26 protein-coding genes (2 of these 26 running past the window's edge) are annotated in these 57,671 nt (G+C 37.4%); 16 read left to right on the top strand and 10 right to left on the bottom strand.

Annotated elements, in window-relative coordinates; genetic code table 11:
* A protein-coding gene (locus BZG01_RS06880; protein ID WP_180327245.1) for a hybrid sensor histidine kinase/response regulator crosses the window boundary here: on the top strand, positions 1-3,187 show its 3' portion. The gene continues 1,097 nt to the left of window position 1, outside the view; the window shows 3,187 of its 4,284 coding nt (coding positions 1,098-4,284); the start codon falls outside the window, past its left edge; the stop codon is at positions 3,185-3,187.
* 101 nt (positions 3,188-3,288) lie between these two features.
* Complete coding sequence (locus BZG01_RS06875) at positions 3,289-5,778, top strand: glycosyl hydrolase 115 family protein (RefSeq protein ID WP_101309076.1); 2,490 nt, start codon at positions 3,289-3,291, stop codon at positions 5,776-5,778.
* Between the two features lie 659 nt (positions 5,779-6,437).
* Here the strand turns inward: BZG01_RS06875 and BZG01_RS06870 are convergent.
* The 7 genes from BZG01_RS06870 to BZG01_RS06840 form a co-directional block, all read right to left on the bottom strand.
* Positions 6,438-9,266, bottom strand: coding sequence for a glycoside hydrolase family 2 protein (locus tag BZG01_RS06870; protein ID WP_101309075.1), 2,829 nt, complete (start codon positions 9,264-9,266; stop codon positions 6,438-6,440).
* A 111-nt stretch (positions 9,267-9,377) separates the two neighbouring features.
* Positions 9,378-10,799: a glycoside hydrolase family 28 protein gene (locus tag BZG01_RS06865; protein WP_101309074.1), complete on the bottom strand. Its 1,422-nt coding sequence runs from the start codon at positions 10,797-10,799 to the stop codon at positions 9,378-9,380.
* A 14-nt stretch (positions 10,800-10,813) separates the two neighbouring features.
* The gene (locus BZG01_RS06860; protein ID WP_101309073.1) at positions 10,814-13,594 is read right to left on the bottom strand and encodes an alpha-L-rhamnosidase; all 2,781 of its coding nucleotides are present in this window, start codon (positions 13,592-13,594) and stop codon (positions 10,814-10,816) included.
* The gene (locus BZG01_RS06855; protein WP_101309072.1) at positions 13,578-14,327 is read right to left on the bottom strand and encodes a rhamnogalacturonan acetylesterase; all 750 of its coding nucleotides are present in this window, start codon (positions 14,325-14,327) and stop codon (positions 13,578-13,580) included. Before BZG01_RS06855 ends, BZG01_RS06860 begins: the two co-directional genes overlap by 17 nt.
* Before the next feature lie 66 nt (positions 14,328-14,393).
* Positions 14,394-17,558, bottom strand: coding sequence for a glycoside hydrolase family 88 protein (locus BZG01_RS06850; RefSeq protein WP_218973035.1), 3,165 nt, complete (start codon positions 17,556-17,558; stop codon positions 14,394-14,396).
* Positions 17,559-17,822: 264 nt separating this feature from the next.
* Positions 17,823-19,889 (bottom strand): RagB/SusD family nutrient uptake outer membrane protein, encoded by a 2,067-nt coding sequence (locus BZG01_RS06845; RefSeq protein WP_101309071.1) that lies wholly within the window; start codon positions 19,887-19,889, stop codon positions 17,823-17,825.
* A 17-nt stretch (positions 19,890-19,906) separates the two neighbouring features.
* The gene (locus BZG01_RS06840) at positions 19,907-23,044 is read right to left on the bottom strand and encodes a SusC/RagA family TonB-linked outer membrane protein (RefSeq protein WP_101309070.1); all 3,138 of its coding nucleotides are present in this window, start codon (positions 23,042-23,044) and stop codon (positions 19,907-19,909) included.
* A 264-nt stretch (positions 23,045-23,308) separates the two neighbouring features.
* Here BZG01_RS06840 and BZG01_RS06835 point away from each other — a divergent pair, with 264 nt between their 5' ends.
* The 6 genes from BZG01_RS06835 (at position 23,309) to BZG01_RS06810 (ending at position 32,640) form a co-directional block, all read left to right on the top strand.
* The gene (locus tag BZG01_RS06835) at positions 23,309-24,463 is read left to right on the top strand and encodes a glycoside hydrolase family 88/105 protein (RefSeq protein ID WP_180327244.1); all 1,155 of its coding nucleotides are present in this window, start codon (positions 23,309-23,311) and stop codon (positions 24,461-24,463) included.
* A gap of 11 nt (positions 24,464-24,474) precedes the next feature.
* Positions 24,475-25,686: a rhamnogalacturonan acetylesterase gene (locus tag BZG01_RS06830; protein ID WP_101309068.1), complete on the top strand. Its 1,212-nt coding sequence runs from the start codon at positions 24,475-24,477 to the stop codon at positions 25,684-25,686.
* Between the two features lie 10 nt (positions 25,687-25,696).
* The gene (locus tag BZG01_RS06825; protein WP_180327243.1) at positions 25,697-26,437 is read left to right on the top strand and encodes a DUF4450 domain-containing protein; all 741 of its coding nucleotides are present in this window, start codon (positions 25,697-25,699) and stop codon (positions 26,435-26,437) included.
* Between the two features lie 12 nt (positions 26,438-26,449).
* A complete protein-coding gene (locus tag BZG01_RS06820; RefSeq protein ID WP_101309066.1) occupies positions 26,450-27,883 on the top strand; it encodes a rhamnogalacturonidase in 1,434 nt (477 codons plus the stop codon).
* A gap of 72 nt (positions 27,884-27,955) precedes the next feature.
* Positions 27,956-30,220: a rhamnogalacturonan lyase gene (locus tag BZG01_RS06815; protein ID WP_180327242.1), complete on the top strand. Its 2,265-nt coding sequence runs from the start codon at positions 27,956-27,958 to the stop codon at positions 30,218-30,220.
* 173 nt (positions 30,221-30,393) lie between these two features.
* Entirely contained in the window at positions 30,394-32,640 is a 2,247-nt protein-coding gene (locus BZG01_RS06810; RefSeq protein WP_101309065.1) for a GDSL-type esterase/lipase family protein, read from the top strand.
* Positions 32,641-32,700: 60 nt separating this feature from the next.
* Here BZG01_RS06810 and BZG01_RS06805 read toward each other — a convergent pair whose 3' ends face one another.
* Both BZG01_RS06805 and BZG01_RS06800 read right to left on the bottom strand, forming a co-directional pair.
* Positions 32,701-33,570, bottom strand: a complete 870-nt coding sequence (locus BZG01_RS06805; RefSeq protein ID WP_101309064.1) for a DUF4861 family protein — start codon at positions 33,568-33,570, stop codon at positions 32,701-32,703.
* Positions 33,571-33,990: 420 nt separating this feature from the next.
* Positions 33,991-38,259 (bottom strand): hybrid sensor histidine kinase/response regulator, encoded by a 4,269-nt coding sequence (locus BZG01_RS06800; protein WP_101309063.1) that lies wholly within the window; start codon positions 38,257-38,259, stop codon positions 33,991-33,993.
* A gap of 573 nt (positions 38,260-38,832) precedes the next feature.
* Between BZG01_RS06800 and BZG01_RS06795 the strand changes: the two genes are divergently transcribed.
* The 8 genes from BZG01_RS06795 to BZG01_RS06765 all read left to right on the top strand — a co-directional run bounded on the left by BZG01_RS06795 (position 38,833) and on the right by BZG01_RS06765 (position 56,776).
* Positions 38,833-42,072, top strand: coding sequence for a SusC/RagA family TonB-linked outer membrane protein (locus tag BZG01_RS06795; protein WP_101309062.1), 3,240 nt, complete (start codon positions 38,833-38,835; stop codon positions 42,070-42,072).
* A gap of 116 nt (positions 42,073-42,188) precedes the next feature.
* The gene (locus tag BZG01_RS06790; protein ID WP_218973034.1) at positions 42,189-44,135 is read left to right on the top strand and encodes a RagB/SusD family nutrient uptake outer membrane protein; all 1,947 of its coding nucleotides are present in this window, start codon (positions 42,189-42,191) and stop codon (positions 44,133-44,135) included.
* An 804-nt stretch (positions 44,136-44,939) separates the two neighbouring features.
* Positions 44,940-47,069, top strand: a complete 2,130-nt coding sequence (locus BZG01_RS06785) for a hypothetical protein (protein ID WP_101309106.1) — start codon at positions 44,940-44,942, stop codon at positions 47,067-47,069.
* A gap of 27 nt (positions 47,070-47,096) precedes the next feature.
* Positions 47,097-50,702: a DUF4450 domain-containing protein gene (locus BZG01_RS06780; protein ID WP_180327241.1), complete on the top strand. Its 3,606-nt coding sequence runs from the start codon at positions 47,097-47,099 to the stop codon at positions 50,700-50,702.
* A 221-nt stretch (positions 50,703-50,923) separates the two neighbouring features.
* Entirely contained in the window at positions 50,924-52,444 is a 1,521-nt protein-coding gene (locus BZG01_RS21775; protein WP_218973033.1) for a sialate O-acetylesterase, read from the top strand.
* A gap of 18 nt (positions 52,445-52,462) precedes the next feature.
* The gene (locus tag BZG01_RS21770) at positions 52,463-53,614 is read left to right on the top strand and encodes a glycoside hydrolase family 88/105 protein (protein ID WP_218973032.1); all 1,152 of its coding nucleotides are present in this window, start codon (positions 52,463-52,465) and stop codon (positions 53,612-53,614) included.
* Positions 53,615-53,635: 21 nt separating this feature from the next.
* Positions 53,636-55,291, top strand: a complete 1,656-nt coding sequence (locus BZG01_RS06770; RefSeq protein WP_218973031.1) for a glycoside hydrolase family 28 protein — start codon at positions 53,636-53,638, stop codon at positions 55,289-55,291.
* Positions 55,292-55,336: 45 nt separating this feature from the next.
* A complete protein-coding gene (locus BZG01_RS06765; protein ID WP_101309060.1) occupies positions 55,337-56,776 on the top strand; it encodes a glycoside hydrolase family 28 protein in 1,440 nt (479 codons plus the stop codon).
* An 89-nt stretch (positions 56,777-56,865) separates the two neighbouring features.
* Here BZG01_RS06765 and BZG01_RS06760 read toward each other — a convergent pair whose 3' ends face one another.
* On the bottom strand, positions 56,866-57,671 hold the 3' portion of the coding sequence (locus BZG01_RS06760) for an AraC family transcriptional regulator (RefSeq protein ID WP_101309059.1). 70 nt of this gene lie beyond the right edge of the window; only the last 806 of its 876 coding nucleotides appear in the window; the start codon falls outside the window, past its right edge; its stop codon occupies positions 56,866-56,868.

The following is a 57,671-nucleotide window of genomic DNA, read 5'->3' as shown; positions in this document are numbered from 1 at the left end:
AACCACCTATGGAAATGGGTTGTATCAGTATAATGTGGAGAATGATGTATTAACCAATTATTTGTATGATAAAGTAGAAAACAGCCCGGCTTCAGATTATTTATTATCTATTGATGAAGATCGTTTTGGAAATTTGTGGATTGGCAGTGAATATGCAGGTGTTATTAAGGTTACCAGAGAAAAATTTGATGTAAAATATATTATGCCGGAAAAGGATGAATCTATTGTTGCAAGTAACAATGTGAAGGTGATTTTTAAAGACTCAGACGGTAAGATATGGTTGGGTACAAAAAATGGCAGTCTGTATATATATGATGATCAGCTAAAAAATCAGAAACGAATTGAGAAAAACATTAATCCCTATACCATAGTTGAAGATGACAAAGGACGGATTTGGGTAGGTACCAAAGGAAATGGTGTGTATATATACGATAAAAAATCGTATCAGCAATATCAACATTTTGTTAATGAGGAAGAAAAAGTCAATAGTTTGTGCAGTAATTCCATATTTGATATCATACAAGACTCAGAGAAAAGAATTTGGATTGCATCCTTTGGCGGAGGTATTGATTTGGTAGAGGAATCGGGGAACCGTTTTCGGTTTAATCATTATTTAAATAACAAAGGGAATATCAGTTTTGTAAGATGTTTACTGGAGGATAAAAAGGGACTTATTTGGGTAGGTACTTACGAAGGATTGATCTGTTTCCAGCCGGAGGAATTCATTAAGGATCAGAATGTATATACAATTTATACATACAATCCAGGACATCCGGAAGGTTTAAACTGTAATGACGTAAAAGCGATTTTTGAAGATAGCAGAGGCGAATTGTGGATTGGAACTGCTGGCGGGGGATTGAATTTATTTGATGCTGACAGTCCTGATAAACAGGGTTCTTTCGTAAAATACACAAAAAAGGAGGGACTTCCGTCAGATATTATTACCTCCATTTTGGAAAGTAAGGATAGTGTACTTTGGGTAAGTACAGAAAGTGGTTTAACGCATATAGAAAAAGGGAAGAATGCCTTTTTAACTTATCAGTTTTCGAACAGTACGTACGGCGATTTTTATAATGAGAATGCCTGTTTATTAAAAGAAGACGGCGAAATGCTGTGGGGAACTTTAGATGGCATGTTAGTACTGAATCCTGCCAGCATTGTTGTCAATCAAACAGTTCCTTTGGTTCAGTTCACCGATTTTTTTGTGAATGATCAGCGAATTGAAGCGGGGCAGGCTGATTCACCGTTAAAAGAGTCAATAAGTATTACAGATAAGATTGTGCTGGAACATGATCAAAATACTTTTACACTTAATTTTGCCTGTTTAGATATAACAGACCCTTCAAGAAATAAATATACATACAATCTGGAGCCTTACGATCAATATTGGAGTTCTCCAAACAGCAACAATTGGGCTACCTATAAAAATATGCCCAGTGGCAATTATAAGTTTCAGGTAAAAGGAGCTAATGCTGACGGCGAATGGAATAATGAGATAAGAACGTTTCAAATTACTGTTTTACCTCCTGTATGGAGAACGAATTATGCAATAGCTTTGTATATTCTAATAATTCTGGGAATAGCATTTGTAATTATTCGTTTTTTATTGCGAATCAGTTCGCTTAATAATGCTGTTAAAATGGAAAAACAGTTAACGGATTATAAACTGCGCTTTTTCACGAATATATCACATGAATTCAGAACGCCGCTTACTTTAATTAAAGGAGCTGTTGAAAGAATGAATGATATGAAAGAGCTTCCTGCCGAAGTCTCTAAAAATGTCAGCTTGCTTAATCGCAATACGACTCAAATGTCGCGATTGATTGATCAGCTGTTGGAATTCCGCAAACTGCAGAACAATGTATTGACTCTAAATCTGGAGATGACGGATATCTCAGATTTTACCCGTAATGCGTACTATGCTTTTAAAGAAATAGCGTTTCAAAAAAATATAGAATACCAGTTCGAAGGGATCAATGGGAAATGGGATTTTTATATCGATAGAAATAAAGTTGAGAAAATATTGTTTAATCTGCTTTCCAACGCCTTTAAGTTTACTCCTGCAAAAGGAAAGATTACCTGCAGAGTAGTTAGGGATGCTCATAGCGGGAATTGCATAATAAGTGTGATTGATACAGGAGTTGGTATTCCCAAGGAAAAAAGGGAGTTTCTTTTTGGCCGTTTTATGAAGTTGAATACTTCGGCAGAAGGAACCGGAATTGGTTTAGAGTTGGTGAAAGAATTCACTGAAACTCACAAGGGCAAAGTGAAATACAGCCCAAATCCAGAGGGAGGTTCTATTTTTACGGTTGAATTACCTTCTAAAAAAGAAGTGTACAGCGATGTTAAATTTTTAGATGTTGTAGATGCCGCTGATAAAGAAGTGGTTCAGGCGGAGCACAATGAGGATCACGTTATTCAAAGACCCGTTAATCCGCATCATTGGAAAATATTGGTTATCGATGACAATTATGATATTAGGGAGTATTTGAAAGACGAATTGCAGCATCATTTTGATATTGAGTTGGCTGCAGATGGTAAAGAAGGATTGGATAAAGCAATTGAATTGAACCCAACATTGATAATCTGCGATGTAAAAATGCCGCAAATGGATGGCTTGGAAGTAACCCGAAGGCTGAAAGATAATTTTGAAACAAGTCACATTCCAATTATTTTACTGACTGCCATGTCCTCAGATACCATTAAGCTGCAAGGAAGCGAATGTGGTGCCGATGAGTATATTATGAAACCTTTTAGTTTTAAATATTTACTATCCCGGGTGTATTCTTTAATTGATCAGCGGGAGAGGCTTAGAAAACGTTTTTCTGTTGATATTGAGGTTAAAAAAGGATTGTTAAGTCAGGGGAATAAAGATCAGGCATTTTACGATTTAATTAATGAAATTATCGATAAGCATCTTGCCGAGCCAAGCTTTACTGTAACTGAGTTTACAGAACTGGCAGGACAAACCCGAACCATATTTTATAAAAAGGTGAAAGGCCTCACTGGGTATTCGCCTAATGAATTGATTAAAATAAAAAGAATGAAGAGAGCTGCCGAGCTAATCATTGAAGATAAGTACAATGTATCTGAGGTTTCCTGGCAGGTAGGAATTGAAGATCCATTCTATTTTAGTAAGTGTTTTAAGGCACAGTTTGGCTGTGCTCCTTCAAAATATGGAAAGTAAAGATTATAGCTGAAATTACATGCTTAGAGTACGATTTTACTGGTAAATCCATAGGGTGAGAATTATCTTCGGAAAATCTTTTGATACAATATTTATGCTTTATGAATAAAATTTTATATGCGGTAGTTGTACTGATTTCGGTACTATCCTGTCAACAAAAAAAGACGGACTTTTACACCATTGCAGGATCTTCCTCCACAACAACTATCTACGTGAGCGGACAATGCGATTCCTTACTTCGCTGGGCTGTTAAGGATGTTGCTCAGTCTGTTGAAAGTATTACAGGAACAAAATTGCTTATAAAAGAGGCGAATGAACTTCCCGAAACAGAAATAGGGGGGAATTCGATCATAGTAGGTTTGTATACTGATGAGTTATTAAAAAATGAAAAGTTTATTGAAGATAAAGACTGGAAAGATGTCTGGGAGCAGTTTCTGATCAAGCAGGACCGCGGAAAATTATTTATTGTTGGAAGCGATATCCGGGGAACGGTTTACGGACTTTTTGATATGGCTGAACGGATAGGTATTTCGCCATGGAATTGGTGGGCTGATGTAAAACCGCTGCCACGGGATGTTGTAAATCTTACTTTGCCTTCGGAAGGTATTTTGCAATCTCCGTCGGTGAAATTCAGGGGCATTTTTTTAAACGATGAAGACTGGGGACTTCAGCCTTGGGCGGCAAAAACATTTGAACCGGAAACCGGCGATATCGGGCCTAAAACGTATGAAAAGATTTTTCAGCTGCTGCTGCGTTTAAAGGCAAATACCATTTGGCCGGCGATGCATCATTGCACAAAACCATTCTTTGCCACCGAAGGCAGTAAAGAAATGGCTGGGAAATACCATATTGTACTGGGTTCGAGCCATGCGGAACCAATGCTTCGGAATAATGTCAGGGAATGGGATCAGCAAAAGAATGGGGCGTTTAATTATTTCAGCAATAGTAAAAATGTACAGCAATATTGGCAGGATCGGGTAAAAGAGACAAAAAATGCGGGCAATGAATGTCTGTATTCAATGGGCATGAGGGGAATTCATGATTCTAAAATGGAAGGCGCATCGAGTCAGGAAGAAATGATTGATATGATGCATACCATAATTAAGGATCAGAGAGATATGTTAGCAACTGCCTTAGAGAAATCAGTGGAAGAGATTCCTCAGGTACTGGTGCCTTACAAAGAAGTGCTGGATTTGTATAACGCCGGATTGCAGGTGCCTGACGATATTAGTTTGATGTGGTGCGATGATAATTATGGTTACATCCGAAGATTGAGCAGCAGGGAGGAACAAAAACGTTCCGGCGGAGCAGGTGTATATTATCACCTTAGCTACTGGGGACGGCCTCATGATTATTTGTGGTTGAGCACAACACAACCAGGTCTTATTTGGTACGAAATGACCCGTGCCTATCAAAACGGAGCCAAAAAGATATGGATTGCAAATGTAGGTGACATTAAACCGGCAGAGTACAACACCGAATTTTTTCTTGATTTGGCCTGGGATATCAACAGTATCAATTCATCAGGCGTTAAGGATCATTTAAGGGCTTGTTGTGCACGCGATTTTGGCGTTGAAAATGCGGATGGTATTGCTGATGTAATGCAGGAATATTACCGTTTGGCATTTTTGCGCAAACCCGAATTCATGGGCTGGAGTCAAACGGAACCAACCACCAAAACTCATTTGTCAGCCTTCAGTACCGATGCCAATGATAATGAGTTACAGCGGCGAATTGATGATTATCAGCAATTGGTTGATAAGGCAGATCGTGTAAAACAGTCCGTCAGTACAAATCTGCTGGATGCCTTTTTCCAATTGGTTGAATATCCTGTTAAAGGTGCTGCTTTAATCAATCACAAGTTTTTGTATGCACAACTGGCTGATTGCATTGCTGATGAAGATGATAAAGCAATATATCAGAGCAGGTCGCAGGATGCTTATCACAAAATTGAAGAACTAACAAATTATTATAACAAAGGCATGCTTTCGGGGAAATGGAACGGAATGATGAGTGCTGCCCCACGAAATTTACCGGTTTTTGCAATGCCTGATTTTAGTGCTGAAACAGTTATGAAAGACACAATGCATTATCAGTTAGATATAAAACCTGTTTTTATTCAGGCAAAGGATTATACCAATTGCAGAGGTAGGAATGATTATAACTGGCAAAGCATTGATGGTTTAGGCAGCAGCGATGCTGCAATTACCCTTTATCCGTTATCAATTCATACTTTTAAAGGGGAGTTGCCCTTTGTTGAATATGAGTTTGAGAATGATCAGCCGGGAGAATATGAAATCGAAATTAGATGTTTGCCAACTCATTCTAACAATTTCAACCATGAGTTAAGGGTTCAGTTTGATGAAAATAAGCCTGAAGTTTACCCGTTAAATACCAAAGGCCGCAGCAATGAATGGAAAACAAATGTATTGCGGAACTTTGTATCGGTTAAAAGTAAGCTTGATATAACAAATACAGGCAGGCATCAAGTAAAGATATTTGTAAATCAAACGGGTATCGTGATCGATCAATTGGCGGTTAAGCAGGAAGCTTATCCTGCTTATTATGAAATTCCGAATAAGACGAATTAACTCTGAGCGAAACAGGAAGCAGCAAGTCTTTTACAGCATATGAATCTATGCGTGCACGGATCAATTATTTCTCAGCAAAATTAAGCGACAGAACTACAGCTTTTACAGCCGATCTGTCGCTCTTTTTTTTGTATTGAGCTATCCGCCCAAACCCGACTTCATTTTTTTTGCTTGATTTAAAAAGCGAAGCTGCCGAACAAAGTGAGACCAAGAACATCCTAAAAATTAAAATCGTGAATAAAAAAAATCAAGGATGCTTTTAAAATAACTTCCTTATTTATCTCACACTTAAGTGTGGCAGGGCGATTTTCGAACAAATTCTCAACTTCCCGGTCTTACTAAAGCGTCGAGTTAAAACAAAAGCTATTTAAAAAATGCCGAAAATGCATGGCGCATAAAAACGAGCCCTGCAACTATTTGTGTAAAGAGGAGAGAAAGAAGGGGTAGTATTTGCCACGACCGCTGCAGTCGTAGTACTATACCGGTAACCGTCGTGGTACTGTACCAACAACCGTCGTGGTACTATACCGGTAACCGTCGTGGTACTGTACCAACAACAGTCGTGGTACTATACCAATGACTGTCGAAGGAAAAACTATAAAAAAAGAGGCTGCCTTTTAATAAGACAGCCTCATAAACATTACAAAATGGATTGACTACTATTCTTTAAAATCAAAATCCAATATCATTCTAATTCCTTCGTCACCTACTTTTATCCGGATATTTCCCGGCTGACTGTGAGGTCCCTGCATGGATATTGGTTTGAAAGATTGAATTGCTGGAATATCGTATAAAAATGAGATATCACCCAACGGGAAGACCGGCATTGTGTGTCTTCCTTCCATTCTTCCTTTGGGTTCTTCGGGGGTCAGCATTCGTAAGAATACGCCGTCGCTTTCAGAATATACCGTAAATGGAGCCTCATCAGACTGTATGGCAGCCCAATATAAATTGGCATGAAAGCCTTTGAATTCAGGATAAGTTAATCCGTATTCACTTTCTCCGGTAATTGTGTTGTTGTAATCTTTTTGCCAAAGATCATAATTGGTTCCTTTTACTCTGTTTTTCCAAACCCGGTAAGGACCACGGCCAAACCATTTCATTCCTTTCACTATTTTTTCGGGGTACGAGAAGGTCAAACCAAAATTATTTATTTCATTGTCGGTAAATGCATCGTCAAAGCCTTTGCCTCCGCCAGCTCTGTTCAGCATAACAGCATTCATATTTAAAAGTCCTTTTGCATCCATTGTCCAAACAATAGAATCGATACCACCCAGATATTTGGCAACAAACTGAGCGCTGTGCAGATTTTGTTTTGCATAGCATTCTTTGTATTGAATTTTCATGCCTACAGCAACAGGTCCATTGGTAAAAGGAACAATTCCTTTTTGGTTTTTTACCTGTAAAATTTGACCATTTTGCTGATTAAATGATACAGAGACTCCATTTGCTTCCAATGTTGTAATGCTGTCCGTTTCAGTAAGTTTTACATCTCCATCTGCGGTTTTACCTGCATGTTGTAATTTGAAGTATTCACCGGCGTATTTTACAGGCCAGCTCCAGTTGCAGATTTTATGCCCGGCAGGATCGAATGCTTCAATCTCTAAAACCGTTGCATCAAAGAAATCAGCCGGCAATTCCATTTTGGCAAAACCTGTTTCGCCAGGATCTATTTGTGGAAGAGAAACAATCCCCTTGCCTAAAATCTCTTTTTTAGATCCTTTTAAAGGAGAATTAATTTTATACAGTTGATAAGTCATTTTACAGTCCTTTAAATTGGTATAAAGGAATTTGTTCGATACTGTAAATTTACCATTAAACGAAGGGGTGATGTATAGCTTTTTGAACTGAATAGGAGCCCAAACCTCACGAACGGTAAATACACTGCCTTCTTTTTCCCGGTAAGGCCCAACAATACCGTCGGGAGCTCTAAAGTCGTCAGAGTCTAAAATGCCGTTTTTATCAGTACGTTTCACAGCATTATCAGCAAACGACCACATAAAAGCACCTGCAAATAATGGGTGAGAGGTCCAGTTGTCCCAAAAATCCTCTAAACCTGCACCAAGTCCCTGATCATACATTCCATGCATGAATTCGGTTGGCATAAATACTTTATAGCCGTTGGTCAATCGTGCAACCCCGGTTAAGTAGGCAGGGTAGTGGTGGGCATCAATTCCATTAAAGTCAGCCCAAGGGTGAATTACATGTCGGTTCTGAGGATCGTAATCGGCAAAATGCTGATCAAGATCGTAGTTCCAGCCTCCTTCATTGCCATTGCTCCACAATACAATACATGGGTGATTTACATCGCGTGTCAGCATTTCTTTCTGCAGTTTTGATCCCACTTCGGTGTCGTAACAGTTTTGCCATCCGGCCAATTCATCGACCACAAACAAACCGATTGAATCACACATTTCCAGAAAGTGCTGATCCGGCGGGTAGTGAAAACGAACAGCATTAATGTTCATTTCTTTTAGTAAAAGAGCATCGCTTTTGCTGATTTCACGATTGGTGGTTCGTCCTCCTTCCGGATAAAATGAGTGGCGGTTGATCCCTTTCATTACAATTTTGGTATCATTCACATAAATACCATCTTTTGCCCTGAATTCAACCGTTCTAAAACCAATTCTCGACGACCACTCGTGCAAAGTTTTATTGTTTTGGCCGATTAATTTTAGGTGCAGTTTGTAAAGTTGAGGATTCTCAGGATTCCAGCTGATAACATCATCCCATTTTGTGCTGATGTGTTGTTTTTTGCCATTCTGAGTCAATGGAATGGTCTTAGACGCAAATTTTCCTTTTCCTGTTAAGGGTTCAATGCTGGCAATAATTTTACCTGATTTTATTTCCTCAGACAAATCAATGTCAGCCTGTAAACTCCCGTCGGCTTTTGCATCCAATGCCACATGATTCATTGCTGTTTTAGGTTTTGCCTCTAAATAAACCGGACGGTAAATGCCGCCGAAAGTCCACCAATCGGCTTTTCTTTCGGCGTTGTTGATGCTGTTGTTTGCCGAGTGTTTGTGAACAATTACCTTAAGATCATTCTTTTTTTCGGTAGTGATTTTATGGGTAATATCGTATGAAAAACGATAAAACTCGCCTTGGTGCATATCTCCGGCTTTTTCTCCGTTGATGAATACTTCGGTATCCGTCATGGCACCTTCAAAAACAATCGAAATTTGTTGTCCGCTCCATTTTTTTGGCACCTTAAATGAGTATTTGTAGGTGCCGGTTTCTTTCGAAGGTTCAACTCCCTTTTTCTTGTACCATCTGCCATAAGTGTATTCTCCAAAGCCCTGCAGTTCCCATTGCGAAGGAACTTCTATCTGACTCCATTTTTGGCTGTTTTGACCAGCCGAGCAGTAAAAATCCCAGGTAACAGTATTTCCCAATCCAGTTCCTGATAAATATTGCCGTTCAGTTTGCTGTCCCGTTGCGCAGAAACAGGTTAACAAAAGCAGGTAGGTAATGAGTTGATGTTTCATGTGGTATGTATTATTGTTTGATATTAAGCTTGTCTTGGAAATGTTATGAGTTATGAGTTATGAGTTATGAGTTGTGCCCAAGAACCTGCAACATATAACTTTTCAGCTAATTTAATTGTTTTCAAGATTGATATTTTTGTTGTTTTCCAGGAGCAAATCATCGTTTGATTTTATCTTAAAATGTTCACATTTCCAGTTTTTGGCATATTTGATTGCACCTGAATTTTCACCTTGTATTGTTACATTGCTGAAATTAAAGTCTTCAATAGTACTGCTTTTAATTCCAACAACATTGATACAGCGTTTAGCTCCGGTGGCTTTAATATTGGAGAAGGATATGTTTTGGAACTTTGGAGTTCCATCCTTAGGATCAACATAGGCCAGCATTTTTTTCCAATGCTCAGGCAGTGTTTTATTCTTGTATTCTTCAGGAAGCAATGATGTGCTGTAAGCCGGATTCCAGTCCAAATCAACAGACAGAGGATATTTAACCTTATTCATGGTGATATTTGCCAAATGAATATCCTCGATTTTGCCTCCCCGTTGAATCGTACTCTTAAAACGTAAACCAAAAGATGTGCCTTCTGCTGTTAAATTGTAGGCAACCACATGTCTGATGCTGCCTGATGTTTCGCTCCCGATTGTAAAAAGTCCGGCTCCCATACCTGCATAACAATCTCTGATTACAATGTATTCACAAGGCCGGTTTACCCGAAGACCATCGCTGTCGCGTCCTGCTTTTAAACAAAAGTTATCATCATTGCAATTGATATTGCTGTTTTGAACCAAAATAAACGAAGAGGAATCAATATCCACACCATCAGTACTTGGTCCGTGCCCCTCTATATTGTTACTAATAGTAACATCATTAACGGTTACGTATTTCGAGTACAGAATATGAAGACTCCAAAAGCCCGGCTGATACAGTACAATCCCATCAATAGTGATGTTTTCAGAATCAGATATTAGTATTCCCCGAGGTCTTTCACAATCGTAATCTACAATCCAGCGAAGTCCTTTGGGTTCATATTCCCTGCGCATGTTCCAGTATTTATCCCAAAACACTTTTCCTTTGCCGTGAATTGTTCCATTTCCTGTAATGGCAGCATTCTTTTTGTTAATAATATTAATGAGTGCAGCCGGCCATTTCATCTCAATTCCTGCAACACGGGTATCAATTTGTTTGTAATCTTCCAGATTCTGACTCCCGGTCAGCATGGTTCCTTTCGGAATGTTGAAATTAACGTTGTTGCCGATAAAAAGCGATCCTGTTAAATAAACACCGGGTTTAAACGTTACTGTTCCTCCTCCGGCAGCTTCTGCTTCATCAAGTGCTTTTTGAATGGCTTTGGTGTTTAAAACAAGTGCATCTCCAACAGCCCCGTAATCTTCAGCACGAAACACGGTTTTCTGATCCGGAAAAGTATGGCTGCCTGCATTTTCCATCCAGGTAAATTTAGGGATTGAAGAATTATTCTGCCCCAATGCGCCAAATCCGCAAAGTAGGAGTATGATAAATTGTAATGACTTCATAGGGTATTTAAACTTTAATTCGAAAAGTTAACGGGTATTAATTTTACTTCACTGTTTAAGCCGGCAGGCATTGTTTTCCAATTTGCGTAACCTGTTTTTTTGTAATTAAGGTCAACGATATTAATTTCCTTGAAAATACGCCATTGAACTCCTTTTTGATCTAAACTTGCGATATGATTGGCTGGTAAACCTGTTACCTCTATTTCTATTGCATTAAGACCGTTTTTAAGGTATTTGCCAACAGAAAGTTCGTAGGGTACCGACCAGAGTGTTTGAATATCAACATTATTCAGTCTTACTCTGGCTGTTTCTCTCACATCACCCAAATCAAGAATCCAGTCATCAGCCGTTTTTTTATTTACCGTAAATGTTGTTGAATATACGGCTGTACCCATATTTTCTTTGACCTCAGGAATCTTTAGATCGGTCCAGGGAACTAATTTTGGAATAGCAAAGGTGTCGGTGACAGCAGGGATGCTCTCTTTAAAGAATATTTTCCAGTTGTTGTTCAGCACAAATGGACTTCCTGTTTCTTTAAGATAAGGCCAGTTTTCACCCGTAACGTTTGTCGAAAATGTTTGGAGTATCAATGATTCTCCGGATTTTAACTGCAGCCTTACTTTTGTTTTATCATCGGTTTGTTTTATTTGTGCTTTTCCTTTTTGTCCATTGATTGGATTGAAAAACACGACAGATTCAGCTTGCTTCGGCAAAGTAATCCAGCTATCTGTATCCTCAGCTTTAAGTGCAGAAACAAAATAATGATACCCCTTGCTGTTTTTCCTGCGAATGTATTTAAGATCCGCTTTTGTTTTAAATTCTTCAGCAACAACTCCGGTAGCTGCAAGTGTGTTTTTATAATCCGTTCCGGTAATTATTTTTCCTTTCGAAAATGAGCTTACTGTGGTTTCGTTAAAGGCAACATCAGGCAGCTGATCACTGAAAGTAAGAAATTGTTTTCTTCGGTTTTCCAGATTTCCATATCCGGGAACATCTTTAGGGTAATTACCCATGAACACAATTTGTGCGCCTTGTTTGGCCAGATCGATCAGTTTTTTAATAACCTCTACCGGCATTTTATCTACGGCAGGAACAATTAAAGCTTTGTACGAAGTTCCTCCTGATGTAATTAGATGTCCGTCTTTAAATTCGGTACTGGTGATAAATGAATCCGAAATATAGTCCATGTCATAGCCGGCATCACTAATTTGGTTGACCACATGAATAAATTCCGGAGCACGTTGTTTCATTTTATGGATGTCGAACTGCAATAATTTACCGTCCACTTTGTGCCACATATCGTAAACAGGTAAATAAACCAGAAAATCATTATCGGGTTTACCCATTTGTAAAAACGATTGTACGCGTGATATATATTTAAAAAAGGGTTTTGCATCGCGCCACAATGGGTTGGTTGGACTCATGTCCACCGAAGCATAAAATTTCCATCCCGGCCATGCAGCCTCAGCCGGACTATAGGTTGTACCGTGAAAGTAAACGTGATTAACGCCTGAAACAAACATCAAATCCAAATCGGGTTTACACTGAGAGAAAGAGGTTCTGAAATGCTCGGTAAGCCATGTAAATGTTTCTGATGAAGTATACTTTTTTCCTGAAATATGAGCTGCCGACGAGGCGTACTTTAACATGGAAAAATCGGAGTCGTTATGACGTGTCAAAGAATCTTTACGAAGACCTTTAATGTGAAAGTCGGACAATCCAAATCCTTCGCATTCGGGAACATCTACTGCGGCATAAATATCAATTAAGTTAGCCGGCGAACCGTGTGCCTGATTCCGGGTTTTACTATTCAGCTTGTGTGCCCACTCAGTCCAGGGCTTGGTGAAATTTTCAAGTAATAATTTCGAAAGTGTTTCTCTGTAATCCGAAACGATTCTTGCTGTAGTTTCGTTTCGTGCTGTATCTAAAAATTGAGGAAGATAATCCTGCAGTTTATAGCCCTGCATTTGTTCAAATTCAGTTAGAAAGCCTGGAGTCCAGTCTGCATTATATACTTCATAACTATCATTAAAAAAGTAATTGGGAACAGGCGCACCGCTTTCGTTAAAGGCTTTCGTAAATTTACTCAGGTATTTCGCTGTACTTTCTTTCGAGAAATGATTCAAAACCAAACCTTTGCCACCAGGAGCCGCTCTTTTAACCTGTTGGAATGTGTTTCCCTCGAAAAGAGCAATTAATGTCCATTTACCAACAGGTGCTTTCCAATCAAGCTTTTGGTTGATCACTTTATCTGTCAGGTCTAATTTTTCACCTGTTTCGGAAAAAGCCATTAAACTTGCCAGTCTTGCCGTTTCTGCCTGCTTTTTCTCATCAGGAACAATCAATTGATTGAATTGTTGTCCTGTCGATAATTGAAATTCCTTGATTAACAATCGACCGGCAGCATCTTTTAGCCCAACATCAGGTCCGCCAAAAGGCCAACCAGTTCCGGTATTCATATCGATATTTATCCCCAGTTTTTCAGCCTCCTTTTGGGTGTGAGAATATAATTCCATCCATCTGTTGGATAAGAAGTCAACTTCATTGGAATCATTTCCCTGAACACCATAAATTGGTGTGATCTCCAGGGAACCTAGTCCGGCATCAGAATACAATTCCAGATTTCGCGACAGGTTTGCTTCATCAACAGCACTGCCCATCCACCACCATCGGGTTCCGGGTTTCGTGTTCACAGATTCTTCGGGCCATTGAACATCCGACTGGCAACGTACAATTAGAAAAGGAATTAAAAGCAGAGTCGCTAATTTAGCTGTGTTTTTACGGGATAAGAACATGGTTCGCTATGTCTTTAAGGTTTTGTTTTTTGATTTCTGCTGCTACTATTTCTGCAATTGCTGCAGCTCCGGGAGCCTGCAGGTGTGTATCATCCTGAGAACCATTTGGTCGGATTGAATCAACACCAGCTTCTATCCACATGTACAATTTTTTTGAGGGTTCATCACCCATCATGATAATCAAATCCCTTGATTTCAGCCAGGTATCAATTAAAGGAATGTTTAAAGAATCGGCCAATTGACGGGTAATGGCTGGATATCCTTTTAACCGATCATCAAGTAAGCCATTGTCTTTAAAGGTTCTCATCACAATTGATGTAGCCAGAATTGGGCGGGCTTTTTTTGCCTGTGCTTCCTTCACCATAGTAATCAGATTTCTTTTGTAATCAGGGTAGGAGGCATGTCTTTCCGGTTTTGATGATGCATCGTTGTGACCAAATTGTATGATCACATAATCATTTGGTTGAAGAGAATCAACTACTTCTTTCCATCTACCTTCTGCCAGATAGCTTTTGGTACTTCTGCCTGCTTTTGCCTTGTTAACAACAGTAACGTGTTCGTCGAAAAAACCGGGCAGCATCTGTGCCCAGCCTCTCATTACGGTTTTTGTTGTGTCGTAGCTTTGAGCTGTAGAATCGCCTGATATAAATAGACGAACGTTTTTTGGTTCTTGTGAGCAGCAAACCAAAAGGAATGTGCTTATAGTGAGTAATGATATTGCTTTAAATTTCATGTTTTTACTGATTTTTTATCGTGATTTGAATGTGCTTAAAAAACTTCTTGAATTAGCTTACTGATCTTAAGGATTCACTAATTTAATATCTACCGGTAAATTACGATTACAGGATATTTGATTATTTACAAATTTTAATTCTCCAACCTGTATGGATGATCTTCTGGTTTCATAATTGTCATCATTTACGCCTTCAAGTCTTCCCGGATGAGTAAAATAGAAAATGTAAGCTCTGCCATTATTGATTACTACATCAGCATGACCTCCTTTTACCTGATCATCTTCATAACATCCGGGTTTATCCAATATGTTTTCCTTTTGAAGATGCCAGTTTTGCATGTTTTTGGAACTGAAAACAGATAATCCATCCCATGAATCAATTATCATGAAATATTGGTTTTGCCAGAAGAAGACAACAGGGCCTTCGCCGCGTTTATTTCCTACAGCCAATCCTTTGTCCTCCCAATTGTACAGGTCGTTGCTTTCGGCATAGTAAATGGATTTATTATTTTTCTCATTGTTGTAGTACATTCTCCATTTTCCGTTTGGAGATTTTACAACTTCAGCATCAATTACTTTATCGGAAGCTAAATTTAGCTGAGATTCAAATTTCCAGTCAATCAGGTTACTGCTGGTCAAATGAATGATATGACGTGGATGATTCCAATCGCTGAAAATTCCCGGTACAACAGTCAGGTACATGTGATAAATCCCGTCATCTTCTATTACTTCCGGAGCCCAGTAAGTTGTGCTGTCACCACCATAATTAATGTTTGCATCGGCGCGGTATTTCCAGTTTAGTCCTCCATCTTCTGATTCTGCAATACCAATTGGCGTTCCGTGTACCCAGTCAACTCCATTTGTTTTTTCTAGATTGGCTCTTCGGTTGGTATAGAACATGAACCATTTTTGTTCTTTTTTGTTCCATATTACAACCGGATCTGCAGCTCCGTCAAATTTGGGATCGCGGTACAAAGGTTTTGATGCCACTTTAGTTGGATTGTCGATGGCTTCTTTTTTCATATATTTTTTCAGGTCGCAATTTTCGAGATTATATGTGGCCTTGGCAATTGTGTTTCCGTTCGTTATTGCTCCAATGTATGAAGTGTGTACATTGTCTTTATAGTAGGGTTTAGTGGCCTCCTGACCTATTTTTTCGTATTCTTTTGCACAAAGATCGTTGGCATCGATATAGCAAACATCTTCGTCTTCTGCGGCCTGCTTGGTCCATTTGGCATAAGTGTCTGTTACACGCACCATTTTACCATCTTCCCAGTTGTTGCGTGGTGTGTGAGCCAAGGCAATTACTTTTACACCATGAGCTTTAGCTTGTTCAATATAATGACGCATGTAATGACCAAAAGTATATACAGTTTCCGGTCCGCCGGTAGCTTCCATGGTATAAGTTTTTGATTCTTCGCCAGCTCCTTTGATAGAAGCCCGGGCGCGTCCGGTATCAAAGGGACCGCCATCATTGTGACCAAACTGAATAAACAGGTAGTCTCCTTCCTGCAGGCCTTCCAGCACATTTTGCCACAATCCTTCGGTTAGGAATGTTCTGCTGCTTCGACCCCCTAATGCATGGTTTTCCACTGTAATTTTTGATGTATCAAAAAAACGATCGAAAAAACTGGCCCAGCCCCATTGACCTAAATCACCTTTGTCCCGGCCATTTTTTACTGTTGAATCACCAATTACAAACACAACCGGTTTTTTCCCTTTTCGACTGCTGCCTGCTTTTTTATATGGCGGATGTCTTGGATCACCAACTTCAAAAATGGGTTCCGAATAGGGTAGTGTTTGTCCGTAAAAGTGAATTGCACTATCGTTCATTTTAGGAAACCAGTGATTGCATAATTCGATCATTTCAGCACCGGCGAGCAACATTGGTCCGTATCCATGAGCGGCAAAAGCACTGGTTGGACGATGATAATAGAATGCCGGATCAAATCCCATTCCCGTTCCTACGCAAGTACCTTCAACTTGTCCTTTCGAATTTATTTTTTGAGAAAGAGCATTCCATCCCAAAGTAACTACAGGACCGTATACTCGTGCATTTAACCATCCCTGATTGATACCGTGAGCAATTGCAAATACGTAAATTGCACTTGCTGAAGTTTCCAGGTAAGAATCGTTTTTATCTATTAGTTGGTGCCATAAACCTTGTCCGGATTGATACTGAACCAATGAACCAATTTGCTGTTGATAAAGATCCATGATCCATTTTCTATCTTCATTATCTTTAGGCAAAACATCCAAAGCTTCGCAAAGGGTTAGCAAAGCCCAGCCATTGGCACGTGCCCAGAAAAATGTTGGTTCGGGTTCTAAACCTTCAGCCCATCCGTGACGAAAAAGGCCTTTGTTTTCAACAAATAGTTTATCTTTAAACAGTTTGATTTGTTTAACGGCTTCCTGAGTGTATTTGTCATCATGCCTGTATTTTCCCATTTGCAGTAAAGCGGGAATACTCATGAATAGATCATCTAACCAAACAGTATTATACAGCGGACGTTTGCGTGCAAATGTTCCATCTTTTAAGCGATATTGGTGGTACATGATATAATCGATGTAGTTACCGATTAAAGTATCTAATTTTGAAGAGGCTTTGTCGAATGTTGATGTTTTGATCATTGCTGCACAGATGGCGCCGGCATCATCCAAGGTTTTGGGTTGTAAAACCTTTGTCATCAAAGGATCAATCGTTCCAACTTCATCCAATTGTTTTTTGAAAAAAGGAGCTGTTTCTGCTAAAAATGCAAATCGGTTCCGTGCATAATTCAAATACGTTTCATTATCAGTTACCTGGGTCATGCGCAGCATAGCCGCATAGGTAACTCCCCATTCGTATGAGGTTAATCTAAAATCTCCTTTTTTTAATTGACTGTATCTGTCGATGTTTTCATACTTAGTAATAACTTTTTGACTTTTTGAATCAATTATACCAGCCGGAGTAACCTGCTCCAGATAATTTACAATTGTTTTAAGTTGATTTTCAATTTGATCTTTGTCTGAAGCCTGATAGTTTATTGGGTAATCAGGTTGTAAAAGATGAAGAGGTGTGTTTGCATCATTAAATTCCGTTTTATTTGTGACGTCGGATTTTCTATTTTTTCCAGAGTTAGATTTCCTTTCCTGAGCATGGGAAAGAGAATTTAACGAAATTATAAAAATGACAATTAAAAATTGTGCTAAAAAAGTCTGATGTTGTGTACTGCCAAATGAGAGTTTCATTGCGAATATTTTATAAGCTGTTATCTGTTATTACTTACATCAAAAGTAGAAATGAATAAATTGCAGCAGATGTATATTTTTCCGTATTCATGTCAAATCATCCATATTTGGAGATGTATTCGCCAAGAATGTATTTAATATAGTGGATATTGCTATTCGGAAGAGCCTGGCAATTTATTTTTGTTGGGATAATCAGAGTAAAAAAAAATCACTAAACGGGAACAGATTTGAACCGGTTTAGTGATTTTAATAGTTTAGGATTTATTAGTATCCTGGATTTTGCATTGCTTGTTTCTCTTCAGAACTTAATGCCTGGCCATTTTCATTGGTAATGGCATCAAGAAAAGATTGAGGAATTGGTCGGTAATAATGTTTGTTTGCACTAAACGTAGAGTTACCTCTAACCCAACCATCATTAAATGCCTTAAAGCGGGCTTCAAGCCTTTTGGTACGGGCTAAATCTTCCCAACGTACTGTTTCTCCGCAAAGTTCCCGAGTTCTTTCATTTAGCAAGAAACACATCATCTTTTCTGCATTGCTTGAACATTCAAGCTTTGTATAAATTGGTGCATCAACCGAAGATCTGTAGATATCACTTACTGAGTTGATATGCATTTCATTGATTGTAGCAGCAGTTGTTTCTGTCAAATCTCCATTTGATTCATAATAAGTGTTTTTATCGTAATAAATAGCACCATCAGAAGAATATCCTCCGCCTTTACCATTACAATAGCTATTGTTCTTATAGGCTTGTCCTCCATCAACGTGAACAGCCCGGTCTTCTCCAGCTAAAAATGCAGCCCGGTCTCTTAATTTATTAATCCATGTAATAGCATTAGCATATTCCGATTCGCCTTTTCGTATATAGGCTTCGGCAACCATTAAAACATCATCTGCAGAACGGGCAAGAATGACATCGCGGGTTCCAAATTGAGATGCAATTGCTACTCTGTAACCATCTCGAAATTTAGATAAGGCTACAGAACGTTTCTGAACGCCATAATACCCTTCATTACCGTGTTGTCCAACCCATTCCTGGTTTTCTCCATCGAAATAACGTACAAAGGTGTGTGTGTTCTGCATAACGCCATCTTTTAAAACACCGGTTACATCATTGGTTACAGGATTATATCTCGTATCACCAGCATTATTAACAATGTACTTAACAGCCAGATCTCCGCCTACAAAACGTTTCGATCCTGCTACGGTTCCAACTGGTCCTAAGGCTGCATTATCTTCAGTCCATTTTGGAGCATTTTCTGTAGAGTTGCATCCGTAAGTAGTAATAAATGATTTCCAGAAGCGTGAGTCGTTAACACGGTCAAACACATCCATTGTATAATTAGTTGCCCGGGCATAACAGAATTCCCTATCTCCTGAAATATCTCTTTTTGTACCGGAAATGTCTTGATAAACAGATGGATAATAAAGATGCATCTGATTTCCATATCTACCCCAGGTAGATTGATCGTCAGAGAATTGAGCAGCCAAAACTACTTCAGAAACACTCTCATTGGCACCGTTAGCTGCTTGATAATCCCATAATTGCACATAGTTTGTACATAAAGGATGAGCATTATAAACTTCTGTTCCGTATTTAATAACATCATCTAAATCATCACTTATATAGCTTGAGTTCCATGAACTATATAATTCGCTTGCCCGTGTTAATTTTGATTTTGCCAAAAAATGAGCTGCTGCGGATTGTGTGATACGACCAGTTGCTTCAGGACTTACAGGTAATAAATCATATGCAGACTTAAAATCAGCAGTGATTTGTGCAAAACACTCTTCTTCTGTAGCTCGTGTAAAATAAGTTTCAACAGCTGTTGAGGGTTGTAATTTTAATGGCACACCTCCATACTGAGTTACCAGCGTTAAATAAAAATAGCCTCGTAAAAAATAACCTTCACCCAGTCGAGTGTTATAATTTGCATTTTCTTTATCGTAATAAAGAGGCATATTTTGAATAATTGTGTTTGCAGATTCAATACCGGCATACATATTTTGCCACATAGGCTTGTTGTTTCCTCCCTCTTCTGAGCTTAAATCGGTACTATAACAGTTGAAGTCAGGAATTGCGTTATTTGCATCTGTAAATTCATCTACACCCACGTTAAACATCTTAATCCCCCAGGTATAGTTGAATTTAAATTTTAGCTTCTGGTAGGTTCCGGTAACCAGCTGATCCAGTCCTTCCTGTGTTTCAAATGTCTGAGTACTATAGGTTGTTGTAAGTTCTTCGTCCAAGAAATCATCTTTGCAGGATGATACAGAAAAAGTTAAGATACTTATCAACCCAAACAGTAATAATATTTTATTTTTTTTCATAATTAACTTTTTTAAAATTAGAATCCAAGATTCAAACCAAATACGAAACTTTTAAGAGTGGTTGATGAACCAGTAGATGTTGTGTTGTTATTGTACCCCGAAAGGTCGGTATCTAAATAATCACATTTAGAATAGATTGTAAATGGATTCATACATTGAGCATACACTTTAAGTTTGCTGATTCCAAGTTTTTTTAACTGTTTAGGAGTAAAGTTATAACCTAAACTGATGTTACGCATTTTCACAAAAGATCCGTCTTGATAATTCATAGAACTGGCATAAGTATCAGCAGCTTCTCCATTTGAACCAGGAGAATAATATTCTGCATCTTCATTTACTCCAGCAACCCAATAATCAATTTTACGCATCGTAAAGCGACCATCCAGTGTTTCTTTTCCGCTTCTGAAAGTATTCCCCCAACGAGAGTATATGAAGAATGATAAATCAAAATTCTTGTATCTAAATGTATTCGTCATACCTCCAGACCAGTCCGGACGTTTATTTCCAACAATTTGTCTATCCTCGTTGGCATCAATAGTACCGTCGTTGTTTAGGTCTTTAATTTTTATCTGACCTGGTTTACGTCCATATACTGCAGCTTCAGCAGTTTCGGAAGTTTTCCAGATACCATCATATACATAGTCGTAATAAACACCTATGTCTTCGCCTACAAACCATGCATTATTAGGTACTTCTGTTAGACCATTATTTAATTTTGAGATTTCACTCTGATCTTTGGACCATGTGATACTGGTTTCCCAGTTGAAATCATTTGACTTTATGTTGACTGTGTTGATTTGCAGATCAATACCGGAACCTTTTGTTTCACCAATGTTTGCCCAGGTTGAAGTATAGCCAGTTAAACTTGGTATTGACATGATCATTAATAGATCGGAAGTTTTTGTTTTGTATGCATCAATACTACCACTTAATCGGCCGTTAAAAAATACATAGTCTACACCTACATTATACTGGGCAGTTTTTTCCCAACTAAGATCAGTGTTCGCCATTTTTGGTGGATATTTAACCGATGGATCTGATGCTACATATCCTAAATCAGAGGAGGTAGTACCCCAATTGTAGTATAAAGAAGCTACTGCACCTTTAGTATCATATGCATCGATTGCAGCGTTACCTGTTATACCAAAACCAAAACGGGCCTTTAATCCATCAATCCACGAGGCATTGTTCATAAAATCTTCCTGATCAATACGCCAGCCTAATGCCAAGGATGGGAAACTTGCCCATTTATTGCCTTCAGCCAATTGGGAAGCACCATCCCAACGCATAGATGCAGTCAACATGTATTTATCGTTAAAAGTGTAATTACCTCTAAGCATATACGACTCCATTTGTTTCTCTGCCAAGCCTGTTCCAAGACTATATGCATCACCTCCTGAAGCAAGGTTGTACCATAATTCGGAAGTTGAAGCAACATCTGTTGCTTTCATATCTCCATTTTCAAAATGATACTTTGAGAAAGACTGCATTGCGGTTAAACCAACTTTGTGAAGGTTTGCAAAGGTTTTATTATAATACAATAAATTGTCTAATGTATAGGCTCGTGTATTGTTAGTATTGTATTTGGCCGCATTGTTACCATCTCCATTAATACCTTCAGCAGCATTAAATACACCCAAACGATAGTACTTAAATTCCGGGCCAAATTGAATGCGGTAACTCAAACCATCTAAAGGTTTCCACATATTCCCAAAATCCAATTGAGAATAAAAACTTCCGGTTGCACGCAATGATTGGCGATTGTTTGTATTGTAATCCAACTCTTTGATGGGGTTAATAATATTAACATCTCCTGCTGCAGGATTTCTAATATAATCGCCATTTTCATCATAAGGAACTGTCCATGGCAACATAGATTTTAAAGCAGAATAGTAATCCCCGGGACCTGTACTTGATTTTGTAAAGCTATAACCATAGTCTTGTTCTCCGTAGCTAAGATTCATAGTTGTTCCGAACTTGAACCATTTTGTAGGAGATACTTCAAAATTTGTTTTAGCAGTATATCGCTGATAAAGTTGATCGGGTTGCGTTCCTTCCTGACGTAAATATCCGAATGAACCATAGCCCTTGAACTTTTCTGTACCACCTGATGCACTAATGGTGTGTTCCGTTGAAACAGCAGTTCGTTTACCATGGTCACCCCAATTGTAATTACCTACTTTACTAGCATCCCAAGCTCCATCTACCCATCCTTTTTCAATATTTGCGAATGAAGCTCCAACAGACCCCCAGGTAGCTAAATCAGCAGCATAAGAAGGTGTAGCTGATGCATAACTACCCATATTGTACTTTGCCAGTCTAGCGTAATCCAACCATTCAGCAGCATCCATCATCTCAGTTACGTCGTACATTTTTTCGATGGTAACCGAACCGGAGTAATTAAAACTTACTTCACCTGTTTTTCCTTTTTTAGTAGTTACCAATACTACACCGTTTGCACCTCGAGATCCATAAACAGCTGTGGCAGAAGCATCCTTTAGAATGTCAATGCTTTCAATGTCGTTAGGATTAATATTGTCTATTCCTCCACTTTGAACAACCATTCCATCTACCACATATAATGGACTCTGGCTGGCATTTAAAGAACGGATACCTCTAATTGTAATACTTCCAGTCTCTCCTGGTCTCTGGTTTGAGGTGATGTCAACCCCGGCAGTTTTTCCCTGCATGGCTTGCACAGCATCCTTAACAGGCATTGCTACAATATCTTCAGCACTAACCCTTGTTACAGCACCTGTTACATCGCTCTTTTTTTGTACACCGTAACCAACTACAATTAATTCATCAAGATTTGTGGTTTCTTCAGCTAAGGTGAAATTAATTACTGATTTTCCGGTAACGGGTACTTCCTGAGTTGAAAAACCAATAAAACTTACGGTTATTGTTGCATTTTCAGGTACTTTAATATGGTAATTTCCATCAATATCGGTTATAGTACCATTTGTTACCGATCCCTTTTCTACGATAGTGGCTCCGATTATGGACAGACCAGTTTGATCTTTAACACTACCTGTAACGGAAATCGTTTGTCCTTGTGCGCAAACGTTGACGTTTCCAGCCATAAAAAAACAACTTGTAAGCAGTGTTATGAAAAACACTTTAAATTGTTTTCTTTTTGATTTAAATAAATTCATACTACACTAGATTTAATTAGGTTCATAAAAACTTTTTAATAGATTAAACATAGATTGAAACTTGAGTTACCAACTAGCTTTTTCAATGGCTGTAAAAATAAGGTGTGCGTACACGATAGAAAATGGAAAATAGTACTAAAACATGTATTTATTTTGATGCTTTGTTGTTGTGGATGATATTCTAGGTTTGTGTATAATTTTCCTTTTTTTCAGATATGCTATGTGATACATTTGGTGATAAAAATTTCTAAAACACTATATGAAATGGGATTATTGAGCAGAATGTATTTATTGCAGTTTATATTACTAATTGTTACGACATCAATGAATTTTTCTCCGGTGTGGGGACAAGAATTGATTGATCATGAACAAACTTTGAAAGAAATAATTAAAGTGAATGATTATTTCATGGAAAAATACAGTGATTGTAAAGCACCATCGAATGTGGGGCGGGAAAGGCCAAGTAATATATGGACAAGAGGTGTGTACTATGAAGGATTAATGGCTTTGTATTCTATATTGCCTCAAGAAAAAATATACGATTATGCCTATCAGTGGTCCGAATTTCATAACTGGGGATATCGAAACGGAGCAAGCACAAGAAATGCAGACAATTATTGTGCCGGTCAAACTTATATCGATTTGTACCGACTGTCTAAAGAGCCTAAACAAATTAGAAAGGTAAAAGCAAACTTAGACATGTTGGTAAATACGCCGCAAAATGATGATTGGACATGGATAGATGCTATTCAGATGGGAATGCCGGTTTTTGCGAAGTATGGTGTCACAATGAATGACACGAAATATTTTGATAAAATGTGGGATATGTATGCCTGCAGCAGAAATGATATTGGAGGTGGTCTTTATAACAAAGAAGATGGTTTATGGTGGCGCGATGCCGATTTTGTTCCTCCTTATAAAGAACCAAACGGTGAAGATTGTTATTGGTCAAGAGGCAACGGATGGGTATATGCTGCTTTGGTAAGAGTATTAAGCGAAATACCGAAAGACGAAAAGCATTATAAGGATTATGTGAATGATTTTATGTCCATGACAAAGGCATTGGTAAAATGTCAGAGAAAAGATGGATTTTGGAATGCGAGTTTACACGATCCTAAAAATTACGGTGGAAAAGAGGTGACCGGTACTTCTTTATTTGTATATGGTATGGCATGGGGAATCAATAACGGATTCTTGTCAAAGGAAAAATACATGCCTGTTGTTGCAAAAGCCTGGAATGCTGTTGTGAAGGATGCCATTCATGAAAATGGATTTTTAGGTTATGTGCAGGGAACTGGAAAAGAACCTAAAGACGGTCAGCCGGTAACCTATGATAGTATGCCTGATTTTGAAGATTATGGTATTGGTTGTTTTTTATTAGGTGGAGTAGAAGTATATAAATTACAAGAATCAAAATAATATTTTTTTTAATGAGTTTTAGAAATATAAACAGAAAGGTTTCCGCTTGCTTGATTGCTGCCACTTTAATCATTGTATTTTTTTCGTGCACTGAAAAAGACACCCAGTTTAAGATTATGGATCCTTTAAGTAAAGCTGATAATGGTTTTGTTACTTTTACAAATGTTCCGGATGGAAATTACAAAGTACATGTGAGAGTCGGATCTGAAAATAGTGCAGGACATACCGTAATCAGAGGGGAATCCAGAAGACTGTTTTTTGACGGAATATCCACAGGAAAAGGAGAAATCAAAGATGTTTATTTCTATATCAATAAAAGAGATACGATTATAACAGCGGGAAGAAATGTTAAAATCAAAAAAAGAGAAAAGAGCAAATTAAATTGGGATAGCAACTTGACTTTTGAATTTAACGGCGAGTCTCCACAGGTGGTTTCTATTGAAATAACACCTTCAGATTCTGCTCTTACTGTTTTTTTATGTGGAGATTCAACTGTTGTTGATCAGGAAAACGAACCTTGGTGTTCCTGGGGACAGATCATTCCTTGTTTTTTTAATGATGATGTTTGTTTTGCTAATTATGCTGAATCCGGAGAAACTACAAGTGGTTTTATTGCCAGACGAAGGTTGGAGAAATTGTTAACGCTGATTAAACCGGGAGATTACATATTTGTAGAGTTTGGACATAATGATCAGAAGGAAAGAGGAGAGGGGAAAGGAGCCTATCTGAATTTTACGGATCGATTAAAAGATTTTATTGTTGCAGCTCGGGAAAAAGGAGCAAATCCTGTTTTTGTTACCCCAACGCAACGCAGAAGTTTTAACGGGGAAGGGAAAATTGTTGACACTCATGGGGATTATCCGGATGCGATGAGAAAACTGGCTGCCGAAGAAAATGTTTCTTTGATTGATCTTCATTCCTATACACGCACTCTTTATGAAGCCATGGGGGTAGAAAATTCAGTGAATGCATTTGTTCACTATCCGGCCAATACGTTTCCAAATCAGGAGACGCCTTTGAAAGATAATACTCACTTTAATCCTTTTGGTGCTAATCAAATTGCGAAATGTGTTGTTTATGGAATGAAACAAATTCATTTGCCTTTGGTACAGTATTTAAGAGATGATGTAAAGGATTTTAACCCCGCTGCACCTGACGATTTCAAGAATTTTAAATGGTATCCAACACCTTTTGCTGAAATTCAAAAACCAGACGGAAACTAAACAATTTATGATGTTGAAAAAAACAGTTGCCTTTTTACTGGCTTTTTTATGTTTGGGTTTTGTAAAAGCTCAAAATCCGGATTGGTCTCTAATTACACCAGAATTAGCAGGAACGCTGCGAATTGGAGTTGCCACTCAAGGTACAAGTAAGTGGTTTTCCGAGTTTAAAAGCATAAAGCAGAAATCATCCGAAAAGGAAATAAAATACATTTTGAAGGACGAGATATTGGCGAAGGGTGCTATTGAATTTTTAATTCGTCCTTTGGCTGACAGCAAAGGGGCTGTAATGAAACTATGTGGTGAAAATCTCCCTAAAGATTTACAACTGATATGGACATATGGAGGAGCTTCAAACAATAAGGTGGATATTGAAATGTGGAAGCCTGTGATTTTACCAAAGGATTGTTATCAGAATGTTTTTAGTATTGAGGGGAATTCATTTACTCTTTATTATGGAAACAGCCGTAAGCTTAAAATTCTGGAAGGATTAACACCTGCTGGAGGGACATTGAGATTGGCAGATGCGAATCAACAAACAAATCCAATTCAATTGTTGAAATCCGGAAAGAAAACTGTGGCGCAAGTGTTGACTGCTGATCTTAAAATGGTGGATGAACAGAATTACTATTTTTGCTTCTACTTTCTGAATCCTACGGCCGACTACAATTATTTTATGATTCCAAAGCTTTTTGAAGAAGGAAGTTACAGGGTAAATAAAGAAACAGAATGGATGAAATCGACACCAGATTAAAAACAAAAAAATATGCGACAATTATTCCTGTTTATAGCATTACTATACGGTATCTCTTTAAAGGCCGAAACTTATAATATTAAAGATTTTGGAGCTAAGGGAGATGGTGTTACCATTGATTCTCCCGCTATTAACAGCGCTATTGAAGAGGCGGTTCAAAATGGAGGAGGAACAATTTATATTCCTGCCGGAACATATGCCTGCTATTCCATTCGTTTAAAAAGTAATATTACTATTCAAATTGAATCTGGAGCTACAGTTTTAGCGGCTTTCCCTTCTGAAAAGGAAGGTTATGATATTGCAGAACCAAATCCGGATAATCCTTTTCAGGACTTTGGACACAGCCACTGGGAAAATTCCTTATTTTGGGCTGTTAATGAGCACGATATAACGATCTGCGGTAATGGATTAATTAATGGACAAGGCTTAACAAGAGAAGAAAGCCGATTACCGGGAGTGGGCAACAAAGCGCTGTCATTTAAGGAGTGTCATAACATTACCGTGAAGGATGCAGCGATGCTAAACTGCGGTCATTTTGCCATTTTAGCAACAGGAGTAGATAATTTGCACGTACTCAATCTTAAAGTAGATACGAACCGCGATGGTTTTGATATTGATTGCTGTAAAAACGTACGTATTTCCGATTGCAGTGTAAATTGTCCATGGGACGATGCCATTGTTCTAAAATCGAGTTATGCTTTGGGATATTTTAAAGATACAGAGAACGTAACCATAAATGGTTGTTTTGTTTCTGGTTACGACAAAGGATCTGTATTGACGGCGAAGTGGGAAACCGACGAGGCTGTAGCACCTGATCACGGGTCAAATACCGGACGTATTAAATTAGGAACTGAGTCAAGTGGAGGCTTTAAAAATATTGCCATCACCAATTGTATTTTCGAACGAAGCAGAGGTTTGGCCATTGAAGCTGTTGACGGAGGTTGGCTCGAAGATGTGGTGGTTTCGAATATTACCATGCGCAATGTGGGCAATTCGCCGTTTTTCATTCGCTTGGGAGCACGTCAGCGTAGTCCGAAAGGAACTCCCGTAGGAAAACTACGAAGAGTTCAAATCAGTAATGTGAATGTGTTTAATGCTGATTCGCAATTTTCAAACATCATAAGTGGTGTGCCTGGTCACCAGGTTGAAGAGGTTTCTTTTTCAAATATCAATATTCATTTTAAAGGAGGTTATACTGCAGAAGATGGAAAAATTGTACCTCCTGAAAGCGAGAAAACATATCCTGAACCATGGATGTTTGGAACAATTCCAGCCTCAGGTTTTTATGTGAGGCATGCTAAAAATATATTTTTCGAGAATATCAGATTTTATTTTGAGCAAAAGGATGCACGTCCCTTATTTGTGTTGGATGATGTAGAAAATTGCGATGTTGATCGCGTAAGAGTAGATGGAAAATTGGTAGAAAAACCATTCGAAGCTCACTAAAAATGATATTTCGATAATCGTAAACACCATTGCAGCCCTTTGGTAAGCAGTTGCAATATAATTTGATACAACATGTTTAATTCATTAGGTTCGTTTGCAGATAAAATTCTGGTTCTAATTCTTTGTGGTGTACTGCAATCCTGTTGCACAAAAACACCTTCCCAAATAGTAAAAGGACCAAATTATGCTCCATCTATTCAAAAGGAAAATTTAGGGAGAGGATTAGTTGCCATTCATCAGGGAAATGGAATTGCAGCGGTAAGCTGGAGATTTCTTCCAAAAGATAAAGCCGAAACACAGTTTGATGTTTATCGCATTAATAAGAATGAAAAAGAGCGTAAGCTCAATGCAACTCCAATAGCTGCAAGTACCTTTATTAAAGATAGCTTAGCAAATACAAAAACATCAACAACCTATGTTTTAAAAGATGCTAAAACACATCATGTGCTGGCTTCTTATGTACTTACTCCGCAAATGGCCGATCATCCATACTTATCAATTCCAATACAAGCATTTCCCGGCGACAGTTTATGGCAATACAGTCCCAATGATGCAACTGTGGCCGATTTGGATGGAGACGGAGAATTGGACATTGTACTAAAACGTGAAAATAGCGGTCATGATAATTCGCACAACGGAGTGTGTAACGGAGGCACGTTGCTCGAAGCTTACAAGCTTGACGGGACTTTTTTATGGCGCGTTAATTTGGGAATTAATATCAGACAAGGTGCTCATTATACACAAATGATGGCATACGATTTTGATGGGGATGGAAAGGCTGAGATTGCAGTTAAAACCGCTGAAGGAACTCAATTTGGAGATGGTCAGGTAATTGGTGACGTAAATAAGGATGGAGTAAGTGATTATGTAGATAGAGATCCTTCGTCCCGGACTTATGGTAAAATAATTACCGGGCCCGAATTTTTTTCTGTAATAGAAGGGGCAACCGGCAAAGAATTGGCAAGAGCGAATTACATTTCGAGAGGAGCTCCTGATGAGTTTGGTGACATTACCGGTAATCGGGTAGATCGTTTTTTAGGAGGAGTGGGGTTTTTTGACGGAATGCGTCCGAGTATTCTAATATGCAGAGGCTATTACGAAAAAACAGTACTGGAAGCCTGGGATTACAGAGATGGGAAGCTAACGCAGCGCTGGCATTTTAGCACAACCGATAACAATGGCGAATACAAAAGTTTCGAAGGACAAGGAAATCATCAATTAAGTATTGGTGATGTAAATGGAGACGGGAAAGATGAAATTACCTATGGTGCTTGTTTGATTAATGCAGATGGAACAGGTGGTTACAATACACAGTTGGGGCATGGCGATGCCTTGCATTTAACGGATATTGATATTGAACGACCGGGACTGGAAATTTGGGATTGTCATGAACATGTTCCGACTAAGGCCGGATCGGAATTACGTGATGCCTGTACAGGTGAGTATATTTGGGGCATTCCATCTTTCGAAGATGTTGGAAGAGCTATGGCTGCTGATATCGATCCGCGATTTAAAGGCTGCGAATTATGGACAACTCATTCAGGAGGAGTATATACCGCCAATGGAAAATTTATTACCGCAAACACTCCGTCAATTAATATGGGCATTTGGTGGGATGGTGATTTAAACCGTGAATTGTTGGATGGATCGAGTGTTACCGGCCGCGAATTTGTTGGTATCACAAAATGGACTGGTGATGGTGTAATAAATTTACCGATCCCGTTTAGTGAAGACTTAACTGCCAATAACTGGACGAAAGGGAACCCTTGTCTGCAAGCTGACTTGGTGGGAGATTGGCGTGAAGAAATTTTGGTTCGAACAAAAGATAACAAAGAACTTCGCTTGTACATGACCAATTACAGTACTTCTTATCGTTTTAACACCTTGCTGAGTGATCATATCTACCGGCTTAGCGTGGCTGATCAAAACATAAGCTACAACCAACCTACACAGCCAGGTTTCTATTTGGGATCTGATTTAGGGAAATTTTGGAACAATAAATACCGGCTTCAAAGAGGAGCACATTCTAAATCGGGTAAAGCCAAGGATGGAAAAGCCAATGGCATGAATACCCGTTACCATGAAGCTCAAAGAATTATTCTTGATACAATTGCGTGTTCGCAGGAAACTTACACATTAGATGCCGGCTACGATTACGATAAGTATATTTGGACAGTAAACGGGGCAGAGATAAATTCAGACAGGTCGCTTACTCTTAAGTCGAAAGATTATTCAGCAGATCAACCAATTAAAGTTAAGCTGCAGGTTCTTTATAAAGGATGTGTATTTGCGGATAGTATTCATGTGAGATTCACTGGAGAAAATAATACGCTTTAATAATTCCTGTGGGGATGCCTTACTACAAAAGATCTTAATTAATTTCGATAAATATACTTTCACAAAGAATGTTTGAAGAGGTGGTTTGTTCGTTTTAAATAGAAAAAAACTGGCATGATCTGCAACCAGAGCATTTTTTGTAAAACTTTCAAATACAATTAAATAATTGATTGATGAAAAAATGTATAAATAGCACTTACCCATGCTTTTGTATTCTTGTTTTAATGACTGTTCTTCTATTTACAGGAGAGGGGATTATGGCTCAGGAAGTAGGAGCGAATACAGGGAATACTAAATTTCTATTGATATCAGGCGAGAAAGTTTTACAAGTAAATAAAATTGAGAAGGATGGAATTATTCATCATCTGAACAACCCGATGCTCCGACTTTTTCGGACACGTTCAAAAATATCTAACGGAACAGTTTTAGTCGTACCAGGAGGCGATTTTAGTTTCATACATACCAAACAAGAAGGTATCAAGGTGGCTCGTTTCCTTACTGAAAATGGGTATGATGTTGTAGTACTTGATTATCATATCGGAACAGAATCAAGCATTCAAAATCTTGCTGAGAATGATTTGTTAAGTACTTATCAATATTTAAAAAACAATTTTGAGAAGCTTGGTTTTAGCAACTCTCCCAATGTTCTTATTGGTTTTTCTGCCGGAGCTAATCTTGCAGCAAAGGCAGTGGAGAGATTGAATAAGGGCGAGCAACCCGAAAAGTTAATTCTTATTTCACCAGTCGATATGGATGAATGCATGAATGGTTCTGTGTATCCAACAATTATGCCTCCCACGAATCCTGAATCTGAATTGTTTATGCTGGTAAATGAAAACGATCGAGTAGAAAACAAAACAAGCTGTATCGATTATTACAAAACATGGATTGGTTATGACGGGCATGCCGTGTTGAAAGTCGTAAAAGACAGTATTTACCTGGCGGGAAAAAACATCAATCCAACAGCCGAAGAATTTCAATTGAGGCATTTTATTCAAAACTCTCTTGAAACCGGTAAAATATTGGTTAACACTGATGTTAATCCGGCAACAATACCAACCGAGGGCTATAACAGCGGGCGCTTGGCTGAAAAACTGAAACTTATCGCTCATAATAAATATGATTTGATATTGATGGGTAATTCCATCATTAACAATTTTGAAAAGACACAATACCAAGAGGTGTGGAATCAGTTTTTTGCTCCAAGAAATGCCATAAATCTGGGGTTTAGCGGGTACCGAACCGAAAATATTTTATGGAATATTCAAAAAGGAATTCTTAATGGACAATCTCCCAAGGCTATCATACTCGAAGTAGGCACAAATAATGTGGATGAAAAGCATTATCCTACCCGGCATACGGCATCGCAGGTTGCAGGAGGTATTGAAGCAATTGTAAAAGAGATTAGATCTCGTTTGCCCGAAACCAAGATTGTGCTTTTGAGACCATTTCCTGGTAGTTACGATGGTCCCAATCCAACTTCTCATCGTGCCATTCTCGACAGATCAGCTGATCTGATTTCCAAATTAAGTGACCGGAAGTATGTATTCTATTGTGATGTAAACCATCTGTTTCTAAATTTAGATGGTTCAATAAAGCATGAGTTGATGTCTGACTGGTTGCATCCTACGCCTCTGGGAGCAAAATTGTGGGCTCAATCAATGGAACCATTGTTGTCGCAATTGATGAACGACAAGGTATTGGATACTGAAATTAACAGTAATACTGCAGTTGTACCAGTTTCAAAATTAGAACAAGACAGTTACAATTGGTGGGACAGACACAATGATGTGATGGCAATTAAAGACTCAATCAATCCCGAAATTGTTTTAATCGGTAATTCGATCACTCATTTTTGGGGAGGCACACCTGATTTAAAATACGCTGATGGCAGAGCACGAAAAGCCAATGGTCTTATTTCATGGAACAATCTGTTTAGAAAATACCGGGTTTTAAATTTGGGATTTGGCTGGGATCGCACACAGAATGTTTTGTGGCGTTTGGATCATGGAGAATTGGATGGTTTGCATCCCCGGACAGTAATCATTCATATCGGTACGAATAATACCAGTCAGACACCTAATGCCCGGGCAAATACGGCTGATGAAATTGTAGAGGGAATTATGGCCGTCTACTCACGTGTTCGATCTAAAGTTCCAGGAGCTAAAATCATCTTAATGTCTGTTTTTCCAAGGGAAGAAAAACCTGATCATCCGAGACGACAGCTAATTAATAAAATCAATATCAAATTGGAGCAGTTTGCACGGAAAAACAACATTAAACTAGTGGATATTGGTCCGCGATTAGTAACGCAGGAGGGAATTCTGACAAGAGAAATAGCTGGAGATTATTGTCATCCGACCGAGAAAGGATATCAAATTTGGGCAGATACGATAAAATCGATACTTGAAAAGGAATAACAATCTTTTTGTTTTAAAAGGAAAAAGGTAAGGGGCTTTATGGCCCCTTACTTGTAGAATTTATTTTGCAGTTTTAACAACGTATGCTTTAAATTTTTCAAAGGTTCCCATCTTTTTATCTTTTTCAATAGTGGAGGTTACCCAAGAGCTTAAATATTTTGTTGGTTTTGAGATGTAAAGTTGTTGTTTGCCATCATCTTTTCTGTCCAGATAATCATCTGGATTAATCATTATTGCAGCTCCAACTTGAATTTTCTCTGCAGCTACATCTTCAGGATGATAACCCCATGCAATCATATAATTATCGGCTTTTTCAACTTTTTGTCCTTTGTGGTAGTTAATTCCGGTAACAAACTGAACATCCTCATCTGTTAAAGCAAAAGCTTCCACTCTCATTTCCCGAATTCCGGTGTAAGCGGTTACACGAACCAATACATCTATCTTTTTTCCTTTATATGGAACATCTTTTGATAACATTTCCATTTGAGAATAAGTGGCTTCCTTTTTAACGGTGGCGATACGATTCGAAACAGGAGCTAAAAGCACTACATTTTCTCCATCCCAAAGGCGAACACCTCCAAGTCCAACTGTAGATCCTACTTTATAATAATCAGCACCCAGACCTTTTTTCTGTTCTTTTTCGGAAGGATACCATTTGGCATTCTTTAATTCGAGACCTTTTTTTTGTTTGTTGTAAACATCAATCGAAGTAGCTTTATTATTAAAATACAAGCGAAGTGCCAACCATTCATTTTCAACAGCAGGTCCGTGATGTCCTATTGTTTTGTATAAGTCACCGGATTCTTCCTGAATCATATTGGTGTAAACAGAGTCGCTTCTAAGAAATAAGCTGGCATCGGTAAGGTTTTGTCCTATTACAGAACAGCTGATCATTGCAAATAATACAATGGATAAGATTGTTGATTTCATATGTTTATAATTTTAAGTTTTTGTCATATGGAACTTACCATATAATCATCTCCCTGTGTGTAGAAAGCTTTATACATGGACGTTTCATATGATTATAATTTGTTTTTGATTTGCCATATAGCCTGTCCCGAACTTGTTTCGGGAGAACTTACCATGCTGAAATAATCATCTCCCTGTGTGTCAAAATCGATTTGGCATGGACGTTTCATATGAAATTATGTTGTGATTAAAAAAATACATTTTAATAAAATTGAATCAATTTTTTAATAAAAGATCCTAAATTATGAGCTACTAAAATTACTAATTATTTTTGGTGCTGCCTTGGAACTACTAATATAAAAAGAGCATCAAAATAACATTATCAAGCATATTTTGCTGGCTCAATACTAAGTGTGTTTATGCTCAGTTATTATTCTAAAACTAACTTTTAGCACTTCCATTTTTAATATAAACAGAAGGAGATACCCCAAATTGTTGTTTAAAACATTTACTAAAATAAAAAGGATTACTACTTCCTACTTTATAGGCTACCTCCGACACATTAAGCTTAGTGGTAGTTAATAATTTTGCAGCTTCTTTCATTCGAATAACTCTGATGTAATCATTGGGTGTAAAACCGGTTAGACCTTTTACCTTTTTGTAAAATATGGTTCTCCCCATCGACATTTTCTCGTGAAATTCATTAATAGAAAAATCAGTATTAGAAATGTTTTGTTTTATGATCAAATTCAGTTCTTTTATAAATTCATTGTCCTTATTAACAGTAAAATTGGGTAAGGAGCTTACACCAGGTTCCATGGCGTATTTTTGTTGCAAGGTATGTCTTTGTTCTAATAATTTCACCATACGCATGATCAAATACTGAGAACTAAAAGGTTTCGTGATATAGGCATCAGCTCCAGCTGTAATTCCCTTAAGTTGGTAAGGAGAACTAACATAAGCTGTTAACATCACAATGGGAATATGACAGGTTTGAAAATCGGATTTTATTCGTTTAATAACTTGAAAACCATCCATCTTAGGCATCATCGCGTCGCAAATAATTAATTGAGGATTCACCAGACTACATTTATTTATTCCATCAAGACCGTTTACAGCAACAATTACTTTAAAATATTGTTGCAAAAAGTCATTTAAATAATCGGAAACATCAGGATCATCTTCAATCACTAATACTTTAAAATTCTTATACCGCTCTAATTCTTTTTCTGACAAAGTAGTTAAGGGATTGCTTTCCAATTCTATTATTTCAGGATTGGTTGGCAGCAAAACCTGTTGCTGATGACGGATTACTTTTGTTTCGGTATTAGTAAGAATAGGTATAGAGGCAATAAAAGTTGCTCCTCCACCGGGAGTTTCGGTATATTGAATGCTGCCATCATGTAGTTTTATTATTTCGTAGGATAAATTTAAACCGATACCAATGCCAGGTTCGGATGGTGAAATCTGTTTAAATCGTGTAAACAACAATCCTTGTTCTTTTTTTGGTACTCCTTTGCCGTTATCCGAAACACTAATGCAAAGGGTATTTATTTCTTGATTAATATTGAGAAGGAAGCTTATTTTTCCTTTTCTGTTAACAAATTTAAATGCATTGGATAATAAGTTGTAGGCTACTTTTTCCATTTTCTCTTTATCCAATTGCATAACAAATGAGGGAAGATTGGATGCAAAATCAAAAGACAATATTTTTCTTTCGGCCAGTTCTTCAAAGGTGGAAAAAATATCTTCAAAAAAAGCGACAACTTCGGTTGGTTCGCATTCAAGTTTAGCCTGCTCGTTCTGTATCTTCCTGTATTCAAGAAATTGGTTGGTCAGTCTTAATAGTCTTCTTGAGCTTTTATCGAGGAAAAGCAAGTGTTTTTTGATATTTTCCGCCATATCTTTTTGTGCCATTAAATTTTCAATTGTGCTTCGAATAATGGTTAAAGGCGTACGAAATTCATGCGAAATATTTGTAATGAACCGAATTTTATATTCGCTTAATTGATGTTCGAATTGAATGGCGGCATTCAAATGATATATTTTTCTGTTTATTTTGAGAGCAATTGCACCAATAACAATCACCAAAATAAAATAGAGTATGATGGCTTTAGTTGAACGCCAGATGGGTTGTTCGATGGTAATTAAAAGTTTTGTTTCATTTTCACCCCACGTCCCCATGTGGTTACTTCCTTTTACCCTAAATGTATATGTACCAGGTGGTATATTTCGGTAGGTTGCCTGGTTGTGTTGTGTTGATGGGTTCCATTGTGTTTCAAAACCATCTAATATATAGGTGTATCTGTTCGTATTCTGATAATTTAATATCGCAAATTGAATGGTAAAAGAATGTTGATTGTGCTTAAGATTGATTTCTTTGGTTGAAGATATGGATTGGGATAAGGGAGATATTTTACCTTCAGGTAACATTTTAGTTCCGTTAATAAAAAGTTCGGTAAGAATAATTGGTTCTGAATTTGAATGATTTTTAATACTGTCGGGCTGAATGGTATAAAAACCATCATAACTGCCTAAATAGATTGCTCCGTTTTTGTTTTTGCAAATGGCCGATTCACAAAACAGGTCTCCTTCCCATTTGGATGACAAAGAATAATTTTCGAAATGATTTTCTTTAGGAAAGAATAATGAAATACCACTTTCGGTACTAATCCACAGGTTTTGGTTTTCATCTTCCTGAATCCCTTGTATGATATCATTTACGAGTCCTTGCTTTGTTGTAAAATGCTCAAAATGCAAATGCTTATTTTCTCTTTTGATGATTTTATTTAAGCCACCTCCTGATGTGCCGATCCATAAGGTGCCTTTGCTGTCTTCAAATATTGTTTTTACTTCATTATTACTCAGTGAAGCATCATCTCTGTTGTTAAACTGATAATGACTAAATTTTGATTTATCTTGTAGTATGGAATCAGGATCAAAGGTAAGTAAGCCGTTATTTCCACCCAGCCACATTTGACCGTTTTTATCCTGAATAATGGTTCGGATTCTGGTTTGTTTCTTTCTTAACTCCGGAAAATCGATTAGTTCCAATGTGCCATTGTGCTCTTTGGCTAAAAGAAGGCCAAATCCAAATGTTCCCAGCCACATTCTTCCTTTAGAGTCTTTGCAGACAGCATATATTTTATCTGCTTGCAGATCTAAATTAATAAGCTCTTTCTTGTAAGTCTTATAGCTTGTAAAGCAGTTATTATCAAATATTAATAACCCATTTCCTTTTGTTCCGATCCATTTATTTCCTTTGGTATCTGCTGCAAGGATATAAGGCATTCCGCCTTTAATCTGATGTTTGGCTATCAACGAAAAAAATTTGTCGTAGATATATAATTGTCCGCTTTTGGTGCCCAGCCAAACATTCTCTTTTTCATCTTCATAAATCAGCCTCACTATATTGTCCTCATCACTTGATGATTTGTGCCCGGGATAAAATGATTGGTATTTGTTTTCAATTAAATTTATTTTTGATATCCCGGCATATTCTGTTCCTAACCAGATATTTCCACTGCGGTCTTCAGTTATGGATAGTAAAAAATTTGTCCGAAGTCCATCAAACTCATTTTTATGATGTTTTAAATGAAATATTTCATTGTTTTTTTGTTGAATAACGAACAAACCGTTTCCATAGGTTGATATCCAAATCATATCTTTTGAATCGTGATAAATTGAATAACGCTCCATGTCAATATTGGAAATAATTGATGGTGGTATTAATTCAAAGGACTTAAAGCTATGTTGCTCAGAATTGTATTGCCAAATAACACCGCTTTTGTTATAAACCCAGATATGATTTTTGTTATCCATTTGAGTATAGGCATTTTTAAGCGATTGACCTTTAAAAAGTGAATTTGCCAAGTGAATTTGTAACGTTTGCGTATTCAAAACATAGCTTTCTTCATGGGTGGTGATAAGTATGTTGTTTAAGGAAAGAAGTGCTGTGCTGTGCAGCAAACTGTGAATAGGAAAGTGAAGCTTTACCTCATTGGTAATTTTATGCGATTCTTTATCTATTTTGTACATTTTGTTGTTATCGGTAAAAACATAAACAAAAGCACCATTTTCAATGATGGAATGAAAATTGGAATTTTCAATGAGTAGCTTCAATTGCTTGTCTTTAAAGCAGAATAGTTTGTTATGTGTCCCAATCCATATTTCTCCGGATTTCACTTCTGAAATAAAATTAACCGTACCAGAGCCTAATGAATTATTTCCAAAAGACTCTGATTCCAGTCCTTTTGGGGTGTGAGTAAGCTTGAGGCAATCGTTTTTATTTCCCCAAAGCCAAACATCTCCTGATTGAGCAAAGTAAATATTTGCATATTGATTATTTGCAGAATTAAGGCTAATAAAGCTTTCTGATTGAGGATTATAGCAATTTATATGATCTATATTGGTTTGGATCCATAAATACCCAAATTTGTCTTCGCGAATGTTTTTTATTCTGCTGTCGGATAATGTGGTGGTTTGTCCATAGCTCGGCTGAAGAGCCGTAAACTCATCTCCATCGTACTTATTTAAACCATTTAATGATCCAAACCATAAAAATCCTTGTTTATCCTGCAGAATGCAACTAATGGTGTTTTGTGATAAACCATCTTTAGTGGTTAAGTTTTGTATTCTGAAAGATTTTTCAGCACTTACATTTAGATAGATAAATAAAAAGCAACTAAGAAAAAAATACTTAATGTTCATTTGTTTTCATTTTTGGCTAAATCTTCAATTTATACGCTTCTGGTAAACGTATGATCTCTTATTCGTTTTTATTGATACGAGTTGGATTCCAGTTTATAAAGTTCAAGAGAAAGGTTTGTATCGTAACAAACGGAATGTAAATATTGCGTTTACAAATAGGTTCTATAAAACGATTATAAAAAAAATAATTGGATTGAATGAGTATTCGCTGATTGATATTTATATAGGCTTGTAAAAATAGTCATGTTTTGGGTTTAAGCTAATCTGTTGATGCAAAAAATACACATACTTATCATTATTTTGATGGAGATACTTCTGTAGATTCATCCTATCCACCCTGCTTTTTATGTTTTGTTTGTTCTTAATCATTCATGTACAATAGTGAATGTATTGTTTTGTAAGTTGCATGTATGTAGACTATTGTGCTTTTGTGTACGGGTTGAGATGTACAATATTGTAGTGATTTGGACAATAGTGTATTTGATACGAATACTCCTGACCGTAGTTTTAGCGGATATAAATAACAGATAATTTTTTATCCACTTAAAAATAAGTTTATAAAATAGTATTTCTATGAAAAAGCACACAAACAAAACACGTATCGTGAAACGGTGGTTGGTTTTAATTATCATCTTGTATGGATTTAGTTTTAATGCCATCTCTCAAATTACTGTTTCCGGAAACGTTACAGACGGAGTTACTACCATACCGGGCGTGACTATTATTGAGGAGGGGACGTCAAACGGAACTCTTTCTGATATTGATGGTAATTATTCTATAACGGTTGCTGGTAAAAATTCAAAAATTACTTTTTCATTTGTTGGCTTAATTACACAAACGATTGTAGTTAATGATGCCACCACCATTAATATTCAATTAAAAGAAGAGATTTCAGAATTGGATGAAGTCGTTGTTATTGGTTACGGAACGGCTAGAAAAAAAGATTTAACCGGCGCTGTAAGTTCTGTGGGAGGGAAGGAGCTTGTTCAGGTTCCGGTAACTACTGCAGCGCAAGCCATTACAGGAAAAATAGCTGGGGTGAGTGTGATTACTCAAAGTGGTGCTCCCGGAGCAGATATAAATATTGTTGTACGAGGTGGTACGTCTATTACTCAAGGCTCTTCTCCATTATATATTGTGGATGGTTTCCAAATGGATGATGGTTTAAAAAATATCGATATTAACGATATTGAATCGATTGATGTAATGAAGGATGCTTCTGCAACAGCGATATATGGAGCAAGAGGTTCGAATGGAGTAGTTATTATTACCACCAAATCTGGTAAAAAAGGAAAAACAGAAGTTAATTACAATGCTTACGTTAGTTTTGAAAAGCTGGGTTCCGAGTTAAATCTGTTGAATACACAAGAATATGTTGAGTATCAATATGAATTTCAAACATTAAACGGACAAATTAATAACTGGGCTAATGTTTATGGAGGCGATATCTCCAATAGTAATTTTTATACCGGTGCTTACGACCGCATTCAAAGTCAATATGGTTCTGTCCCTGGTATCAATTGGCAGGATGTTGTTTTTGGTGGTACTGCAAAAATGACAAATCACAATCTGAACATTACCGGTAGTGGCGAAAAAACCCAATATATGTTGAGTTACAATTATACGGGTCAGGATGGTTTGGTTGATAAATCAGGTTATACCCGAAATGGAATAAGGGCTAAAATCAACCACGAGTTACGAAAAGGAATTAACCTTACATTTAGTTCAAGCTTTTTAGGAACAAAATTAGAAGGAGGAGGTTCTTTAGGAGGTTTATTGAAAATGTCAATTTTGCAGCCTGTAACTGGAGGTGTATTGTATACCGATGATCAATTAATTAATACAGATATTAGTGATGAAATGCAGGATATTGATTCTCAATACGACATTTACAATCCTTTAATTACAAATGATGCGGTTACCAAGACAAAGTATACGCGCTTGTATACCACCAATGCCTCATTGGATATTGACATTAATAAGAATATTAAATTCAGAACAGCAGGTAGTTATTTGTGGCAGCAGGTAAGATCCGAATCTTGGGATGACGGACGTACAAAAACAGCCCAAAACAATAAAGGACCTTATGGGAATAGGGACAACAGCGAAAAATATAGTTGGCAGGTTACCAACACTCTAACATGGAAAGGAGAAACAGGTGCTCACAAATTCAATGTGTTACTGGGACAGGAAACATACTATTCCGAGTCGATGGATTTAAAAAACACGTACTATGAATTTCCTGAAAATAACTTTGGATTAAATGATGTCAGCATGGCTGGTCAGGTATATTCATATTCATCCGGGAAAAGTTCAAATGGACTTGTGTCAGCTTTTAGCCGGTTAAACTACAATTTTGATGAAAGGTATTTAGTAACCGCAACAATTCGAGGAGATGGTTCTTCTAAATTTTCAAAAGGGAAACAATGGGGATATTTCCCATCTGTATCCGCAGCATGGCGGGTTTCAGAGGAGTCTTTTATGAGTAATATGGATGTGCTTAACAATTTAAAACTGCGCATCGGTTATGGAACTACCGGTAATTGCAATATTAGCAATAATATGTATGCTACCGATTATCAGTCTGGTTTTTATGCCGTTGACAACAAGCAGGTTGTAAGTTTAAAGCCCGGAAATACAGTAGGGAATCCAAATTTAAAATGGGAAACCACAAAATCTACAAATATTGGTCTGGATGTTTCTTTTTTTAATAGCAGAGTAAATTTAACTGCAGAGTTCTATAATAACAAGTCAAATGATCTTCTGATAAAAAATAAAATACCAACATCAACAGGTTATAGTTATCAATATCAAAATATTGGATCAATTCGAAACAGAGGATATGAGTTTGTGCTAAATACGACTAATATTAAGAATGATAATTTTAAATGGACTACCGATTTCAATATTTCATTTAATAAATCAAAAGTATTGGCAATATACGGTGATGATAAGGATGATTATTTTAAGCAAAATTATGACTCTCGTATTGATTTTCTAATAGAAGTTGGTAAACCCTTAGGTCAGTTCTATGGTTATCAGTATGATGGTGTATATACTACAGATGACTTTTCTCAAAATTCAGATGGATCTTATTCTTTAAATGATGGTGTACCTAGTTTGAAGGGAAAAATAAGAAGTTCAATAAAACCTGGAGATGTAAAATATAAAACTACAGAAGGCAATACGGATGATGATGGAAACCCTGTTTGGTCTACAGATGATAGAAAAGTAATTGGTAATGCTGAGCCTCTTTTTACTGGAGGTATAGTAAATACCTTTAAATACAAAGGGTTTGATTTTTCAGCATTTATGAGTTTCTCCTACGGAAATGATGTGTTTAATATGAATTCGCAGCGATTCATCGGTCCTTATCTGCCAAATCAAAATTCATTATCTGTTATGGCAGACCGCTTTGTATTGGTGGATCCTACAACAGGAAAAGAAACAACAAATTTGCAGCAATTGGCAGGACTTAATCCTCAGCAGCACAATAGCGATGCTATGTGGAGTTTAAACTCAAGTAATAAAATAGCCATCACCGATGCATTGGATTATTATATTGAAGATGGATCCTTTTTGCGGATAAACAACATTACATTGGGATATACCTTACCCACCAAGATCCTAAAACGAATGAAAGTGAATAGCCTTAGGTTTTATTGCACTTTAAATAATGTTCATACGTTCACGAAATACTCAGGATACGATCCTGAAGTATCTGCTACTTCGAATTTGTTAACAAGAGGTATTGATAATTCTGCTTACCCAAGAGCAAAAAGTTGTGTTTTGGGTTTAAATCTTACTTTCTAATCATATGAAAGGTCCATGTATAAAGCTTTCTACACACAGGGAGATGATTATATGGTAAGTTCTCCCGAAACAAGTTCGGGACAGGCTATATGACAAAAACTTAAAATTATAAACATATGAAACGTCCATGCCAAAGCAATTTTGACACACAAGGAGATGATTATTTCAGCATGGTAAGTTCTCCCGAAACAAGTTTGGGACAGGCTATATGGCAAATCAAAACAAATTATAAACAGATGAAAAAAATAAATATAAGTTATATAATGATTCTTTTGTTGCTGAGTTTTACACTTAGTTCCTGCGAAGACTGGTTAGATATGCCTTCGGAATCGAAATTCGATAGTAGTTCAGTTTTTGAATCTGTCAGCAGAGCTGAAATGGCGGTTTTAGCCTGTTATCCAAATACTTTTAACCGTGAATTGTATTACCAATTGGGTATGGGTACCGACGAGTGCATATCAAGCGAAGGTGATACCAATTCAAAAAATCAAATTGGAAACTACGTTTACACCACCTCAAACATTCCTTCATCAACATATACAGCCTTATATGCAGGTATTGAATATGCTAATGTTTGTATAAAGAAGCTTACAGCGATGCGAGAGGGGAGCTCTGTTTCCGATCAAAAAAATATTGATTATTTGTTGGGCGAAGTATATGCCATACGAGGTATGAATTTTATGAATATTGTTAGATTTTTTGGTGATGTGCCATATCCAACAAAACCTGTTGAAGATATGGATACGTTTACCTCATCAAGAGTAAGCCGCGATACTATTATGGACGGAGTTATTTCGGATCTTCAAAAAGCAGCAGAATTACTTCCCTGGAAAAGCCAGGGTGTATATCCAACCCCTGAACGATTTTCAAAAAATGCGGCTTATGGCATACTGGCCAGAGCCGCTTTATATGGGGCAGGATATTCATTAAGATGGGATCTGGAATCGTATTCTTCAGGATCGGTTACTTTGGCTCAAAGGGCTGATAAAGAAAGAATTAATGAGCTTTATGAGATAGCTTCCGAAGCTTGTTATGAAGTTATTCAAAAAGGGGAAAATGAATTGGAGAATAGCTATGCAGATGTTTTTCGGGACTTAGTTAATGGCCGGTATAACTCTGAATCTTTGCTTGAAATAGGTCAATATGGATCTAACGTGAATGGATATTCTATAGGTTATACGAATGGTATTTATTCTCACCCTAATAGCATGTATTCAAAGGTAAAACCAGCTATGCATGCTATTCCCACCTACTGGTTCGATTTTAACGATGGGGATACCAGAAGAGATGTAACGATTTGCAATTATGATATTAATTCAGATGATGAGCGTAAACTAAGTACATATGCGGGATGTACCATAGGCAAATTTAGGGTAGACTGGAAAGCTGAGATTGGTGTTGCGGTGAATAAGCGTGATATTAATTGGCCTATGTTACGTTATGCAGATGTTTTGTTAATGTATGCTGAAGCAGAAAATGAGTTGCATAGTTCACCTGGAACTGAAGCTGAAAAAGCCTTAAAGGCTGTACGTATGAGAGCATTTAACAATGATGAGTCTAAAATTGGTGATATTCCCTCTACTTACAATGAATTTAAAAAAGCGATTATAAATGAGCGAAAACTGGAATTAGGATTTGAAAGTTTAAGAAGAACGGATCTGATTCGCTGGGGTATTCTTTTTGAAACATTAACAGAAACGAAGCAAAATTTAATAAAATTAGCTAACCATACAGGATCTTATCATGATGCTGACATGTATAGAGCATATAATTCTATTAAAGCAACAGAATTTGAAGATCCACTTGTTGCCGTAAATTATTTGAGTTATAAAAATGAATTATCTGATACTGAAATAGCAGATTTGAAAACCCAGGGATATACCGTACTTGACATGTTTGGAAATGATGATTTATCCAATTCAAAAACTTTAAATGCAGATGAAATATGGATTGAATCTCTATTTAGAGGATTAGAAAAAAATAAAGTAGAACTATTACCATTAAATCAAAATATGATTGATGTGAATTCAGGATTAGAAGGGCAGCAACATCCTCTTTATTAATGATAATTGGTTCTTGTTTTTAAATTACCTGATATAAAATTAGTTTAGGAAAATAACAAAATTACCATTGCTGGGCAATCAGCGCCTGGCAGTGGTATTTGTCTTAAATAGTTTTTGGTTAAAACAATATTGACAATGGGTTGTTGGTTGTTTGTAAATTATTGATAATTAATGTTTTGAGTGGATTGTGTGCTATTGGTTAAAATACCAATTACTAATAAGAGTGTTATTTCTTCTTCTGTTATGAAACGTCCATGTATAAAGCTTTCTACACACAGGGAGATGATTATATGGTAAGTTCTCCCGAAACAAGTTCGGGACAGGCTACATGGCAAAAACATACAGTTATAATCATATGAAAATCATTTTCCAGTATAAGCCTGATTATTTAAGAAATGCAGTAAAATCAACCATTTAGATCTGCAGTATGAGCCCGTACAATATTCCATAGATTTGTACAATCCTTCATACGATGCATTATCTTCATGTCTTAGATTTGAGTTTCCATATCTATTTCAAAATCAAAGTCTGTTTTTTTAGTAAATGACGAAAATTAAATCCATAAATAATATAGAATTTATCCTATTATGAAACGTCCATGCCAAAACATTTTTTGACACACAGGAGATGATTATTCCCGGCATGGTAAGTTCTCCCGAAACAAGTTCGGGACAGGCTATATGGCAACTGAAAAACAAATAATAAACATATGAAACGTCCATGTATAAAGCTTTCTACACACAGGGAGATGATTATTTCAGCATGGTAAGTTCCATATGGCAAATGAAAACAAATTATAATCATATGAAACAATTCTTACTAATTGGAATAGCCTGTTTGGCCTTATTCGCCTGTCAAAACAAAGTGCCTGAAAAAATAAACAGGTACGAATTAGTAACGCGAAATAATCCGGTCGTAACCAAAATTGACGAATTAAGTTCTTTATCGGTTGGGAATGGAAATTTTGCTTTTACGGCAGATGCCACAGGATTGCAAACTTTTCCAACCAACTATAAAAAAGGTGTTCCTTTAGGAACTCAGTCACAATGGGGATGGCATAGTTTTCTTAATCCCAATAATTATAAGCCGGAAGAAGCTTTAAAAACCTACAATTTTAGAGGAAAAGATGAGTTGTATGCTGTGCAAAGTAAAACTCCGGGAAGAGCGCATGATGCAGCCAACTGGTTTAGGAAAAATCCGCATCGTTTGCATTTAGGCTATATAGGATTGGAATTAAGTCATCAAGATGGGAGTACGGTTAATTCTGATGATATCACTGATATTCATCAGGAATTGAAATTGTGGGATGGTTTACTGCTTAGTCAATTTAAATTGGATTCTGATTCTGTTTTGGTGAAGACAGCATGTCATCCATCTATAGACGAAGTGCAGGCACAAATATCATCAGCACTTATTGGCAAGGCTCAGTTAAAAATCAATTTTAAATTTCCTTACCCAACAGGAAACCATTCGGATGATGCCAGCAATTGCGATGTACCCGAAAAACACAAAACGGAGGTCGTTTCTCAAGGTGATGGATTTTGTCTGTTGAAACGAACATTGGATAATGACTGTTATTTTGTGAAAATTAAATGGGAAGGAAAGGCGCAGATGGATGAAAAAGCTCCTCATTATTTTGTTTTATCGCCAAACAGTAATCAATTTTCTTTTACCTGTGCCTATTCGAAAGAGAAACCTGATGATAATACAGATACTTTAGACAATGTTCTTGCGAAATCATCGGAATATTGGCAATCATTTTGGAAAAATGGTGGTGCCATTGATTTTTCGAAATGTACCGATAAACGAGCGAGCGAATTGGAACGACGCGTAATTTTATCTCAATATTTAATGGCGATACAATGTGCCGGATCCATTCCTCCACAGGAAACAGGTTTAACCTACAACAGTTGGTTCGGTAAATTTCATTTGGAAATGCATTGGTGGCATGCAGTTCAATTTGCATTATGGAACCGTACTGATTTATTGGAGAGAAGTCTGGATTGGTATTCTACAGCTTATCCTGTTGCAAAAGAAATAGCCGAACGACAAGGCTTTGATGGTGTTCGCTGGATGAAAATGACCGATCCTTCGGCCACCGAAGCACCTTCTTCGGTAGGTTCGTTTTTAATTTGGCAGCAACCTCATTTTATTTACATGAGCGAGCTTGTATACCGCAGTCATCCTTCGAAAGAAGTCCTTACCAAGTACAAGGATCTGGTGAATGCAACAGCTGAATTTATGGCGTCGTTTGCCACTTATGATGAGACGGGAGACAGGTATGTTCTGAAAGGAATTATTCCTGCACAGGAATCATTAAGGGCAGCAGAAACTATTAATCCGCCATTCGAGTTGTCTTATTGGCATTATGCCTTGTCAGTTGCCCAAAATTGGCGCGAACGATTAGGCGAAAAAAGAAATGAAAGATGGGATGATATAATCAATAAATTATCGCCGTTAGCCGAAAAGGATGGTTTGTATCTGGCAGCAGAAGATGCTCTGGATACTTACCAAGATATCCGTTTTACTTCCGATCATCCAGCCGTATTGGGTGCTTTGGGGATTTTGCCTCAATGTAAATTGGCAAGACCGGATGATATGAAAAACACCCTTAATTGGATTTTACAAAACTGGAATTGGGACAAAACATGGGGATGGGATTATCCAATGACAGCAATGTGCGCGGCCAGATTGGGTGAATCTGAAAAAGCAGTGGAAGCTTTATTAATGGACAAACGAACCAACACTTATTTAATCAATGGCCATAATTATCAGGATGATCGTTTAAGGGTTTATCTGCCTGGTAATGGTGGTTTGTTAACTGCTGTTTCCATGATGTGTGCAGGATGGGATAACAATACGATTGGCACTCCCGGATTTCCTAAGGATGGAACCTGGAATGTGGTATGGGAGGATTTGGCTGTAATGCCTTAATCAGGAATGAAAAACAAAAAAAATTAAATGAGATTATTCTTAACAGCAATATTATCCCTTTCATTTATCTGTGCAACAGCTCAGTATAAATCTGATGCAAATAATAAATTGGAACGGGACCTTCGATACCAACCGGACAATGATGGTTTTGTTATCCTTAACGGGAATAAAAAATTTAATCGGGCACTTTATGGAGGACACAGTGCATTTCGTGTAGAGACCGGAGATGTGCCTGAGTTTGGTTTTTTTATGCCAAATATGGGTGGAAATCTTCAATTGGGTTTTGTGAACGGGCAAAACAGCGTCTGGTTAAATAGTGCTTCTCAAATTAAAAGTACTTATTATCCGGGATGTCGAATTTACGAAATACAGGATTCTTTTATCAGTAATGGTATTATAAAACTTGCGGTATTGGCTTTGGCAGATTCTGATGGGATGATCATGAAAATTGAAACTGAGAACATCCCTGAAGGTATTGAACTTTTATTGATGTATGGCGGGGCAAGCAATAAACGGTTTTCGCGAAATGGGGATCTTGGTGTGGATAAACCGGACTGTTTTGATTTGCATGCCGATGATTGTTTAGGTAATGATTATAGCATTTACAAGAACTGTTTTTCGTTGGACTATGGACAGAACACTAAAAACCCCAGATCTATTGAAGCTTGTTTTCCTGCAGATTCAAAGCTAAAAACAGGATCTCCGTTCTCTTTAGATTCTCCCATGCAGGTTTGGAACTCTAAAGTATCTGATAATAAATCTGTTTTGGTGGCAAAAATACCGTTGGAAAATTCGGTAAAAAAGTTTGTGTGTATTCAGTTGAAGAGTGATAAGTCTTTAAATTATAGTGATTTAACGGAATGGTACGATCAGGCAGAAGGAAGAAGAAAAGAAATTGCAAATGCAGTTCAAATAGAAACGCCGGATTCTTTTATTAATCCATTGGGCGGTGTATTGAGTACTGCTGCCGATGCCATTTGGGACAATTGCTGGATGCATGGAGCCATTGGTTGGAGGATGCCGCTTAATGGCTGGCGGGCTGCTTATGTTGGAGATTGTGTTGGCTGGCATCACAAAGCCAGGCAGCATTTCGATAATTATGCAGCATCGCAAATAACCGATATAGAACCATCAATTCCTCATCCGGCTCAGGATTCCTCTTTGAATTTGGCAAGAGCTGAAAAAAAATGGGGGACGCCAATGTATAGCAATGGTTACATTTGCCGAAATCCAAATCAGACAACAAAAATGCATCATTACGACATGAACCTGTGTTATATTGATGAGTTGCTTTGGCATTTGAACTGGACAGGCGATTGGGAATATGCTAAAATAGTTTGGCCGGTTATCAAGCGCCATCTGAAATGGGAAAAATTAAATTTTGATCCCGATAACGATGGCCTATATGATGCTTATGCAAGCATTTGGGCAAGTGATGCTCTTTATTACAACAGTGGTGCAGTTACTCATTCTTCGGCATACAATTACAGGGCAAATAAAATGGCAGCATTAATAGCTTCAAAAATTGGAGACGATCCGCAAGCTTACATTGTTGAATCTGAAAAAATAATGAAAGCACTTAACTCAAAACTTTGGTTGACTGAGAAAGGATGGTGGGCAGAATACGTTGATTTAATGGGGAATAAAAATGTTCATCCCAATGCAGGTGTTTGGACAATTTATCATGCTTTGGATTCTGATGTATCAGATATATTTCAGGCTTATCAGGCCACAAGGTATATCGATACTGAAATTCCTCACATTCCTGTTAAAGCCAAGGGATTGAATGATGGAATCAATTATGAAATCATTTCAACAACGCATTGGTTTCCGTATTCATGGTCAATTAATAATGTGGCCTTTGCTGAGGTGGCTCATACCGCACTTTCTTATTGGCAGGCAGGTAGATACAATGAAGGTTTTAAACTGTTCAAAAGCTCTGTTTTAGACGGAATGTACATGGGAAGCAGTCCCGGTAATATCGGACAAATTAGTTATTACGATAAAGCCCGCGGAGAATGCTACCGCGATTTTGGTGATCCTGTTGGAATGTATTCCAGAGTATTGGTAGAAGGATTATTTGGAATTCATCCGGATTTATTAAACAACCGGCTGGAGCTTCGTCCCGGATTTCCTTCCGGATGGGAGCATGCAAGTATTACTACTGCTGATATTACTTTGAAATTCGATAGGGAAGAAGAAACGGATACTTACTTGATCAGAAATAAACTGGCTGAAAAGGTAAATCTGGAATTAAAGGTGTTGGCAGTAAGAGATCAAATTTCAGAGGTTTTGGTTAATGGAGAATCAAAATCATGGTTGCTTGTTGAAAATATTGGAAGTCCTTTGATTCAAATTAATGCTGAACTAAAAGATAGTGCGCAGGTTCAAATCATTTGGAAGGGTAAAAATCTTAAAAAATCAGATTACCAAAAAATAGGAGTGGCTGATGATCAATGGAAATTTAGCACAACAAATAAAATTGCAGCTATTTACGATCCTCAAAATGTATTGAATCAGGCATCTGTGAAATCCAAATCCATTTCGGGACAATTAGTGGGTGAAGTAGGAAACCGGACTTTATTCGTACAATTAGAACAAGGTCAAATGAATTGGTGGGAACCGGTAAATATTGAAATTAAAGATGCATTTGATATTTCTTACAATGCCGAAGATGAAGAACTGGCCTTTTCAATCACCAACAATGGCAACAAGTTATTTTCGGGCAATGTGATGGTAAATCAGTTTTCAATTCCGTTGTCAGTAGAAGCAGGACAAACATCAGCTTTAATTAAAATTCCGGATACTTGTGCTGTATTTGGCAGTAATCGTCTTCAAATTTTGAATGATGATAAGTGTTTGTTTCAAAAAACAATCACCAATTGGAATGTGAAAGCAAATTCCGGTAATTATAAAATGGTGAATATGGATCAATTTTTTAATGCATCTGTATCGGATATATTTAAGCAAGAATATTTGTCGCCAAGATCGCCTTATACCACTTTGCAAATTCCAACACAGGGAATTGGCGAATGGTGTCATCCGACCCATACAGCAGAAATTGATGACAGTGGGTTAAGAGCTTCTGCTAAAAATAGCCTTCTAAATACACCATTTCATGTTCCGTTTCGCACGATTTGTGATTTAGAAAGGAAAAACATTGTTTTTACCAGTTTGTGGGATAATTATCCAACGAAAGTGGATATTCCGGTATCAGGAAAGGCACGACATGCCTATTTTATGATGGCTGGAAGCACAAACCACATGCAATGTCATATCCCAAATGGACTCATAAAAGTTCATTATACTGATGGCACTCACGAAGAATTGAATTTAGTGAATCCGGATAATTGGTTGCCAATAGAGCAGGATTTGTATGTAGATGATCACGCTTTTGCTTTGAAACGACCAGCTCCATACCGAATAGCTTTTAAAACGGGAATTGTCAGCAGGAATTTGGGTGAAGAATTAGGGATAAGCAAAGACGAGGTATATGGTCGTGGGATAGATGGCGGTGCAGGTATTTTCATTGATTTGCCTTTAAATTCATCGAAAGAATTGCAAAGCATAAGCTTGGAAAGTTTGGCAAACGATGTTGTTATCGGATTAATGGGAATTACTTTATTAAAATAAGTTCACACGATGAAATGAGATTTGAAACGTCCATGTATAGAATTTTCACACACAGGGAAATGATTATATAGTAAGTTCTACCTGACAAAAAATTAAAATTATAAACAGATGAAACGAGCCATGAGAAGACTTTTCTAACACACGAGGATGACTAAATTGGCGAATTCTCCCGAAACAAGTTCGGGACAGGCTATATGGTAATAAAAAACAAATTTAGACAAATGAAATACAGTTTATTATGCACTTTTCTTTTGCTTTTTGCATTCTTTAATACTTCGGCAAAAGTGTTTTTGCCGGCAATTATTTCAGATAATATGGTATTGCAGCAACAATCAGAAGTTAAATTGTGGGGCAAAGCCTCATTTGGAGAAAAAATAAATATAAACACCAGTTGGGGAAAAAATTACTTTACCACAAGTGGCAAAGATGAAAAATGGAGTCTTATTATAAAAACGCCCAAAGCATCAATCAACCAAACCATTACCATAAAAGGTGAAAATACCATTGTTATTAAAAACGTATTAATTGGTGAAGTATGGTTATGCAGCGGGCAATCAAATATGGATTTTCCGGTAGACAAAAAACTCAGATGGCAAACAGGGGTCGTCAACTATGAGGAAGTTGTTCAGGAAGCCAATTATCCTGAGATCAGATTATTTCATATCGATCAAAAATTATCACCCGAGCATGAATTGGATAGCTGTAATGGGCATTGGGACATTTGCAATAGTGAATCCGTAAAAACGTTTTCTGCTGTGGGCTACTTTTTTGGACGTAAACTTTACCAAAACCTCGGTACTCCAATAGGTCTAATTCAATCTACATGGGGAGGAACTCCTGCCGAAGCATGGACAAAAATGGAGGTGATGGAACATGATTCTGTTTATGCCGCTTTAATTAAAGAATTTTATTCTTCGAGAGATCATTACCCCGAAGACCTACAGCAATACGAAACAAATCTAAAAAACTATGAGCTGGAAGTTGCCAAATTAGCTTCTGATAATACGGATAAAAAGATAAAGAAACCATCCAAACCCAAAGGTATCTATCACAACAAGGCTCTTTCAACATTATGGAACGGGATGATCCATCCAATTATTAACTATTCCATAAAAGGTGTGGTTTGGTATCAGGGCGAATCCAACTCCATCAGATATAATGATTATCAGCATGTGTTCACCAAAATGATTAAAAGTTGGCGTACAGAATGGCAGCTGCCGGAAATGCCTTTTTACTTTGTACAAATTGCACCCCATTACAAACAACCGCCACAAATTCGTGAAGCTCAGTTAAAAGCATGGCAATCAGTAAACAACACAGGAATGGTAGTGATAACCGATGCCGGAGATTCAATTAATATTCATCCGCGTAACAAACAAATTCCAGGAGAGCGTTTGGCAAACTGGGCTCTGGCAAAAACATATAAAAAGAAAATACCCTATTCAGGACCAAGATTTGTATCCATGAAAATAAAAAACCATCAGGCTGTACTGTCTTTTGATTTTTGCAATAACGGACTTATGTGCCCAAATGATTCCATAAAAGGTTTTACGGCAGCATCTTCCAATGGTGTTTTTTATCCTGCCAAGGCGACAATAAATGGGGGAAAGATCATTGTATCATCAGAACAGGTAAATAAAATTGAAAATGTAAGGTATGGATGGGACAATTTTTTTAGGGCTGATTTATACAATATAGAAGGACTGCCTGCATCTCCTTTTAGAACTGACACTACAAAATAAAACAATAATTATTACAATATGAGAACAATAATTCTTTATTCACTACTCCTGATAAGTCAGCTTACACAAGCACAATCAACAGCTGTTCAGTTTGCCGATTCGGAGATGAAACGATTTCCGGAAGCCTGGCAGTTGGATCATGGTAAGAGATTGTATTTTGGTTATTCGCAGGGCTTGGGATGCCTTGCAATGTTGAAAGTATGGAAGGCAACCGGCAACAGAAAATACCTCGATTATGTCATCAAATGGGCCGATTCGCTTATAAATGAAAATGGAGAGATTCATTTATACAAAGTTGAATCGTATAACATCGACTACATTAATTCCGGGAAAATTCTTTTTGATGTATATAAAGAGACTGGAAATGAGAAATATAAATTAGCCATGGATCGGCTAATTCAACAACTAAAGATGCATCCCCGAACACACGAAGGAGCTTTTTGGCACAAGCTTATTTATCAGCATCAGGTTTGGTTGGATGGTTTATATATGGGAGCTCCTTTTTTAGCTCAGTATGCTGTTACTTTTGACCAACCGGATTTGTTGGATGATGCTATTAATCAGTTTGTAATATGCGCCAAACACACCCGAGATGCGAAAACAGGTTTGTATTACCATGCATGGGATGAGAGTCATAATCAGAAGTGGGCTGATAAAATAACCGGTCAGTCACCAAATTTTTGGGGAAGAAGTATGGGCTGGTGGTTTATGGCTCTGGTTGATGTATTGGATTACGTTCCTGAAAATCATCCGCAAAGAAAAAACTTACTGAATATTATTGATGGTGTGGCCGAAGCACTGTCGAATTATCAGGATGAAACAGGATTATGGTATCAGGTTTTGGATCAGGGACATAGAGAAGGAAATTATTTGGAAGCTTCTGCTTCTTCGATGTATATGTACGGTTATGCAAAAGCTGTAAATAAAGGCTACATCGATAAAAAATACCGAAAAACAGCACTTAAAGCTTACAATGGCTTGATGAAAAACCTGATTGTAAAAAATGAGGATGGCACATTAAGCTTAACCAAATGTTGTGCCGTTGCTGGTTTGGGCGGAAAACCATATCGAGATGGCAGCTTCAATTACTATGTCAACGAAAGAATTAGAGATAACGACAGCAAAGCCACTGGGCCATTTATAATGGGATGTCTGGAGTTGGAGAAATAAAGAATCACTAAAAAAAATAAAATGAAATTATTCACGAAATATATCTGGTTTATACTTTTAGCGGGTTGTTCCATGGGGGGACAAAAGCCAGAAAATGAGTCTTATAGATTTTCATATTTGTATGAAAATTTACCTTTTAACATGCCTTTCGTTTATGCACCGCAGTTTCCCGATCAGGAAATAAACATTACCTCCTTTGGAGGTATTGGTAACGGGCAATTCAAAAATACAGTGGCATTTAAAAAGGCCATTGATGATTTGGCTGAAAAAGGTGGTGGAACTTTGCTTGTTCCTCAAGGGATATGGTTAACAGGACCAATTGAACTGAAGAGCAATATTAATCTTCGTCTTGAAAAAGGAGCTTTGATTCAGTTTAGCCGGGACTTTAACGATTATCCATTGGTGGAAACCAGTTTTGAGGGACTTGATACACGTCGTTGTCAATCACCTGTATCAGGAAAGAATCTTAAAAATATTGCGATAACAGGACAAGGATGCATTGACGGATCCGGAGATGCTTGGCGACCAGTAAAAAAACAAAAGGTTACAGAGAGTCTGTGGAAAAAAATAACAGCAAAAGGAGGCGCTTATAAAAGAAGTGATTATTGGTTTCCCAGTGAAAAATCGCTTAAAGGTGATGGTGTAAGCAATATGAATGTTCCTAGGAACTTAAAGACAGAGGAAGAATGGCAATCCATTAAAGATTTTCTGCGTCCGGTTATGATTAGTTTGATTGAATGTGAAAATGTGCTTTTGCAGGGAGTCAGCTTTTCAAACTCTCCAAGTTGGAATATACATCCGTTACAATGCAAAAATATAATTATTGACGACATAACGGTAAGAAATCCATCGTTTGCGCAAAATGGTGATGGACTTGATTTGGAATCCTGCGAAAATACCATTATTGTAAATAGTAAATTTGATGTTGGTGATGATGGTATCTGCATTAAATCGGGAAAAGATGAAGATGGACGCAAACGTGGAATTCCGACCGAAAATGTGATTGTTGATAATTGTTTTGTGTATAAAGGCCACGGTGGTTTTGTGGTTGGTAGTGAAATGTCCGGCGGGGTTAAAAATATTAAAGTTAGTAACTGCTCGTTTTTAGGTACTGATGTTGGATTGCGTTTTAAAAGCCGAAGAGGAAGAGGCGGTGTTGTTGAGAACATATATGTTTCAAACATTAGCATGCAAAATATTGTTACCGATGCGCTTTCTTTCAATTTATATTATGGCGGAAATTCACCCTCTGCAGAGCTCATAGGAGACAAAAAGTCTGATGTGGAAGCAACAAATATCCCTAGTGTAAATGAAGAAACGCCAAGTTTCCGTAATCTTTATTTTAAGGATATTGTTTCTGTAAATTCACGACGGGCTATGTTTTTTAATGGTCTGCCGGAAATGAAAATCAGTGGTATTCAAATTGAGAATGTTTATATGTCGGCTCAATTGGGTGGTAAATTCTGTGAAGCGGAAAATATTAGCTTGAAAAATGTTTCTATTTCGCCGCTTTCGGGACCGGCTGTAACCGTCGAAAATGTTTCAAACATAGAGTTTGATAATGTTTCATATCCTGATAGTTTGAAAACAGGATTGGAAATCTGGAATACTGACATCAATCAGATTAAGGGAATAACAGGCAGTTTTCCAAAAGATAAAATTGAATTGAAGAACTGATATTAATAGAATAGAAAATCAATTAATAATTAGAAAAACAGACAGATGAGTTGGAAACAAATAAGTTTAATAGGAATATTCCTGATGATATCTATTTCAAGTATGGGGCAGGATTTTGAGCCAGATCTTTCGAAGTGCGATTGGATTACTGATGTAGGGGCTAGAACACAACCAGTTTCAAGAGGAGTAATCTACAATCCTTCTGATTTTGGAGCCGTTGGAGATGGAGTAACGTTGTGTACCAAATCCATACAGGCATGCATCGATAAATGTGCTGAATCGGGAGGTGGTGTTGTTCGATTTAAAACAGGTATCTACCTTTCAGGATCGGTATTTTTAAAATCAAACGTAATTCTCGATATTCCTAAAGGAGTGCAGATTTCAGGAAGTCAGGATCTTAAAGACTATAAAGAAATTCCAACAAGAGTGGCAGGTATTGAAATGGATTGGCCGGCAGGATTAATTAATATTATTGATCAGCATAATGTGGCCATTACTGGTGATGGTGTGGTACATGGAAAGGGTAAAGTATTTTGGGACAAATATCACAGCATGCGGGACGAGTATAACCCGAAAGGTTTGCGTTGGGTTGTTGATTACGATTGCAAAAGACCAAGAGGTATCATTATTGAGAATTCAAAAGATGTAACGCTGAAAGATTTTGTATTGTATCAGGCTGGTTTCTGGTCTGTTCATATTTTGTATTCGGAGTATGTAACTGTTCAGGGGATGACAATTAATAATAACATTGAAGGGAAAGGACCTAGTACCGACGGAGTTGATATTGATTCATCAAGCAGAATTCTGGTGCAAAATTGCTATATAAATTGTAACGACGATAATTTTTGCTTAAAAGCAGGCCGGGATTCTGATGGTTTAAAAGTAAATCGTCCGTGTGAATATATTGTGATTCGTGATTGTATTGCCGGCCGAGGCGATGGTTTGTTTACTTGCGGAAGCGAGACCTCAGGGAGTATCAGAAATGTACTGATATACAATATGAAAGGATTAGGAACTAAATATGGTTTGCGTTTTAAAAGTACTTCGCAAAGAGGGGGTACAATCGAAAATATTTACATGTATAACATCCAAATGGATGGGGTAAGGGATCCGTTTGTTGTGAACTTAAATTGGAATCCATCCTATAGCAATTCAAAATTGCCAGAGGGTTATAATTATGAGGAGTTACCGATTCATTGGAAAAAATTATTAGGGGTAGTACCACCTGAAAAAGGCATGCCTAAATTCAAAAATGTGTTTTTTGAGAATGTACATGCAATTAATGCTCAAACGTGCATAAAGGTAACCGGTATGGAGGAAAGTACCATTGATAATTTTCAGTTTAAGAATGTTAGCTTCGAAGGTGAGAATGCAGGAAATATATCCTTTGCAAGAAACTGGAAGTTTACTGATTTTAAAGTGCGGGGAGTAAAAGAAAATAAGTTAAAACTTAGCAATAATAAAGATGTAAGTATTAAAAACTAAGTTGCTATACACAATGGATTTAGCTTTTAGTATATCTAAGTAAAGGAAAAGAGGCTGTCTTAAATAGATGGTCTCTTTTTTGTTTTCAACTATTTTGTAACGGTTCCACGCAGTTCTGACGGATTTTGTCCTACTTTTTTCTTAAATATCCGGCTAAAATAATGAATAGACTGAAAGCCGAGTTCGTAACTGATTTCTTTCATCGATTTATTGGTTGTTAGAATCAGTTCTTTTGATCTCATGATTTTTAAATCCAAATGATATTGGTGGGGGGAGATCCCTGTATATTTTTTAAACATCTTTCGAAAGTAGGAATATCCAATGCAATTATCTTCTGCAAGTTTTTGAAGATCTACCTCTTGTTCAATATGTTCCCGCATGTAAAAACGAGCTTCCTGAATCAGCTTTTCAATAGGTTTTCCTGAGAAGTTTTTTTGCTTTTCCCAGGCAACTATACATCCCAGTAATTTAATCACCAGTCCGGCAGCAATGTGCTGGTTTCCTGGATCTTCATTTCGAACCAGCTCGAAAATTTTGTAGTAAGTATCAATAAAATCTTCGCGCACACCGCAATGAATAACCGATTGTCCTTGCAGAATTTGATTTTCCTGCAAAAAGTGGTTCGCAAACATGCCGTCAAAACCAATGTAATGTTCAAGCCAACCTTCATTTTTGGTAGGTCTGTAGCGATGCCATTCCCCTTTTCGGATAATTAGTAATGAACCAGGCTTAACCGCAAATTTTCCCCGGGCGTTTTCGAGTGTCCCTGTTCCTTTTGTAATGTAGTTAATCTGATATTCATTTAGAGTGCGCCCTTTGGTCCATGAAAAGTGATATCCACTGGGATGTTCTGCAGAGGGATAGCTGATTCCTGAGGGGACTTTTGATTTTCCGG

Origin of the sequence: Labilibaculum manganireducens, assembly GCF_002843385.1 — a bacterium.
Lineage (GTDB): Bacteria > Bacteroidota > Bacteroidia > Bacteroidales > Marinifilaceae > Labilibaculum > Labilibaculum manganireducens.
The sequence above is the reverse complement of the archived record's forward strand: the minus strand, read 5'-3'. Positions and strand labels throughout refer to the sequence as shown.

Bases quoted from the DNA above. Each gene is read 5' to 3' on its own strand.
- BZG01_RS06875 (WP_101309076.1), top strand. From the start codon at position 3,289: ATGAATAAAATTTTATATGCGGTAGTTGTACTGATTTCGGTACTATCC.
- BZG01_RS06870 (WP_101309075.1), bottom strand. From the start codon at position 9,266: ATGAAACATCAACTCATTACCTACCTGCTTTTGTTAACCTGTTTCTGC.
- BZG01_RS06865 (WP_101309074.1), bottom strand. From the start codon at position 10,799: ATGAAGTCATTACAATTTATCATACTCCTACTTTGCGGATTTGGCGCA.
- BZG01_RS06860 (WP_101309073.1), bottom strand. From the start codon at position 13,594: ATGTTCTTATCCCGTAAAAACACAGCTAAATTAGCGACTCTGCTTTTA.
- BZG01_RS06855 (WP_101309072.1), bottom strand. From the start codon at position 14,327: ATGAAATTTAAAGCAATATCATTACTCACTATAAGCACATTCCTTTTG.
- BZG01_RS06850 (WP_218973035.1), bottom strand. From the start codon at position 17,558: ATGAAACTCTCATTTGGCAGTACACAACATCAGACTTTTTTAGCACAA.
- BZG01_RS06845 (WP_101309071.1), bottom strand. From the start codon at position 19,889: ATGAAAAAAAATAAAATATTATTACTGTTTGGGTTGATAAGTATCTTA.
- BZG01_RS06840 (WP_101309070.1), bottom strand. From the start codon at position 23,044: ATGAATTTATTTAAATCAAAAAGAAAACAATTTAAAGTGTTTTTCATA.
- BZG01_RS06835 (WP_180327244.1), top strand. From the start codon at position 23,309: ATGGGATTATTGAGCAGAATGTATTTATTGCAGTTTATATTACTAATT.
- BZG01_RS06830 (WP_101309068.1), top strand. From the start codon at position 24,475: ATGAGTTTTAGAAATATAAACAGAAAGGTTTCCGCTTGCTTGATTGCT.
- BZG01_RS06825 (WP_180327243.1), top strand. From the start codon at position 25,697: ATGTTGAAAAAAACAGTTGCCTTTTTACTGGCTTTTTTATGTTTGGGT.
- BZG01_RS06820 (WP_101309066.1), top strand. From the start codon at position 26,450: ATGCGACAATTATTCCTGTTTATAGCATTACTATACGGTATCTCTTTA.
- BZG01_RS06815 (WP_180327242.1), top strand. From the start codon at position 27,956: ATGTTTAATTCATTAGGTTCGTTTGCAGATAAAATTCTGGTTCTAATT.
- BZG01_RS06810 (WP_101309065.1), top strand. From the start codon at position 30,394: ATGAAAAAATGTATAAATAGCACTTACCCATGCTTTTGTATTCTTGTT.
- BZG01_RS06805 (WP_101309064.1), bottom strand. From the start codon at position 33,570: ATGAAATCAACAATCTTATCCATTGTATTATTTGCAATGATCAGCTGT.
- BZG01_RS06800 (WP_101309063.1), bottom strand. From the start codon at position 38,259: ATGAACATTAAGTATTTTTTTCTTAGTTGCTTTTTATTTATCTATCTA.
- BZG01_RS06795 (WP_101309062.1), top strand. From the start codon at position 38,833: ATGAAAAAGCACACAAACAAAACACGTATCGTGAAACGGTGGTTGGTT.
- BZG01_RS06790 (WP_218973034.1), top strand. From the start codon at position 42,189: ATGAAACGTCCATGCCAAAGCAATTTTGACACACAAGGAGATGATTAT.
- BZG01_RS06785 (WP_101309106.1), top strand. From the start codon at position 44,940: ATGAAACAATTCTTACTAATTGGAATAGCCTGTTTGGCCTTATTCGCC.
- BZG01_RS06780 (WP_180327241.1), top strand. From the start codon at position 47,097: ATGAGATTATTCTTAACAGCAATATTATCCCTTTCATTTATCTGTGCA.
- BZG01_RS21775 (WP_218973033.1), top strand. From the start codon at position 50,924: ATGAAATACAGTTTATTATGCACTTTTCTTTTGCTTTTTGCATTCTTT.
- BZG01_RS21770 (WP_218973032.1), top strand. From the start codon at position 52,463: ATGAGAACAATAATTCTTTATTCACTACTCCTGATAAGTCAGCTTACA.
- BZG01_RS06770 (WP_218973031.1), top strand. From the start codon at position 53,636: ATGAAATTATTCACGAAATATATCTGGTTTATACTTTTAGCGGGTTGT.
- BZG01_RS06765 (WP_101309060.1), top strand. From the start codon at position 55,337: ATGAGTTGGAAACAAATAAGTTTAATAGGAATATTCCTGATGATATCT.